Below are 57,671 nucleotides of genomic sequence, written 5' to 3'. Positions count from 1 at the left end.
GTCGACGAGGCGCAGGGCGTCCTCGACCCGCAGCGCGGCCGCTGGATCGTCCAGCTCGGCTTCACCGACGCGGGCACCAAGAAGTTCGCCGCAACCACCGGCAAGCTGGCGAGCCAGCCGCAGCCGCAGAACCAGTTCGCGATCACCCTGGACGGCCAGGTCGTCTCCGCGCCGTCCGTGGACAGCGTCATCGGCGGTGGCAGCGCCGAGATCTCCGGCAGCTTCGACCAGGCCTCCGCCACCGACCTCGCCAACATCCTGTCGTACGGCGCGCTCCCGCTGTCGTTCGAGCAGGAGAGCGTCACCACGGTCACTGCCGCGCTCGGTGGTGAGCAGCTCAAGGCCGGACTCGTCGCGGGTGCCATCGGTCTCGCGCTGGTCGTGATCTACCTGGTGGTCTACTACCGAGGCCTGTCGGTCATCGCGCTCCTCAGCCTCCTGGTGTCGGCGGTCCTGACCTACGCGCTGATGTCGCTGCTCGGCCCGGCCATCGGCTTCGCGCTGAACCTGCCGGCCGTCTGCGGTGCGATCGTGGCCATCGGTATCACCGCCGACTCGTTCATCGTGTACTTCGAGCGGGTGCGGGACGAGATCCGCGAGGGCCGCACCCTGCGGCCCGCCGTCGAGCGCGGCTGGCCGCGCGCCCGGCGCACGATCCTGGTCTCCGACTTCGTGTCGTTCCTCGCCGCGGCCGTGCTGTTCATCGTGACCGTCGGCAAGGTGCAGGGCTTCGCCTTCACCCTGGGTCTGACGACCCTCCTCGACGTCGTCGTGGTGTTCTTCTTCACCAAGCCGCTGATGACGCTGATGGCCCGCACCAAGTTCTTCAGCAGTGGTCACCCGTGGTCGGGCCTGGACCCGAAGCGGCTGGGAGCCAAGCCCCCGCTGCGCCGCTCGCGGCGCGTCTCCGCCACCACCGAACCGAAGGAGGCGTGAGATGTCACGACTCGGCAGCATGGGCGCTCGCCTGTACCGCGGTGAGGTCGGGTACGACTTCGTCGGCAAGCGGATGCTCTGGTACGGCGTCTCCATCCTGATCACCATCACGGCCATCGCCGGACTGATGGTGCAGGGCCTCAACATGGGCATCGAGTTCAAGGGCGGCGTCGTCGTCACCACGCCCAAGCTCTCGGTGTCCACCGAGGAGGCGCGGGAGACGGCGGAGGAGATCTCCGGCCACATCCCGATCGTCCAGGAACTGGGCAGCGGTGGTCTGCGCATCCAGATCAGCGATGTGACCACCTCGGAATCCAACAAGATCAAGACCGAGCTGGCGTCCGACTTCGGTGTCGCCACCAACGACCTGACCGCCGACATCGTCGGCCCGAGCTGGGGCGAGCAGATCGCCAACAAGGCCTGGACGGGCCTCGGGGTCTTCATGGTCCTCGTCGTGATCTACCTGGCGATCGCCTTCGAATGGCGCATGGCCATCGCCGCGCTGATCGCCCTGATCCACGACCTGACGATCACCGTCGGCATCTACGCCCTGGTGGGCTTCGAGGTCACCCCGGGCACCGTGATCGGTCTGCTGACGATCCTCGGTTACTCCCTCTACGACACCGTCGTCGTCTTCGACGGTCTCAAGGAGGCGTCGAAGGACATCACCAAGCAGACCCGCTGGACCTACAGCGAGATCGCCAACCGCAGCCTCAACAGCACCCTGGTGCGCTCCATCAACACCACGGTCGTGGCGCTGCTGCCGGTGGCCGGTCTGCTGTTCATCGGCGGCGGTGTCCTCGGCGCGGGCATGCTCAACGACATCTCGCTGTCGCTGTTCGTGGGTCTCGCGGCCGGTGCCTACTCCTCGATCTTCATCGCCACGCCGCTCGTCGCCGACCTCAAGGAACGCGACCCGCAGATGAAGGCGCTGAAGAAGCGCGTCCTCGCCAAGCGTGCCCAGGCCGCTTCGAAGGGCACCTCCGAGGACGACTCCACCGAGCACGCCGACACCGCCGAAGCGCAGGACGACGAGCAGGACGCCGCACCCGCCGGCGCCGTGGTCGGCCAGCGCCGCCAGCCCACCCGGGGACGGGGCCGGCGTCGATGACCGTCACCACGCAGGAGCTGCTGCTCAGCCGGATCCGGGACGTCGCGGACCACCCCATCCCCGGCGTGACGTTCAAGGACATCACGCCGCTGCTCGCGGACCCGGAGGCGTTCGCCGCCCTCACCGAGGCCCTCGCCGAGCTGTGCGTCCGGCACGGCGCGACGAAGATCGTCGGCCTGGAGGCGCGCGGCTTCATCCTCGCCGCGCCGGTCGCCGTCACCGCGAGGCTGGGCTTCGTCCCGGTGCGCAAGGCGGGCAAGCTCCCGGGGGCGACGCTGAGCCAGGCGTACGAGCTGGAGTACGGCACCGCCGAGATCGAGGTGCACGCCGAGGACCTCCTCCCCGGTGACCGCGTCATGGTCATCGACGATGTCCTCGCCACCGGCGGCACCGCCGAGGCCTCGCTGGAGCTGATCCGGCGGGCCGGGGCCGAGGTCGCGGGCGTCGCCGTCCTCATGGAGCTCGGGTTCCTGGGCGGCCGCGCCCGCCTGGAGCCCGCCTTGGCCGGCGCCCCGCTGGAGGCGCTGATCACGCTCTGACCAGCGTGCATACGGCACAGGAACGGGCACCCGGAACACCGGGTGCCCGTTTCGCGTTGTTCGGCGTGCGGCCGAGGAGCGATCGTGTCCCCGTCCGAGGGGAAGCCGCCCGTCCGAGGTCAGTACCATGGGATTCCGGGCCTGACCGGGGGACCCGGACCCGCACGAGGAGCGCTCTTGCCAGACGAGGCCCAGCCACTCTCCGCCGCGAAGCCCGACCAGCAGGCCGACAAGGCCGCGGCGCCCCCAGCCACGCCCCCCGACAAGGCCGCGCAGAACAGGACGGCGGACGCGAAACCGGCCACGCCGCAGCGCGCCCAAGGCCCGGCTCCCGTCTCGGCCCCCAAGCCCACGCCGCCCGCCGTCGCCCGCTCCGGCGGCTCGTCCAACCGCGTGCGCGCCCGCCTCGCCCGTCTCGGCGTCCAGCGATCGTCGCCGTACAACCCGGTCCTGGAGCCCCTGCTGCGCATAGTCCGCAGCAACGACCCGAAGATCGAGACGTCGACGCTCCGCCAGATCGAGAGCGCCTACCAGGTCGCGGAGCGCTGGCACCGAGGCCAGAAGCGCAAGAGCGGCGACCCGTACATCACGCACCCCCTCGCCGTCACCACCATCCTCGCCGAGCTCGGCATGGACCCCGCGACCCTGATGGCAGGCCTCCTCCACGACACCGTCGAGGACACCGAGTACGGCCTGGAGCAGCTCCGGAAGGACTTCGGCGACCAGGTCGCCCTCCTCGTCGACGGCGTCACCAAGCTGGACAAGGTCAAGTTCGGCGAGGCCGCCCAGGCCGAGACCGTCCGCAAGATGGTCGTCGCCATGGCCAAGGACCCACGCGTCCTGGTCATCAAGCTCGCCGACCGCCTGCACAACATGCGCACCATGCGCTACCTCAAGCGGGAGAAGCAGGAGAAGAAGGCCCGCGAGACCCTCGAGATCTACGCGCCTCTGGCCCACCGGCTGGGCATGAACACCATCAAGTGGGAGCTGGAGGACCTCGCCTTCGCGATCCTCTACCCCAAGATGTACGACGAGATCGTCCGCCTCGTCGCCGAGCGGGCCCCCAAGCGGGACGAGTACCTCGCCATAGTGACCGACGAGGTCCAGGCCGACCTCCGGGCCGCCCGCATCAAGGCCACCGTCACCGGCCGGCCGAAGCACTACTACAGCGTCTACCAGAAGATGATCGTCCGCGGCCGGGACTTCGCTGAGATCTACGACCTGGTGGGCATCCGCGTCCTCGTCGACACGGTCCGCGACTGCTACGCCGCCCTCGGCACCGTCCACGCGCGATGGAACCCGGTCCCCGGCCGGTTCAAGGACTACATCGCGATGCCGAAGTTCAACATGTACCAGTCGCTGCACACGACGGTCATCGGACCCAACGGCAAGCCCGTCGAGCTGCAGATCCGCACCTTCGACATGCACCGCCGCGCCGAGTACGGCATCGCCGCGCACTGGAAGTACAAGCAGGAGGCCGTCGCCGGCGCCTCCAAGGTGCGCACCGACGTGCCGAAGAAGGCCGGCAAGGACGACCACATCAACGACATGGCGTGGCTGCGCCAGCTACTGGACTGGCAGAAGGAGACCGAGGACCCCAGCGAGTTCCTGGAGTCGCTCCGCTTCGACCTGTCCCGCAACGAGGTCTTCGTCTTCACCCCGAAGGGTGACGTCATAGCGCTGCCCGCGGGCGCCACTCCCGTGGACTTCGCGTACGCCGTCCACACCGAGGTCGGCCACCGCACCATAGGGGCGCGGGTCAACGGACGGCTCGTACCGCTCGAATCGACCCTCGACAACGGCGACCTGGTGGAGGTCTTCACCTCCAAGGCCGCGGGCGCCGGACCTTCCCGCGACTGGCTCGGCTTCGTCAAGTCGCCCCGCGCCCGGAACAAGATCCGCGCCTGGTTCTCCAAGGAGCGCCGCGACGAGGCGATCGAGCAGGGCAAGGACGCCATCGCGCGCGCCATGCGCAAGCAGAACCTGCCGATCCAGCGCATCCTCACCGGCGACTCGCTGGTCACCCTGGCGCACGAGATGCGCTACCCCGACATCTCGTCGCTGTACGCGGCGATCGGCGAGGGACACGTCGCCGCCCAGGGCGTCGTCCAGAAGCTGGTGCAGGCCCTCGGTGGCGAGGAGGCCGCCAGCGAGGACATCGCCGAGTCGGCGCCGCCGTCGCGCGGCCGCGGGAAGCGCCGCGCCAAGGCCGACCCGGGTGTGGTCGTCAAGGGCGTCGAGGACGTCTGGGTCAAGCTGGCCCGCTGCTGTACGCCGGTGCCCGGCGACCCGATCATCGGGTTCGTCACGCGGGGCAGTGGCGTATCGGTTCACCGCGCCGACTGCGTCAACGTGGACTCGCTGTCGCAGCAGCCGGAGCGGATCCTCGACGTCGAGTGGGCGCCCACCCAGTCCTCGGTCTTCCTGGTCGCCATCCAGGTCGAGGCCCTGGACCGCTCCCGGCTCTTGTCGGACGTCACCCGCGTCCTGTCCGACCAGCACGTCAACATCCTGTCGGCGGCCGTCCAGACCTCCCGCGACCGGGTGGCCACCTCCCGCTTCACCTTCGAGATGGGCGACCCCAAGCACCTGGGCCACGTCCTGAAGGCGGTCCGGGGCGTGGAGGGCGTGTACGACGTCTACCGCGTGACCTCGGCCCGCAGGCCGTAACCGCGTACGAAGAAGGGCCTCCCCGCCCGGGGAGGCCCTTCTTCGTACGCGCCGGCCGGCGTCAGCCGCCGAACTCCTGCAGACCCTTCAGCGCCTGGTCCAGCAGAGCCTGCCGACCCTCCAGCTCACGCGCCAGCTTGTCCGCCTTGGCGTCGTTGCCCGCCGCACGGGCCGCGTCGATCTGCTTCTGCAGCTTGTCGACCGCGTCCTGCAGCTGACCCGTCAGACCCGCGGCACGCGCCCGTGCCTCGGGGTTCGTACGACGCCACTCGGTCTCCTCGGCCTCCTGGATCGCCCGCTCCACGGCGTGCATCCGGCCCTCGACCTTCGGACGGGCGTCGCGCGGTACGTGACCGATCGCCTCCCACCGCTCGTTGATCGACCGGAACGCCGCGCGAGCCGCCTTGAGGTCCGTCACCGGGAGCAGCTTCTCGGCCTCGCCGGCGAGCTCCTCCTTCAGCTTGAGGTTCTCCGCCTGCTCCGCGTCACGCTCCGCGAAGACCTCGCTGCGCGCCGCGAAGAAGACGTCCTGAGCGCCGCGGAAACGGTTCCACAGGTCGTCCTCGTGCTCGCGCTGAGCGCGGCCCGCCGCCTTCCACTCCGCCATCAGCTCGCGGTACCGGGCGGCCGTCGCGCCCCAGTCGGTGGAGCCGGACAGCGCCTCGGCCTCGGCGACCAGCTTCTCCTTGACCTTGCGGGCCTCCTCGCGCTGCGCGTCCAGCGACGCGAAGTGCGCCTTGCGTCGCTTGGAGAACGCCGACCTGGCGTGCGAGAAACGGTGCCAGAGCTCGTCGTCGGACTTCCGGTCGAGCCGCGGCAGGCCCTTCCAGGTGTCCACCAGCGCCCGCAGCCGCTCACCCGCGGCCCGCCACTGCTCGCTCTGCGCCAGCTCCTCCGCCTCGGCGACCAGCGCCTCCTTGGCGTGCCGGGCCTCGTCGGTCTGCTTCGCCTTCTGCGCCTTGCGCTCCTCGCGCCGCGCGTCCACCGTCTCGACCAGCTTGTCGAGCCGCTTGCGCAGCGCGTCGAGGTCACCCACGGCGTGGTGCTCGTCCACCTGATGACGGATGTGGTCGATCGCGGCCATGGCGTCCTTGGCCGACAGGTCGGTGGTCTTCACCCGCTTCTCGAGGAGGCCGATCTCGACAACCAAGCCCTCGTACTTGCGCTCGAAGTAGGCCAGTGCCTCCTCGGGAGATCCGGCCTGCCACGATCCGACGACCTTCTCGCCGTCGGCTGTACGCACGTACACGGTGCCCGTCTCGTCGACGCGGCCCCACGGGTCGCTGCTCACAGCGCCTCCTCCACATGATGCCGGCGAGGGCGGTCTCCCCCGGGCATCGTCCACAGTTCCCTGACGGGCCTCGCCCGCCCTCCACAACGCGACAATCCAGGCCGCGCTGCACAACGCCAATCTAGGCGACCGGCAGCCCGGCTGTCCGCACTCAGCGCGACCGAATTCGGCGGTTCACGCCGTGACTCATTTCTTGCTGACCGTGGCCTTCTCCATGGTGACGGCCTTCTTGGGGGCACCGTCGGTGGCGCCGCCCTCGACCCCGCCCTTGGCCACGTCCTGGACGACCTTCAGACCGGCCGCGTCCATCGTGCCGAAGGGGGTGAACTGCGGAGGCAGCTTGGTGTCCTTGTAGACCAGGAAGAACTGGCTGCCGCCGGTGTTCGGCTGCATGGTGTTGGCCATCGCCACCGTGCCGGCCTTGAAGGTCACCGTGCCGTCCGCGCCCGGCTTGCCCAGCGCGCCGAGGTTCTCGTCCGGAATGGTGTAACCGGGGCTGCCGGAACCGTCGCCCTTGGGGTCGCCGCACTGGAGCACGAAGATGCCCTTCGTGGTCAGGCGGTGGCACTTCGTGTTGTCGAAGTACTTCTTGTCGGCCAGGTGCTTGAACGAATTCACCGTACGGGGCGTCTTCGCGGCGTCCATCGCGATCGAGACGGCGCCGCGGTCGGTCGTGAGCGCCATCGTGTACTTCGCCTTGGCGTCCACGGCCATCTTGGGCTCCGGCGTGGAACTCTCGCTCTCGGAGGGCGACGGGAACTCGACGGGCTTCTTCGCGTCCGCGGCGGACTCCGTGCGGAAGTTCGTGTACGCCCCCGCTCCCAGGACCAGCGCCACGGCGACCGAGGAAACGATGATCCTGGTGCGGCGCCTGGCCTTGCGCCGCGCCTCCTCCCGGCGCTTCTGCTGCCGCTCGAACTTCTCCCGGGCGAGCTGGCGCCGCCGCTGATCGCTGGTGACCACCGGGTCTTCTCCTTGTCGGTCGTCTGTTCCTGTCCTGGCCGAGTGTGCCCGTACCGTATACGGGTTGGCTGTGGAATGAGCAGCGCCGGTAGGCTCTGATCTGCTGCATTCCTCCACCGGACGACACGTGCCGGACGACTCACTAAGGACGATCGTGCTCATTGCCGGGTTCCCCGCCGGGGCCTGGGGCACCAATTGCTACCTGGTCGCCCCCGCCGCAGGCGAGGAGTGCGTGATCATCGACCCGGGCCACCAGGCGGCCCAAGGTGTCGAGGAGACGCTCAAGAAGCATCGGCTCAAGCCCGTGGCCGTCGTCCTGACCCACGGCCACATCGACCATGTCGCCTCCGTCGTCCCGGTCTGCGGCGCCCATGACGTACCCGCGTGGATCCACCCCGCCGACCGGTACATGATGAGCGACCCGGCCAAGGCCCTCGGCCGCTCCATCGGCATGCCGCTCATGGGCGAGCTGACCGTGGGGGAGCCGGACGACGTCCACGAGCTGACCGACGGGGCGAAGCTGAGCCTCGCGGGCCTGGAGCTGACCGTGTCGCACGCGCCCGGCCATACCAAGGGGTCGGTGACCTTCGGGATGCCCGAGGCCGCGGACGTCCCGCCGGTCTTCTTCTCGGGCGACCTGCTCTTCGCCGGCTCCATCGGACGCACCGACCTGCCGGGCGGTGACATGGCCGAGATGCTCGAATCGCTGGCCCGCGTGTGCCTGCCGCTCGACGACTCGACCGTGGTGCTGTCCGGCCACGGCCCCCAGACGACCATCGGCCGCGAGCGCGCCACCAACCCCTACCTGCGCGAGGTGGCGGCCGGCCAGGGAGCGTCGCCCGCTCCCCGACGAGGAATGTGACGAGACGAGTCCCGTGAGTACCTTCCAGGCCCCCAAGGGCACCTACGACCTGCTGCCGCCGCGTTCCGCGACGTACCTCGCCGTCCGCGAGGCGATCTCCGCGCCGCTGAAGAACTCCGGCTACGGGTACGTCGAGACCCCCGGCTTCGAGAACGTCGAGCTGTTCGCCCGTGGTGTCGGCGAGTCCACCGACATCGTCACCAAGGAGATGTACGCCTTCGAGACCAAGGGCGGCGACAAGCTCGCGCTGCGCCCCGAGGGCACCGCCTCCGTGCTGCGCGCGGCGCTGGAGGCCAACCTGCACAAGGCGGGCAACCTCCCCGTCAAGCTCTGGTACTCGGGCTCGTACTACCGCTACGAGCGTCCGCAGAAGGGCCGCTACCGGCACTTCTCCCAGGTGGGCGCCGAGGCGATCGGCGCCGAGGACCCGGCGCTGGACGCCGAGCTGATCATCCTCGCCGACCAGGCGTACCGCTCGCTCGGCCTGCGGAACTTCCGCATCCTGCTGAACTCGCTCGGCGACAAGGAGTGCCGCCCCGTCTACCGGGAGGCCCTCCAGGGCTTCCTGCGCGGGCTGGACCTGGACGAGGACACCCGCCGCCGGGTCGACATCAACCCGCTGCGGGTCCTCGACGACAAGCGCGCGGACGTCCAGAAGCAGCTGGTGGGCGCGCCGCTGCTGCGCGACCACCTGTGCGAGGCCTGCAAGGCGTACCACTCCGAGGTCCGCGAGCTGCTGACGGCGGCGGGCGTGGCCTTCGAGGACGACGAGAAGCTGGTGCGGGGCCTGGACTACTACACCCGGACCACGTTCGAGTTCGTCCACGACGGCCTCGGTTCGCAGTCGGCGGTGGGCGGCGGCGGCCGCTACGACGGGCTGTCGGAGATGATCGGCGGCCCGGCCCTGCCGTCGGTGGGCTGGGCGCTGGGCGTGGACCGCACGGTCCTGGCGCTGGAGGCCGAGGGCGTCACCCTCGACCTGCCCGCCACCACCAGCGTGTTCGCGGTGCCGATCGGCGAGGAGGCGCGGCGCCGGCTGTTCGGCGTGGTCACCGGGCTGCGCAAGGCGGGGGTCGCCACGGACTTCGCGTACGGCGGCAAGGGCCTCAAGGCATCGATGAAGGCCGCCAACCGCAGTGGCGCCCGGTACGCCCTCGTGCTCGGCGAGCGGGACCTCGCCGAGGGAGTGGCCCAGCTCAAGGACATGGAGTCCGGCGAGCAGGAGCCGGTGGCCCTCGACGGACTCGTCGAGAAGCTGGGTTCGCGACTCGTGTGACCTACGGACACCCCGGCCCCCGGCCGGGGTGTCCTTATGTCCACCGAACGGCGGACACCAGTCGGGATGCGGCAGAATGATCCCCCATGACGAGTGCAGTGGTTGACGACGTCTCCTCCGGCCGGGGCACGACGGTCGGCAGCAGCCGGGCCTTCGCCTGGATGCTGGTGATCACGGGCGCGGCGGGACTGCTCGCGGCGTGGGTGATCACGCTCGACAAGTTCAAGCTGCTGGAGGACCCGAACTTCACCCCGGGCTGCAGCCTGAACCCGGTCGTCTCCTGCGGCAACATCATGAAGAGCGACCAGGCCGCCGTTCCCCAACCCGATGCTGGGGCTCGTCACCTACGGCATGGTCGTCGCCATCGGCGTCGCCCTCCTCGCGGGCGCGCGCTACCGCCGCTGGTACTGGCTCGGACTCAACGCCGGCACGCTCTTCGGCGTGGGCTTCTGCATGTGGCTGATGCAGCAGTCGCTGTACGAGATCAACGCGCTGTGCCTGTGGTGCAGTCTCGCCTGGGTCGCCACCATCGTCATGTTCTGGTACGTCACCTCGCACAACGTGCGCCACGGCCTGCTGCCCGCGCCGCGCGCGATCCGCGGTTTCCTCGACGAGTTCACCTGGGTGCTGCCCGTCCTGCACATCGGCATCATCGGGATGCTGGTCCTGACCCGCTGGTGGGACTTCTGGACGGGCTGATCCGCCCCGGACCCACTGTCAGTGGGCTGACATACGCTTCTGGATGTGGAGCCCGACCTCTTTACCGCCGCAGCCGAAGAACGCCAGGAGAAGGACCCGTCAAGCAGCCCGCTGGCGGTCCGGATGCGCCCGCGCACCCTGGACGAAGTCGTCGGCCAGCAGCACCTGCTGAAGCCGGGGTCACCCCTGCGCCGACTGGTGGGTGAAGGCGCCGGGGGACCGGCCGGTGCCTCGTCCGTGATCCTCTGGGGTCCGCCCGGCACGGGCAAGACGACCCTGGCGTACGTCGTGTCGAAGGCGACCAACAAGCGGTTCGTGGAGCTGTCCGCGATCACCGCGGGGGTCAAGGAGGTCCGCGCGGTCATCGACGGTGCCCGCCGCGCGGCCGGTGGCTTCGGCAAGGAGACGGTGCTCTTCCTCGACGAGATCCACCGCTTCAGCAAGGCCCAGCAGGACTCCCTGCTGCCGGCCGTGGAGAACCGCTGGGTCACCCTCATCGCCGCCACCACCGAGAACCCGTACTTCTCGGTGATCTCCCCCCTGCTCTCCCGCTCCCTCCTCCTGACCCTCGAACCGCTCACGGACGACGACATCCGGGGCCTGCTGAAGCGGGCGCTCACCGACGAGCGCGGCCTGCACGGCGCGGTGACTCTGCCCGAGGACGCCCAGTCCCACCTGCTGCGGATCGCGGGCGGCGACGCCCGCCGGGCGCTCACCGCGCTGGAGGCCGCGGCCGGCGCGGCCCTGGCGAAGAAGGAAGCCGAGATCACCCTCGCCACCCTCGAGGAGACGGTGGACCGGGCCGCGGTGAAGTACGACCGGGACGGCGACCAGCACTATGACGTGGCCAGCGCGCTGATCAAGTCCATTCGAGGCTCCGACGTCGACGCGGCCCTGCACTACCTCGCCCGGATGATCGAGGCGGGCGAGGACCCCCGCTTCATCGCCCGCCGCCTGATGATCTCGGCGAGTGAGGACATCGGTCTCGCGGACCCGACCGCCCTGCCCCTCGCGGTCGCGGCCGCCCAGGCAGTGGCCATGATCGGGTTCCCGGAGGCGGCCCTCACCCTGAGCCACGCCACGATCGCCCTCGCCCTGGCCCCGAAGTCGAACGCCGCGACCACGGCGATAGCCGCGGCCCGTGCGGACGTGCGCAACGGCCTGGCGGGCCCGGTGCCGCCCCATCTGCGCGACGGGCACTACAAGGGCGCGGCCAAGCTCGGCCACGCCCAGGGATACGTGTATCCGCACGACGTGCCGGGCGGCATCGCGGCCCAGCAGTACGCCCCGGACGAGATCCACGGCAGGCGCTACTACGAGCCGACGCGCTACGGCGCGGAGGCGCGGTACGCGGACGTGGTCGAGAAGGTGCGCGAGCGGCTGCGCGGTGAAGGGACCGTCTGATCAGCCCTGCGCCGCTTCGAAAAGGGCATGCATCGCACGCCGCAGCCCATGGATGTCCCGCACGGGCTCGGGGAAGTCGAAGCGCGCGTCGAAGGAGCGCCCCTCCTGGTCCCGGCAGCGCACCCGCAGCCCGAAGCGGTCCAGCGCCAGCGGCGCCACGCGCCGTACGTCGGCGCGGTGCGCGAGCAGTCCGCTCAGCCCCTGCACATGGTCGTCGTGGGCGGCGGCGAGGTGCTGGAGCAGCTCGGTCTCGTACGACGTGAGCGGGTCCGGGAGGGCGTCGGCGAAGTCCTCGGGGCTCACCGCGGCGTCGCCCCACAGGTCGTCGACGTACACCTCGCCGACCTCCAGGCGCAGCATCATGTGTCCGGGCTCGGCGACACCGGGCGCGCACGTCAGCCAGCCGGAGACCCAGGCCCGCCCCCGGATGCGGTCGGGGACGGCGACCGGGGCGACGTCCGTGAGCTCCAGCACGGCGGGCAGTTCGTCGTCCTGCGCGTGCGTGGCGGCCCGTACGGCCGGGGCGTCGGCGGGGAACAGCAGGAAGACCTCGCCGTCCGTGCCGACCACACGCGCCTCCGGCATCAGCTCCTCCGGCCGGGCCCCGTCGGCCCCCGGCAGGATGAGCACCGCGGAGCATGTACTCTGTACGAGAGTTCGTGTGCGCTCGGCTGCTGACGGCATCCGGGCGGTTTCAAGCCCGCTGGGACGCGGCTGACCATGAGCTGATCGGACCTCCGTCACATCGATGCTCTGCGAAGCAGGAGCGTCGCTCTTTGTGCTGCTGTCTGTGATGCGCGTGGTGTTCCCAGGGCTCGACATGCGATCTCCTTGATTAAGGTAAGCCTAACCTATTTCGGAGGTCTGGAGAACGTGCCTAACCAGTCGCGTCCCAAGGTCAAGAAGTCTCGTGCGCTCGGTATCGCGCTGACGCCGAAGGCCGTCAAGTACTTCGAGGCCCGCCCCTACCCGCCGGGCGAGCACGGCCGTGGCCGCAAGCAGAACTCGGACTACAAGGTCCGTCTGCTCGAGAAGCAGCGTCTGCGTGCCCAGTACGACATCAGCGAGCGCCAGATGGCGCGCGCCTACGACCGTGCCAAGAAGGCCGAGGGCAAGACGGGCGAGGCGCTGGTCGTCGAGCTCGAGCGCCGTCTCGACGCCCTGGTCCTGCGTTCGGGCATCGCCCGCACCATCTACCAGGCCCGCCAGATGGTCGTCCACGGCCACATCGAGGTCAACGGTGGCAAGGTCGACAAGCCGTCGTTCCGCGTGCGCCCCGACGACGTCGTGATGGTCCGCGAGCGCAGCCGCAGCAAGACGCTGTTCCAGGTGGCGCGTGAGGGTGGCTTCGCCCCCGACGGCGAGACCCCGCGTTACCTCCAGGTCAACCTGAAGGCCCTGGCCTTCCGCCTCGACCGCGAGCCGAACCGCAAGGAAATCCCGGTCATCTGCGACGAGCAGCTCGTCGTCGAGTACTACGCCCGCTGACGTAGCCCTCACGCGGTTGTCGAGCCCGCCGTTCCCTCCGGGGAGCGGCGGGCTCCCGCGTTCCCGGCGCCCCGCCGTCCGGTGGCGGGGGGCGTGCGGGCCGCCCGCCCGCTCGCGGGAGCCCGGCCCAGGCCGCCGGCCCGGCCCGGACCGCTCACCGCGGACGCGGAGGGCGCGGCCGAGGCCGTGACCGCGACCGGTGCCGCGGCGACGGCACCCCGTCCAGCGGCGGCCGGCCCGACAGCGCCCGCTCCACCGCCGCGTCCAGCGACAGGGCGCCGCCCTCCGCGACGTACGACCGGAACCGCTCCGCGCCCAGCTCCTCGCCGGCCCGCTGCTCGCACAGGGCCCGGGGCGCGCTGAAGTAGCCGGAGCCGAACAGCGGCGGTCCCACCGCCTCCCACATCGGCGCGGCCGCGCCCTGGAGCACCGCCGCCTCCGCCGGGTCGCCCTCGGCGGCCGTCACCAGCGCGAGCAGCTCGATGGCCAGGACCAGTCCGACCAGGTCGTTGAACTGGTGGTCGATGGTGATGCACTCCCGCAGCAGCTCCCGGGCCTCGCCGTGCTCGCCCCGGGTCCAGGCCGAGTACGCCAGGACGTACAGCGCGTAGGCCCGCGTCCACCGCTCGCCCCGGTCCTCGCAGATATCCCGCACTTCCCGGCACAGCTCCACGGCCGTTTCCAGGTCGTCCAGGAAGACCTTCGCCATCGCCAGCTCCACCTGGCCCATCAGGACCTGGCTGTTCAGCTCCCCCTGCTCGCGGTACGAGGTCAGGGCCCGCGCCAGCAGCTCCTCGGCGCGCTGCATGTCGTCCGACAGCAGCGCCAGGCAGCCCATGCGATGGGTCGTGTACGCGGCCGCCAGCGCGTTGCCCGTACGGGCCGCGCCCTGTCCGCACTCGTGCAGCGCCGCCACCGCCGCCGGATTGTCGCCCTGCAGGATCGCCACGTACCCCAGCACCCACAGCGCCCGGAGCCGGGCCTCGTCATGGCCCGAGTCCAGGGCCACCGCCCGGTCCAGCCAGTGCCGTCCCTCCGCCAGCCGCCCGCAGCCGACCCAGGAGAACCAGAGCGTCGCGGCCAGGTGCTGCGCCAGGTGTGCCTCGTCGGGCGCCTCCAGGCACAGCTCCAGAGCCGCCCGCAGGTTGGGCAGCGCACCGTCGGCGCAGGCGGCCACCTCGGCCTGGCGAGGGCTGAACCACTCCAGCTCGCACCAGGTGGCCAGGCCCATGTACCAGTCGCGGTGCCGGCGCCGTATCCGCGCCTCGTCGCCCAGCGCCGTCAGCCACTCCGCCCCGTACGCCCGGACCGTGTCCAGCATCCGGTAGCGCACGCCCGCCGCCGTGTCCTCACGCCCCACGACCGACTGCGCCACCAGCTCGGCGAGCACGTCGAGCACCCCCTCGGCCGGCAGCTCCGGGCCGCCGCACACGTACTCCGCCGCCTCCAGGTCGAAGGGGCCGGCGAACACCGACAGCCGCGCCCACAGCAGCCGTTCCCGGGGCGTGCACAGCTCATGGCTCCAGCCGATCGCCGTCCGCAGCGTCCGGTGCCGGGGCAGCGCGCCCCGCGCGCCACCCGTCAGCAGCCGGAACCGGTCGTCGAGCCGGTGCAGCATCTGGTCGACGGTGAGTACGGGCAGCCGGCCGGCGGCCAGCTCCAGGGCCAGCGGAATCCCGTCGAGGCGCCGGCACAGTTCCCGTACCGCGCCGGTGTCCTCGACACGGAGCCGCGGCGCCACCGCGGCGGCCCGGTCGGTGAACAGCCGTACCGCGTCGGCGTCCGGCAGAGGCGCGAGCGGCAGCACGGCCTCGCCGTCCAGCCGCAGCGGACAGCGGGCGGCGGCCAGCACGGCCAGCCCGGGGGAGCGGCGCAGCAACTCCCGTACGAGACCGGCGCACTCGTCCGCGAGATGTTCGAAGCCGTCGAGGACCAGCAGCAGCCGACGGCCGGCGAGGTGCTCGAGCAGTACCTCACGCGGCGGCCTGCGGGTGTGGTCCGTGAGGCCGAGCGCGTCCAGCAGGGCCTGTTCCAGCAGTCCCGGATCGCGCAGCGTCGCCAGCTCCGCCGGCACGACCCCGTCGCAGTAGCGTTTCTCCGTATCGTCGGCGATCTGCGCGGCCGCCCTCAGCACCAGCCGGGACTTGCCGACACCGCCCACGCCGATCACCGTGACGATCCGGAACTCCGCCAGCAGCCGCTTCAGTTCACCGATGTCGCCGTCACGTCCGACGAACCGGTTCAGCTCCGCCGGCAGATTGCTCCGTCGCATGGAACACGGAGCGTACTGGCGTCGACGCGGTCCGTACAATCGGACCGCGCAGGTCCGCCTCCGCGCAGCCGTAACGCGCTGCGCGGCAAATGCGGTACGGCGAGCGAGCGTCGGCGCGATAGGCTCGGAGAACGACTTTTCACGGCGTCCGACATACGCGACGACCGACCGACGAGCAGAGAGCGGTGCGCAGTGACCGGTGGAGAGGTTGCCGGGATTCTGGTTGCCGTCTTCTGGGCGATCCTGGTCTCCTTCCTGGCCGTGGTGCTGGTGAGGCTGGCCCAGACGCTCAGGGCGACCACCCGACTCGTGGCCGAGGTGACCGAGCAGGCGGTCCCGTTGCTGGCCGACGCCTCCGCCACCGTGCGCTCCGCGCAGACGCAGCTCGACCGGGTCGACGCCATCGCGTCGGACGTCCAGGAAGTCACCTCCAACGCCTCCGCGCTCTCCACGACGGTCGCCTCCACCTTCGGCGGACCGCTCGTCAAGGTCGCGGCGTTCGGCTACGGCGTGCGCCGGGCGATGAGCCGGAACAAGAACGACAGGCCGGCCGAGCAGCCCCGGCGTACGGTGATCGTCGGCCGTACGGTGCCGGGAGCCAGGGGCCGGAAGCGGAAGGGCTGACGCAAGGGATGTTCCGCCGTGCTTTCTGGTTCACCGCGGGCGCCGCAGCCGGCGTGTGGGCCACCACCAAGGTCAATCGCAAGCTCAAGCAGCTGACCCCGGAGAGCCTCGCCGCCCAGGCCGCCGACAAGGCGGTCGAGGCCGGCCACCGGCTCAAGGAGTTCGCACTCGACGTCCGGGCGGGCATGCTCCAGCGCGAGGCCGAACTGGGCGAGGCACTGGGCCTGGAGGCACCCGTCGACGACCCCGCTCTCCCGGCGCCGCGCCGCGCCGCGGCCCTCGACAGTCCCCGGGACGGCGCCCGCCCCCCGTATCCCCACAACCACTCGTACAACCGGAATGAGGACCACTGATGGAGTCGGCTGAAATCCGCCGCCGCTGGCTGAGCTTCTTCGAGGAGCGCGGGCACACCGTCGTCCCTTCGGCGTCGCTCATCGCGGACGACCCGACTCTGCTCCTGGTCAACGCCGGCATGGTGCCGTTCAAGCCCTACTTCCTGGGTGAGGAGAAGCCGCCGTACACCCGCGCCTCCAGCGTGCAGAAGTGCGTGCGCACGCCGGACATCGAAGAGGTCGGCAAGACCACCCGCCACGGCACGTTCTTCCAGATGTGCGGCAACTTCTCCTTCGGCGACTACTTCAAGGAAGGCGCCATCAAGCTCGCCTGGGAGCTGCTGACCGGCTCCGTCGAGCACGGCGGCTACGGCCTGGAGCCCGAGAAGCTCTGGATCACCGTCTACCAGGACGACGACGAGGCCGAGCAGATCTGGCGTGACGTCGTGGGCGTTCCCGCCGAGCGCATCCAGCGCCTGGGCAAGAAGGACAACTTCTGGTCCATGGGCGTCCCCGGCCCGTGCGGCCCCTGCTCCGAGATCAACTACGACCGCGGCCCCGAGTTCGGCGTCGAGGGCGGCCCGGCCGTCAACGACGAGCGGTACGTGGAGATCTGGAACCTGGTCTTCATGCAGTACGAGCGCGGCGAGGGCACCTCCAAGGAGGACTTCGAGATCCTCGGTGACCTGCCGAGCAAGAACATCGACACGGGCCTCGGTCTCGAACGCCTGGCGATGATCCTCCAGGGCGTACAGAACATGTACGAGACCGACACCCTGAAGGTCGTCATCGACAAGGCCACCGAGCTCACCGGTGTGCGCTACGGCCAGGCCCACGAGAGCGACGTCTCACTGCGCGTGGTCGCCGACCACATGCGTACGTCCGTGATGCTCATCGGCGACGGCGTCACGCCGGGCAACGAGGGCCGCGGCTATGTGCTGCGCCGCATCATGCGCCGCGCCGTCCGCAACATGCGTCTGCTCGGGGCCACCGGCCCGGTCGTCGGCGAGCTCGTCGACACGGTCATCAAGACGATGGGCGAGCAGTACCCGGAGCTGGAGACCGACCGCAAGCGCATCGAGACCGTCGCCCTCGCCGAGGAGGCCGCGTTCCTCAAGGCCCTCAAGGGCGGCACCAACATCCTCGACACCGCCGTCACCGAGACCAAGGCCGCCGGTGGCACGGTGCTCTCCGGCGACAAGGCGTTCCTGCTCCACGACACCTGGGGCTTCCCGATCGACCTCACCCTGGAGATGGCCGCCGAGCAGGGCCTGTCCGTGGACGAGGCCGGCTTCCGCCGCCTGATGCAGGAGCAGCGGGACCGTGCCAAGGCCGACGCCAGGGCCAAGAAGACCGGCCACGCCGACGTCTCCGCCTACCGCGAGATCGCCGACACCTCCGGTGCCACCGAGTTCGTGGGCTACACCAACACCGAGGGCGAGACCACGGTCGTCGGCCTGCTCGTCAACGGTGTCCCCTCGCCCGCCGCCACCGAGGGTGACGAGATCGAGGTCGTCCTCGACCGCACCCCGTTCTACGCCGAGGGCGGCGGCCAGATCGCCGACACCGGCCGCATCCGGCTGCACAGCGGTGCCGTCATCGAGGTGCGCGACGTGCAGCAGCCGGTCCCGGGCGTCTCCGTCCACAAGGGCTCGGTCCAGGTCGGCGAGGTGACCGTCGGGGCCACCGCGTACGCCACGATCGACGTACGGCGCCGCCGCGCCATCGCCCGTGCCCACAGCGCCACGCACCTGACCCACCAGGCGCTGCGCGACGCGCTGGGCCCGACGGCCGCCCAGGCCGGTTCGGAGAACCAGCCCGGTCGTTTCCGGTTCGACTTCGGTTCGCCGTCGGCCGTGCCGCAGGCGGTCATGACCGACGTCGAGCAGAAGATCAACGAGGTCCTCGCCCGCGAGCTGGACGTGCACGCCGAGGTCATGGCGATCGACGAGGCCAAGCGGCAGGGCGCCATCGCCGAGTTCGGCGAGAAGTACGGCGAGCGCGTGCGTGTGGTCACGATCGGCGACTTCTCCAAGGAACTGTGCGGTGGTACGCACGTCCACAACACCGCCCAGCTCGGCCTGGTGAAGCTGCTCGGCGAGTCGTCGATCGGTTCCGGGGTGCGCCGCATCGAGGCCCTCGTGGGTGTCGACGCGTACAACTTCCTGGCCAGGGAGCACACGGTCGTCGCCCAGCTCCAGGAGCTGGTCAAGGGCCGTCCCGAGGAGCTCCCGGAGAAGATCTCCGGCATGCTCGCCAAGCTCAAGGACGCCGAGAAGGAGATCGAGAAGTTCCGCGCGGAGAAGGTGCTCCAGGCCGCCGCCGGTCTCGCCCAGGGCGCCCAGGACGTCCGTGGTGTGGCCCTGGTGACCGGGCAGGTCCCGGACGGAACCGGCGCCGACGACCTGCGCAAGCTGGTCCTGGACGTGCGTGGCCGTATCCCGGGTGACCGCCCGGCCGTCGTCGCCCTGTTCACCACGGCGAACGGCCGTCCGCTCACCGTCATCGCCACCAACGAGGCCGCCCGTGAGCGCGGCCTCAAGGCCGGTGACCTGGTCCGTACCGCCGCCAAGACCCTCGGCGGCGGCGGTGGTGGCAAGCCGGACGTCGCCCAGGGCGGCGGTCAGAACGCGGAGGCCGTCGGCGACGCCATCGCCGCCGTCGAGCGGCTCGTCGCGGACACCGTCTGATGAGACGGGGCCGCCGGCTCGCGATCGACGTCGGGGACGCCCGGATCGGGGTCGCCTCCTGCGACCCCGACGGGGTCCTCGCCACGCCGGTGGAGACCGTGCCGGGACGCGATGTCCCGGCCGCCCACCGGCGGTTGAAGCAGATCACCGAGGAGTACGAACCGATCGAGATCGTGGTCGGGCTCCCTCGCTCCCTCAGCGGGGGCGAGGGCCCGGCCGCGGCCAAGGTCCGCGCCTTCGCGCAGGAGCTCGCCCGTGGGGCATCCCCCGTCCCCGTACGACTCGTGGACGAGAGGATGACCACAGTGACGGCCACTCAAGGGCTGCGCGCATCGGGCGTGAAGTCCAAAAAGGGCCGGTCTGTCATCGATCAGGCAGCCGCTGTGATCATCCTTCAGAACGCTCTTGAGTCCGAACGGGTATCAGGTAATCCGCCCGGAGAGAGCGTCGAAGTGGTCATCTGATCGCGATACGGTAACGTTCCCCGCTACGCGGCGGTGTTCGAACAGTCGCCGCGCTACGTAGAGGCGGATCGTCCGGACGCCTCGCGGCTGTTTGGGGATCGATGACTGAGTATGGCCGGAGCTCCGGCTCCGAACCGTGGCACCCCGAGGACCCGGAACACGGGCACCAGGGGTGGGAAGGTCAGCAGGCCTACTACCAGCAGACGCAGTACGGGAACCAGCACGACCCGTACCAGCAGCAGCCGCAGCAGGGTTACGGCGACCAGCACTACCAGGGGGCGCAGGACCACCACGCCCAGCAGGGTCAGTACCCGCAGCAGGGCCAGTTCCCCCAGCAGGGGCACCCTCAACAGGGCTACCCCCAGCAGACCTACGCGGGGCAGCCGTACGACAACGGCGGCTGGGACACCGGCCAGCAGGCCGCGATGCCCTACGGGACGTCGGCCCCGGCCGACCCGTACGGCGCCCAGGCCCCCGACCTGTACGGCACCCCCGAGGCGTACCCACCGCCGCAGCCCCCGGGCCAGCGGCGGGCCGAGCCCGAGCCGGAGCCGGTGCGCGACGAGCCGGAGGAGGAGAACCACCCGTTCTTCTCGGACGGCGCCGACGACGAGGACGACGGCTACGACGACGAGGCGGCCGGATCGAGGCGCGGCGGTGGCCAGGACCGCCGGGGCGGCAAGCAGAAGAAGAAAAAGAGCCGCAACGGCCTGGCCTGCCTGGTCGTCGCCCTCGTCATGGCGGGCGGTGCCGGCGGCGTGGGCTACTTCGGCTACCAGTTCTGGCAGGGTCAGTTCGGGGCGGCACCGGACTTCACCGGGGACGGCACGAACGAGACCGTTCAGGTCGAGATCCCCAAGGGCGCGGGCGGTTACGAGATCGCCGCACTGCTCGTGGAGAGCGGTGTGGTCAAGAGCAAGGGCGCCTTCGTCTCCGCCCAGGAGAAGAACCCCAAGGGCAAGAGCATTCAGGACGGCGTCTACACGCTCAAGAAGGGCATGTCCGCCGCCAGCGCCGTCGAGGCCATGCTGAATCCGGAGAACCGGAACGCCCTCACCATTCCGGAAGGCAAGCGGAGCGCGTACGTCTACGCGGAGATCGACAAAAAGCTGGAACTCAAACCGGGCACCACCGAGTCGGTCGCCAAGGCGAAAGCGAAGAACCTCGGCCTGCCGGCCTGGGCCACCGGCCATCCGGATCTCAAGGACCCGCTGGAAGGGTTCCTCTTCCCGGCGAGTTACCCGGTGGCCAAGGGCACCAAGCCGGAGGACGTCCTCAGGAAGATGGTCGCCCGGGCGAACGCCGAATACGGCAAGCTCGACATCGAGACGAAGGCCAAGTCCCTCGGCCTCAAGGGTCCGTGGGAACTGCTGACCGTCGCGAGCCTGGTGCAGGTCGAAGGCAAGTACAAGCACGACTTCGACAAGGTGGCCCGGGTCGTCTACAACCGCCTCAAGCCGAACAACATCGAGACGGTCGGGCGGCTCGAATTCGACTCGACCATCAATTACATCAAGGAAGAAAGCACCCTCGACGTCGGTGCGGTCGCGGATCTGCGCAAGATCGACGATCCGTACAACACCTATGACATCAAGGGCCTCACGCCCGGACCCATCAGCAATCCGGGTGTCGACGCCATCAATTCCGCGCTGAATCCGACACCCGGCCCCTGGTACTACTTCGTCTCGATCAACGAGGACAAGACGGTGTTCTCGGTGACGAACGAGGAACACAACCGGAACGTCGAGCAATACGAAAAGGAACGGGAGAAGTCCGGCCAGTGAGCACCGCGAGCACCGTGAGCACCGTGCGCACCGGGAAGCGCGCCGCCGTACTCGGGTCGCCGATCGCCCACTCCCTCTCCCCGGTGCTGCACCGGGCCGCCTACGCGGAGCTGGGCCTCACGCACTGGTCGTACGACAGGTACGAGGTGGACGAGGCCCGGCTCCCCGCGTTCTTCGAGGGGCTGGACGCGTCCTGGGCCGGACTGTCGCTGACCATGCCGCTCAAGCGGGCCGTCATCCCGCTGCTCGACGAGATCACCGCGACGGCCACCTCCGTCGAGGCCGTCAACACGGTCGTCTTCACGGAGGACGGCCGCCGCGTGGGCGACAACACCGACATCCCCGGCATGATCGCCGCGCTGCGGGAACGGGGCGTGGAGAAGGTGGAGACCGCCGCCGTGCTCGGCGCGGGCGCCACCGCGTCCTCCGCGCTCGCCGCGCTGTCCCGGATCTGCAGCGGGCCCGTCACCGCGTACGTACGCAGCGAGGGCCGCGCCGCGGAGATGCGCGGCTGGGGCGAGCGGCTCGGCATCCAGGTGCGCACCGACGACTGGGCCCGGGCGGCCGAGGGTCTGCGGGCGCCGCTGGTGATCGCCACGACGCCCGCCGGGACGACCGACGCGCTCGCCGCCGCGGTCCCCGACCGGCCGGGCACCCTCTTCGACGTGCTGTACGACCCGTGGCCGACCGCGCTGGCGGCCGCCTGGTCGGCCCGCGGGGGAGCGGTGGTCGGCGGGCTCGACCTCCTCGTCCACCAGGCCGTCCTCCAGGTGGAGCAGATGACCGGCCGCAGCCCCGCGCCGCTCGCGGTGATGAGGGCCGCCGGGGAACGGGCCCTCGCCGGATAGGCCTCGCCGCCGGACAGGCGCCGCCGGCCGGACGACGGGGAGGAGCCGGGGTGATCCCGGACGGCCCCGGACCGCCGTCCGCCCCTGGCGGCCCCGGGTGTCCGTGTGGCGGACTGGGCGTCCGCGTTCTGGACCGGGCACCGGGCCCGGGCCCGGACGTGGGAGGATCGGGGAAGGCGGGCCGGGGCCGCGCACCCGGTCGCGCCGTCGCAGTCGAGGCGCGAGCATGAGGAGCACCGTTGAGCAGGTTGCGCTGGCTGACCGCGGGGGAGTCGCACGGCCCCGCACTGGTGGCGACGCTGGAGGGTCTTCCCGCCGGTGTCCCGATCACCACGGAGATGGTGGCGGACCACCTGGCCCGTCGGCGCCTCGGCTATGGGCGCGGCGCCCGCATGAAGTTCGAGCGCGACGAGGTGACCTTCCTCGGCGGCGTACGCCACGGCCTCACCATGGGCTCGCCCGTCGCCGTGATGGTCGGCAACACCGAGTGGCCCAAGTGGGAGAAGGTCATGGCGGCCGACCCGGTCGACCCGGCCGAGCTCGCCGAACTGGCCCGCAACGCCCCGCTGACCCGGCCCCGGCCCGGCCACGCCGACCTGGCGGGCATGCAGAAGTACGGCTTCGACGAGGCCCGGCCGGTCCTGGAGCGCGCCAGCGCCCGTGAGACCGCCGCGCGCGTCGCGCTGGGCGCGGTCGCCCGCTCGTACCTCAAGGAGACGGCCGGCATCGAGATCGTGTCGCACGTCGTGGAGCTGGCCGCCGCCAAGGCCCCGTACGGCGTGTACCCGACCCCGGCCGACGTCGAGAAGCTGGACGCCGACCCGGTGCGCTGCCTGGACGCGGACGCGTCGAAGGCGATGGTCGCCGAGATCGACCAGGCCCACAAGGACGGCGACACCCTCGGCGGCGTCGTCGAGGTCCTCGCCTACGGCGTGCCCGTCGGCCTCGGTTCGCACGTCCACTGGGACCGGCGCCTGGACGCCCGCCTGGCCGCCGCCCTGATGGGCATCCAGGCGATCAAGGGCGTCGAGGTCGGCGACGGCTTCGACCTGGCCCGTGTCCCCGGCTCCAAGGCCCACGACGAGATCGTCGCCACCGACGAGGGCATCAAGCGCACCTCCGGCCGCTCCGGTGGCACCGAGGGCGGTCTGACCACGGGCGAGCTGCTGCGCGTACGCGCCGCGATGAAGCCCATCGCGACCGTGCCCCGGGCCCTCAAGACCGTCGACGTCGTCACCGGCGAGGCAGCCGCCGCGCACCACCAGCGCTCCGACGTCTGCGCCGTCCCGGCCGCCGGCATCGTCGCCGAGGCGATGGTCGCCCTGGTCCTCGCGGACGCCGTCGCGGAGAAGTTCGGCGGCGACAGCGTGGCGGAGACCCGCCGCAACGTCCGCTCGTACCTCGACAACCTCCACATCCGGTGAGCACCGGCCCGCTGATCGTCCTGGTCGGGCCGATGGGCTCCGGCAAGTCCACCGTGGGCGCGCTGCTCGCCGAGCGGCTCGGCGTGCCCTACCGGGACACGGACGCGGACATCGTGGCCGCCGGGGGACGCGAGATCTCCGACATCTTCATCGAGGACGGGGAAGAACACTTCCGCGCCCTCGAACGCGAGGCCGTACGGGCCGCCGTCGCCGAGCACACGGGCGTCCTCGCCCTCGGCGGCGGCGCCGTACTCGACGCCGGCACCCGGGAGCGCCTCTCCGGGCTCCCCGTCGTCTACCTGTCGATGGACGTCGAGGAAGCGGTCCGACGCGTCGGCCTGAACACCGCCCGCCCGCTGCTCGCCGTCAACCCGCGCCGCCAGTGGCGCGAGCTGATGGAGGCCCGGCGCCACCTGTACACCGAAGTCGCCCGGGTGGTCGTGGCCACCGACGACAAGACCCCCGAAGAGGTCGCCGAGGCGGTCCTCGACGCACTGGAGCTGAAGAAGTGACTGACCAGGCAGTGACCCGTATCCAGGTCGGCGGCACGGCCGGCACCGACCCGTACGAGGTGCTGGTCGGCCGGCAGCTGCTCGGCGAGCTGCCCGGCCTGATCGGCGACCGGGCCAAGCGCGTCGCCGTCATCCACCCGGAGGCGCTCGCCGACACCGGTGAGGCGCTGCGCGCCGACCTCGCCGAGCAGGGCTACGAGGCGGTCGCCATCCAGGTGCCGAACGCCGAGGAGGCCAAGACGGCCGAGGTGGCCGCGTACTGCTGGAAGGCGCTCGGCCAGACCGGCTTCACCCGCACCGATGTCATCGTCGGCGTGGGCGGCGGCGCCACCACCGACCTCGCCGGCTTCGTGGCGGCCACCTGGCTGCGCGGAGTGCGCTGGATCGCCGTCCCCACCACCGTCCTCGCCATGGTCGACGCGGCCGTCGGCGGCAAGACCGGCATCAACACCGCCGAGGGCAAGAACCTCGTCGGCGCCTTCCACCCGCCGGCCGGCGTCCTGTGCGACCTCGCGGCGCTGGACTCCCTGCCGGTCCACGACTACGTCAGCGGCCTGGCCGAGATCATCAAGGCCGGCTTCATCGCCGACCCGGTGATCCTGGACCTCATCGAGGAGGACCCGGCCGCCGCCCGTACGCCCGAGGGCCCGCACACCGCCGAGCTCATCGAGCGTTCGATCCGCGTCAAGGCGGACGTCGTCTCGTCCGACCTCAAGGAGTCCGGCCTCCGGGAGATCCTCAACTACGGCCACACCCTCGCCCACGCCATCGAGAAGAACGAGCGCTACAAGTGGCGTCACGGTGCCGCCGTCTCGGTCGGCATGGTCTTCGCGGCCGAACTCGGCCGTCTCGCGGGCCGGCTGGACGACGCCACCGCCGACCGGCACCGCACGGTCCTGGAGTCCGTCGGCCTCCCGCTCACCTACCGCGGTGACCAGTGGCCCAAGCTGCTGGACACCATGAAGGTCGACAAGAAGTCCCGCGGCGACCTGCTGCGGTTCATCGTCCTCGACGGTCTCGCCAAGCCGACCGTACTCGAAGGCCCCGACCCCGCCGTGCTCGTCGCCGCGTACGGCGAGGTCGCCTCATGAGCCGCAAGGTGCTGGTGCTCAACGGCCCCAACCTCGGCCGGCTCGGCTCGCGCGAGCCCGACGTGTACGGCGCGACCTCCTACGCGGGCCTGGTGGACACCTGCCGCGCCCTCGGCAAGGAGCTCGGTTTCGAGGTAGACGTACGCGAGACGAACGACGAGGGCGAGATGATCCGCTGGCTGCACGAGGCGGCCGACGGCTCCATCCCGGTCGTCATCAACCCCGGCGCCTTCACGCACTACTCGTACGGGATGAGGGACGCGGCCGCCCAGCGCACCGCGCCGCTCATCGAGGTGCACATCTCCAACCCGTACACGCGGGAGGAGTTCCGTCACACCTCCGTGGTCGCGGCGGTCGCCAGCGGCACCATCGCCGGTTTCGGGATCGGCTCCTACCGGCTCGCCCTGCGGGCCCTCGCCGACGAACTCTCCGGCTGACCGGGCACGTCGAACCGTCCCCGGTCGTTTGTCCCAACAACGGCCGGGGAGGGTACGGTTCGGTAACGGCGACCCGAACGGGCGCCCGATCAACGTCAGTCGCACGAGACGGAGTGGCACCGGATGCAGCATGCAGTGGGGGCTCCGCTGCCGCCGCCCCACCAGCCGGGGCACGCAGCCGCCGGATGGATGAACCAGGCCGCCGCCCATCACCCGGGCCCGCCGCCGCCCCAGGGACCACCTGCCCCGCCCCCGGCCGCACCGGCACCCCCGGCGGTCCCCGCGCCACCCGCGCCCGGCTGGGCGGCACCCCCCGCACCGCCGCGGGACGCCACGGGTCACATCCACCTCCCGTCCGGCACTCCGGTCGCCGCTCCGGCGCCGCCGCCCGCCGAACACGGCACCGGCACGGGGACCGCCACGCTCGCCGTCCTCCTCATCGGCCCGGCCGGCGCGGGGAAGACCACCGTCGCCCGCTACTGGGCCGGCAACCGCCGGGTTCCCACCGCGCACATCAGCCTCGACGACGTCCGCGAATGGGTCTGCGCCGGCTTCGCCGACCCCCAGTCCGGCTGGAACGACCAGTCCGAGGCGCAGTACCGCCTGGCCCGCCGCACCTGCGGATTCGCCGCGCGGAACTTCCTGGCCAACGGCATCTCCTGCATCCTCGACGACGCCGTCTTCCCCGACCGCCCGGTCGTGGGCCTCGGCGGCTGGAAGCGCCACGTCGGCCCGGGCCTCCTCCCGGTGGTCCTGCTGCCCGGTCTGGAGATCGTCCTGGAGCGCAACGCCGAGCGCACCGGAAACCGCCGCCTCTCCGACGAGGAGGTCGCCGGCATCCACGGCAGGATGGCCGGCTGGTACGGCTCCGGGCTGCCGATCATCGACAACTCCAAGTACGACGTGGAGACCACCGCCCGCGTCCTGGACGACGTCCTCGCCCGCGCCATAGCCAGCCCGCCGTCCTTCTAGGCGCCGAACGCGCGTACCGCCGTGGACGACAGCCGTCCACGGCGGTACACGCGCGTAGCGGAGCGGTGCGCAGCCCCGGTGCTCAGTGGGAGGACGACTCGGCCCCGGCGCTCAGTGGGAGGACGACTTCACCAGCCGGCGTACGTTCTCCACGCTGCCGCAGCCGGCCGCCAACGCCTCCGCCCGCGCCTTCGCGAACGCCGCGCCGAGTTCCGCGCGGCGTTCGGCGGAGACGTTCTCACGGGCGTCGTTGATGAGAGTCCGCTCCTCCTCGTCCGCGTGGTGGTTGACCGCCGTGACGAGCTCCTCGAGCTTCTCGTCCCACTCCTCGGAGCCGGTGTCCTCGACCTCGAGCAGGGCCAGCAGGGCCTCGTTGCCCTCCTCGTGCTCGTGCACGCTGTGCTCGACGTCCTCGTCGTCCACGTTCTTGTAACGCCGCAGCGCGGGGTAGACCTCGCTCTCCTCGGCCGTGGCATGGGCCACGAGCAGGGCGGCGAACTCCTGCAGCGCCCCCTCCCGGTCGGCCTGCACGTTCCGCATCGCCCGGAACAGCTCCTCCATCCGGCGGTGGTCCCGCAGGATGAGCTCGACGACGTCGGTGGTCGTGGTGGCGGTGCTGGTCGGCATGGAGACTCCTTCGAACCGTGGCGACAGTGTCCGGTCCGCCGGATACCCCGGTTTCCGCGGTTGACTACCGCAGCCGTGCCGGCGCCGCGGCGGACGGCGGCAGCAGCGCACCCGCCGGCCGGTCACCGGGCCCGCACAGGGCCTTGTCCAGCAGGCCTTCGAGCACCGCCCCTCCGCTGGAGTCCTCGCCGTACGGGTTGCCCGACAGGGCCACCTGGCGCCGGCCGTCCTCGGTGCCGAGGAGGAACGTCTGGTAGCCGGGGATCCCTCCCGGGTGACCCCACACCGGGCCACAGGCGGTTTCGTAGCGGATGATGCCGAGGCCGTACGAAGCCCCCAGCTCGGGGGCGGGGACGGTCTGGCGCATCTGGGCGAGCTGGGCCCTGGGCAGTAGCCGTCCGCCGAGCAGGGCGGCGAGGAACCGGTTGAGGTCGTCGGTGGAGGAGATATCGGCCCCGGCGGCGCCCGCCACGCTGGGGTTCAGCCGGCTGATGTCCACCGGGCCCTCGGGCAGCGGGAAGTACCCCTTGGCGTGGTGGCCGGGGATCCGTGGCGAGGTGGTGGGCATGAACGTGTCGTCCAGCTTCAGCGGCCGGACGATCCGCCGCTGGACCTCCTGCTGCCACGTCCGGCCGGACACCTTCTCGATCAGCATCCCCACCAGGACGTAGTTGGTGTTGGAGTACTTCCAGCCCTGGCCCGGCGGGAAGTAGGCGGAGTGGCGGTCGGCCACGTCCAGCAGGGCGCGGGGGGTGTACGTCCGCCACCGGTCCACCTCGACGAACCGGCGTACGGCGGCCTCGTCCGCCAGCAGGAACTCGGGGTCGTCGAGGTAGTCGCGGATACCGCTCGAGTGGTCGAGCAGCTGCCGGACGGTGACGCTGCGCCCGTGGGGCAGGGGGCCCGGCAGGTACCGCTCCACCGGGTCGTCCAGCCGGATCCTGCCCTCGGCCACCATCTGGAGCACCACCGTCGCGACGAACGTCTTGGTGACGCTGCCGATCCGGAACCTCCCGTCGGCACGGGCCCGTTCGCCGGTCCGCAGGTCGGCCGTGCCCGCCGCTCCCCGCCACTCGACGCGGCCCCGGTCGCGCACCTCGGCGAGCGCGGCGGTCACGCCAGCCCGCTCCACCAGTGCCTGGAGGTCGGCCCCCAGGTCCACGGGCCGTGACCGGTCTGCCGTCACCACCGGGGACGTCCGCGGCGACGGGGCGGCCGACGCGACCGGGGCGAAAGCGACCACGCTCGCTCCCACGAGCGCGGTGGCGGTCATCCATAAGGCGGTACGGCGGGCGCCGCGCACGGCCGACTGCTTGGGGATCATGTTTCTCCCTCCCTGGGGCCGCCGGGAGCGGCCCGGTGCGCTCAGCCTCCCAGTCGCCCCGCCGCCGACGCGTCCCCCGCGAGTACCTGCCCGAATACTCCGGGAGGGGGCCGTGGATCCCCGGGTTTCCTCCGGGAGGGACGGGACGCGTGGAGGATGCCGCTTCCGGCCCGTACGGGCGACAATGCCGCCGCCCGCAGCCCCCTCCGCCCCCGGTCGGGCCCGCCCGACCTGCCGACCCGCGCGGGCGCTCGTAGGCTCGGGGCATGTCAGAGGTGTTTGCGGACCGCCGAGGGCGGCTGCGTGACCGGTGCGCGGCGTCCGGCTCTGCGGCGGCCCTGGTCTCCCGCCCCGCCAACGTCCGGTATCTCGCGGGCGGCGCGCCCCCGGGGGCCGTCCTGCTGCTGGGCGCCGGTGACGACGTCCTGCTGTGTCCCGGTACGCCGTCCGGGGACCCGGTGGAGGGGCGCCTCGACGAGCAGCTGCGGCTCGTCGCGCTCCCCGCTGCCGGGCCCGACCCGGCGGTCGAGGCGGTCGGCTTCGCCCGCGAGGCGGGGGCGGACGTGCTCGCCGTCGAGGAGCACCACCTGACCGTGGCGCGTCACCGTGCGATGGGCGCGGTCGCCCCCCAGGTGCGCCTGGCGGACCTGGGCGGCGCCATCGAGCAGGAGCGGATCGTCAAGGACGAGGACGAGATCACCTGCCTCCGGATCGCGGCGGAGATCACCGACCAGGCCCTCGGTGAACTCCTCGAATCGATCCTCGTCGGCCGTACCGAACGTCACCTCGCCCTGGAACTGGAACGCCGCCTCGTCGACCACGGCGCCGACGGACCCGCGTTCCCCACCTCCGTCGCCACCGGCCCCAACGCCGGCCGGGGCGGCCACCGGCCCTCCGACCGCCGCGTCGAGGAAGGCGATTTCCTCTCCGTCTGTCTGGGCGCCAACTACCGCGGCTACCGCTGCGAGATCGGCCGCACCTTCGTCATCGGCACCTCGCCCGCCGACTGGCAGATCGAGCTGTACGACCTCGTCTTCGCCGCTCAGCGGGCCGCCCGCGAGTCCTTGACCCCCGGAGCCGCGTACGGGGACGTGGACCGTGCCGCCCGCCATATCCTCGACGCGGCGGGGTACGGCGAGTGCCTGGCGCCCTTCCTCGGACACGGGGTGGGGCTCGAAATCGAGGAGGACCCGCAGTTGGCACCCGGCGCCATGGGTAAACTGGACGCTTGCGTGCCGGTCACCGTCGAACCGGGGGTCCACCTCCCGGGCCGGGGCGGCGTCCGGATCGATGACACGCTCGTCGTACGCCAGGAGGCGGACGGCGGACCCGAGCTACTCACCATCACGACCAAGGAGCTGCTCGCGCTGTAGCGCGTGACGCACCACGCCTCGGTCGTCCACCAGCGTCAGTCCAGGAGATTCCGCAACCGTGGCTTCCACGAACGACCTCAAGAACGGCATGGTGCTCAAGCTCGACAACGACCAGCTCTGGTCCGTGGTCGAGTTCCAGCACGTCAAGCCCGGCAAGGGCCCGGCCTTCGTGCGCACCAAGCTCAAGAACGTGCTCTCCGGCAAGATCGTCGACAAGACGTTCAACGCCGGTGTGAAGGTCGAGACGGCCACCGTCGACCGCCGCGACATGCAGTTCTCGTACATGGACGGCGAGTACTTCGTCTTCATGGACATGCAGACCTATGACCAGCTGCACGTCTCCCGCGCCGCCGTCGGCGACGCCGCGAACTTCCTGATCGAGGGCTTCACCGCCACCGTCGCCACGCACGAGGGCGAGGTGCTCTACGTGGAGCTCCCCGCCGCCGTCGAGCTGACGATCCAGGAGACCGAGCCGGGCGTCCAGGGCGACCGCTCCACCGGTGGCACCAAGCCGGCCATCCTGGAGACCGGCCACCAGATCCAGGTCCCGCTCTTCATCACCACCGGTGAGAAGATCAAGGTCGACACTCGCGACAGCGGCTACCTCGGCCGGGTGAACAGCTAACCGTGGCTGCCCGGAACAAGGCCCGTAAGCGCGCCTTCCAGATCCTCTTCGAGGCCGACCAGCGCGGTGCGTCCGTGCAGGAGGTCCTCGCGGACTGGGTCCGGCACGCCCGGTCCGACGACCGGCAGCCGCCGGTCAGCGAGTACACGATGGAGCTCGTCGAGGGGTACGCGCAGTACGCCGGACGGATCGACGAGCTCATCGCCACCTACGCGGAGGGCTGGGCGCTCGACCGGATGCCGGTCGTCGACCGCAACATCCTGCGCCTCGGTGCGTACGAGCTGGTCTGGGTGGACGGCACCCCGGACGCCGTGGTGATCGACGAGGCGGTGCAGCTCGCCAAGGAGTTCTCCACCGACGAGTCCCCGTCGTTCGTCAACGGCATGATGGCCCGCTTCAAGGACCTCAAGCCGAAGCTCCGCCGGGACTGACCCGCACCCGTACCTGTCCGAAGGGCCCGCGGCGCACATGCGCGGCGGGCCCTTCGGCATGCTCCGGGACCGGGGCGGGCATGAAAACCGCCGGGGCGGAGGAGCACCCAAGGGCCCCTCCGCACCCGGCGGCAACGTTTCTGCTGTGGCGGGCCCGGGGATCAGGCCTCTTCGTGCGCCACCGCACGGCGCGCGTCCGCGTCCAGCACTCCCCAGCTGATGAGCTGCTCGGTCAGCACCGAGGGCGACTGGTCGTAGATGACCGCCAGTGTGCGCAGGTCGTCCTGCCGGATGGACAGCACCTTGCCGTTGTAGTCGCCGCGCTGCGACTGGATCGTCGCGGCGTAACGCTGCAGCGGACCCGCCTTCTCCGCGGGGACGTGAGCCAGGCGCTCCAGGTCCAGGACGAGCTTCGGCGGCGGCTCGGCGGCCCCGCCCGGCGTGGTGCCCGGCAGCAGCTCCTGCACCGGGACGCCGTAGAAGTCGGCCAGCTCGGCGAGGCGCTGCACGGTCACGGCACGGTCGCCGCGCTCGTACGAACCGACCACCACGGCCTTCCAGCGGCCCTGGGACTTCTCCTCCACACCGTGGAGGGAGAGGCCCTGCTGGGTGCGGATGGCACGGAGCTTGGCCCCGAGCTGTTTTGCGTATTCGCTGGACATATAGCTCCCGGGACGAAGGCTGGTAACTCACTGTGAGGTTACGCAGCGTTACTTGGCTGCGTCAAGCCGAATGGTCCGTACCGACGGTCTTCCACATCCCGGACGGGAGCACCCGCTCGGCCCTGGTACCGTGGGTGGCGCAATTCCGACGTCCTTTAAGGTCCGTCCCGTGAGGCGGAGAAGGAGGTCCGTTTCGTATGGACGCCATTCAGCAGTCCGATGCCGCACGCCCTGTTCTCGAGGGCCCCGACATCGCCCGGGTTCTGACCCGTATCGCCCACGAGATCGTCGAGCGCGCCAAGGGCGCCGACGACGTGGTCCTCCTCGGCATTCCCACGCGCGGCGTCTTCCTCGCCCGCCGCCTGGCCGACAAGCTCGAGCAGATCACCGGCCGCAAGGTGCCGGTCGGCTCGCTCGACATCACCATGTACCGCGACGATCTGCGGATGCGGCCCGCCCGAGCGCTCGCCCGCACCGAGATCCCCGGTGACGGCATCGACCGCCGCCTCGTCGTCCTCGTCGACGACGTCCTCTTCTCCGGCCGCACCATCCGCGCCGCCCTCGACGCGCTCGGCGACATCGGCCGCCCGCGCGCCGTCCAGCTCGCGGTCCTCGTGGACCGGGGCCACCGCGAACTCCCCATCCGCGCCGACTACGTCGGCAAGAACCTCCCCACGTCGCTGCGCGAGACGGTCAAGGTCCAGCTCGCCGAGGAGGACGGTCGCGACACCGTGCTGCTCGGGATGCGGGAGACCGCCCCCACCGCTCCGGCCGGCGAGCAGTAGCACCCCCGTACGACCCCTTCGTACGGCGTGCCGCCGCTGCGCGCCCGCACGCCTGCTGGGCCTGTCCCAGAACAGGTCACCTCCCGGCACTCGACCTCCACACACCGGAGAAAACCCCCCGATGATGCGCCACCTCATCTCGGCCGCCGACCTCACCCGCGACGAAGCCGTCCTCATCCTCGACACCGCCGAGGAGATGGCCCGGGTCGCCGACCGGCCGATCAAGAAGCTGCCCACCCTCCGCGGCCGCACGGTCGTCAACCTCTTCTTCGAGGACTCGACCCGTACCCGCATCTCCTTCGAGGCCGCGGAGAAGCGGCTCTCCGCCGACGTCATCAACTTCAGCGCCAAGGGCTCCTCCGTCTCCAAGGGAGAGTCCCTCAAGGACACCGCGCAGACTCTGGAGGCGATGGGCGTCGACGCCGTCGTCATCCGGCACGGAGCCTCCGGTGCCCCCTACCGCCTGGCCACCTCCGGCTGGATCGACGCGGCCGTCATCAACGCCGGCGACGGCACCCACCAGCACCCCACCCAGGCCCTGCTCGACGCCTTCACCATGCGCCGCCGGCTGATCGGCCGGGACGCGGGACTCGGCCAGGACCTGGCCGGCAAGCGCATCACGATCGTCGGTGACGTCCTGCACAGCCGGGTCGCCCGCTCCAACGTCGACCTGCTGCACACCCTCGGCGCCGAGGTCACCCTCGTCGCCCCGCCCACCCTCGTCCCCGTCGGCGTCGAGACCTGGCCCTGCGAGGTGTCGTACGACCTCGACAGCACCCTGCCGAAGTCCGACGCCGTGATGATGCTGCGGGTCCAGCGCGAGCGGATGAACGCCGCGTTCTTCCCGACCGAGCGCGAGTACTCGCGCCGCTACGGCCTCGACGGCGACCGCATGGCGAAGATGCCCGAACACGCCCTCGTGATGCACCCCGGCCCGATGGTGCGCGGCATGGAGATCACCGCCCAGGTCGCCGACTCCGACCGCTGCACGGTCGTCGAGCAGGTCGCCAACGGCGTATCGATCCGCATGGCCGTCCTCTACCTGCTTCTGGGCGGCAACGAGTCCGCCGCCAACACCCGTACCGAGGAGAAGTAAGACAGATGAGCAAGATCCTGATCCGTGGTGCGAAGGTGCTCGGCGGCGAGGCCCAGGACGTCCTGATCGACGGCGAGACCATCGCCCAGGTCGGCACGGGCCTGCCGGCCGACGGCGCCACCGTGATCGAGGCCGAGGGGAAGATCCTGCTGCCCGGCCTGGTCGACCTCCACACCCACCTCCGCGAGCCGGGCCGGGAGGACTCCGAGACCGTCCTCACCGGCACCCGCGCGGCCGCCACCGGCGGTTACACGTCCGTGTTCGCCATGGCAAACACCTTCCCGGTCGCCGACACCGCCGGTGTCGTCGAGCAGGTCTACCGGCTCGGCCAGGAGCACGGCTACTGCGACGTACAGCCCATCGGCGCCGTCACCGTCGGCCTGGAGGGCAAGAAGCTCGCCGAGCTGGGCGCCATGCACGAGTCGGCCGCCGGCGTCACCGTCTTCTCCGACGACGGCAAGTGCGTCGACGACGCCGTGATCATGCGCCGCGCCCTGGAGTACGTGAAGGCCTTCGGCGGCGTCGTCGCCCAGCACGCCCAGGAGCCCCGCCTCACCGAGGGCGCCCAGATGAACGAGGGCGTCGTCTCCGCCGAGCTGGGCCTCGGCGGCTGGCCGGCCGTCGCCGAGGAGTCGATCATCGCCCGCGACGTGCTGCTCGCCGAGCACGTCGGCTCCCGCGTCCACATCTGCCACCTGTCGACCGCCGGCTCCGTCGAGATCGTCCGCTGGGCCAAGTCCCGCGGCATCGACGTCACCGCCGAGGTCACCCCCCACCACCTCCTCCTGACGGACGAGCTGGTCCGCTCGTACAACCCGGTCTACAAGGTCAACCCGCCGCTGCGCACCGAGCGCGACGTGATGGCGCTGCGCGAGGCCCTGGCCGACGGCACGATCGACATCGTCGCCACCGACCACGCCCCGCACCCGCACGAGGACAAGGACTGCGAGTGGGCCGCCGCCGCCATGGGCATGGTCGGCCTGGAGACCGCGCTCTCCGTCGTCCAGCACACGATGGTCGAGACCGGGCTGCTGGACTGGGCCGGCGTCGCCGACCGCATGTCGTTCTCGCCCGCGCGGATCGGCCGCGCCACCGGCCACGGCCGCCCCGTCTCGGCTGGTGAGCCCGCCAACCTCACCCTGCTCGATCCGGCATACCGTGGTGTCGTGGACCCCGCGGGCTTCGCCTCCCGCAGCCGCAACACCCCCTACGAGGGCCGCGAGCTGCCGGGTCGCGTCACCCACACCTTCCTGCGGGGCCGGGCGACGCTCATGGACGGGAAGCTGGCGTGACACTCATCTACATCGCGGCGGAGCAGAAGTCGGCGGAGGTGACCGACTGGGCCGCCCGGCTCGGCTGGGTCGCCGGACTGCTGCTCTTCATCGCGCTCGTCTATTGGCTGATGCGCCAGGGGTGGAAGTGGCGCGGCAGCCTCCAGTCCGGCATCCCCGACCTCCCCAGCGCGCCGGACGCGCCCGGTGCGGCGAGACTGACGATGACCGGCCGCTACCACGGTTCCACCACGGCCGGGCAGTGGCTCGACCGGATCGTCGCCCACGGCCTCGGTACCCGCAGCCGCGTCGAGCTGACGCTCACCGACGAGGGCCTGGAGGTCGTACGCCCCGGGGCGCGCGACTTCTTCGTACCGGCCGGCCGGCTGCGCGGGGCCCGGCTCGACAAGGGCATCGCGGGCAAGGTCCTCGCCGAGGGCGGCCTGCTGATCGTCACCTGGGAGCACGGCGACACCCTGATCGACTCCGGCTTCCGCTCCGACCGGGCCGCGGACCACACCACCTGGGTCGACACCCTGAACACCATGATCACTACGACGGAAGGCGTCGCACGATGACCACCTCCACCAGGGGAGCCGCCAAGACTCCCGCCGTACTCGTCCTGGAGGACGGCCGCACGTTCCGCGGCCGTGCCTACGGGGCCGTGGGGGAGACCTTCGGCGAGGCCGTCTTCTCCACCGGCATGACCGGCTACCAGGAGACCCTGACCGACCCGTCGTACCACCGCCAGGTCGTCGTGATGACCGCGCCGCACGTGGGCAACACGGGTGTGAACGACGAGGACCCCGAGTCCAAGAAGATCTGGGTCTCCGGGTACGTCGTCCGCGACCCCGCCCGCGTCCCGTCCAACTGGCGCTCCCGCCGCACCCTCGACGAGGAGCTGGCCGCCCAGGGCGTCGTCGGCATCAGCGGCATCGACACCCGCGCCCTCACCCGCCACCTCCGTGAGCGCGGTGCCATGCGCGTCGGCATCTTCTCCGGCGAGGCCATCGCGGACGACGCCGCCCTGCTCGTCAAGGTGCAGGCCGCCCCGCAGATGAAGGGCGCGAACCTGGCCGCCGAGGTCGCGACCAAGGAGCCCTACGTCGTCCCCGCGATCGGCGAGAAGAAGTTCACCGTCGCCGCCGTCGACCTCGGCATCAAGGGCATGACCCCGCACCGGATGGCCGAGCGCGGCATCGAGGTGCACGTCCTGCCCGCCACCGCCACCGCCGAGGACGTGTACGCCGTGAACCCCGACGGTGTGTTCTTCTCCAACGGCCCCGGCGACCCCGCCACCGCCGACGGCCCCGTCTCCGTCATGCGGGCCGTCCTGGAGCGCAGGACGCCTCTGTTCGGCATCTGCTTCGGCAACCAGATCCTGGGCCGCGCGCTCGGCTTCGGCACCTACAAGCTGAAGTACGGCCACCGCGGCATCAACCAGCCCGTGCAGGACCGTACGACCGGCAAGGTCGAGGTCACCGCGCACAACCACGGCTTCGCCGTCGACGCCCCCCTCGACACCGTGTCCGACACTCCCTACGGCCGCGCCGAGGTCTCCCACGTCTGCCTCAACGACAACGTGGTGGAGGGCCTCCAGCTGCTCGACCAGCCGGCCTTCAGCGTCCAGTACCACCCCGAAGCGGCCGCCGGCCCGCACGACGCCGCGTACCTCTTCGACCGCTTCGTATCCCTGATGGAGGCCGAGCGTGCCTAAGCGCACCGATATCCAGTCCGTCCTGGTCATCGGCTCCGGCCCGATCGTCATCGGCCAGGCCGCCGAGTTCGACTACTCCGGCACCCAGGCGTGCCGCGTCCTCAAGTCCGAGGGCCTGCGGGTCATCCTGGTGAACTCCAACCCCGCGACGATCATGACCGACCCGGAGATCGCCGACGCCACCTACGTCGAGCCGATCACCCCCGAGTTCGTCGAGAAGATCATCGCCAAGGAGCGCCCCGACGCGCTCCTGCCCACCCTCGGCGGCCAGACCGCGCTCAACACCGCGATCTCCATGCACGAGCAGGGTGTGCTGGAGAAGTACGGCGTGGAGCTGATCGGCGCCAACGTCGAGGCGATCCACAAGGGCGAGGACCGCGACCTGTTCAAGGGCGTGGTGGAGGCCGTCCGCGCCAAGATCGGCCACGGCGAGTCCGCCCGCTCGGTCATCTGCCACTCCATGGACGACGTCCTCAAGGGCGTCGAGACGCTCGGCGGCTACCCCGTCGTCGTCCGCCCCTCCTTCACCATGGGCGGCGCCGGTTCCGGCTTCGCGCACGACGAGGAGGAGCTGCGCCGCATCGCCGGCCAGGGCCTGACCCTGTCTCCCACCACCGAGGTGCTCCTGGAGGAGTCCATCCTCGGCTGGAAGGAGTACGAGCTGGAGCTGATGCGCGACAAGCACGACAACGTCGTGGTCGTCTGCTCCATCGAGAACTTCGACCCGATGGGCGTGCACACCGGCGACTCGATCACCGTCGCCCCGGCGATGACGCTCACCGACCGCGAGTACCAGATCCTCCGTGACGTCGGCATCGCGATCATCCGCGAGGTCGGCGTCGACACCGGCGGCTGCAACATCCAGTTCGCGGTCAACCCCGAGGACGGCCGGGTCATCGTCATCGAGATGAACCCCCGCGTCTCGCGCTCCTCCGCGCTGGCGTCGAAGGCCACCGGCTTCCCGATCGCGAAGATCGCCGCCCGTCTCGCCGTCGGCTACACCCTCGACGAGATCCCCAACGACATCACCGAGAAGACGCCGGCCTCCTTCGAGCCGACCCTCGACTACGTCGTCGTCAAGGCCCCCCGCTTCGCCTTCGAGAAGTTCCCGTCCGCCGACTCCACGCTGACCACGACCATGAAGTCGGTCGGCGAGGCCATGGCCATCGGCCGCAACTTCACCGAAGCCCTCCAGAAGGCCCTGCGCTCGCTGGAGAAGAAGGGCAGCCAGTTCGCCTTCACCGGCGAGCCCGGCGACAAGGACGAGCTGCTGCGCGAGGCCGTGCGCCCCACCGACGGCCGCATCAACACCGTGATGCAGGCCATCCGCGCCGGCGCCACGCCGCAGGAGGTCTTCGACTCCACGAAGATCGACCCCTGGTTCGTCGACCAGCTCTTCCTGATCAAGGAGATCGCCGACGAGCTCGCCGCCGCCGAGAAGCTCGAGCCCGAGCTGCTCGCCGAGGCCAAGCGGCACGGCTTCTCCGACGCCCAGATCGCCGGGATCCGCGGCCTGCGCGAGGACGTCGTCCGCGAGGTCCGGCACGCCCTCGGCGTCCGCCCGGTCTACAAGACGGTCGACACCTGCGCCGCCGAGTTCGCCGCGAAGACCCCGTACTTCTACTCCTCGTACGACGAGGAGAGCGAGGTCGCCCCGCGCGAGAAGCCCGCGGTGATCATCCTCGGCTCCGGCCCGAACCGCATCGGCCAGGGCATCGAGTTCGACTACTCCTGCGTCCACGCCTCCTTCGCGCTCAGCGACGCGGGCTACGAGACCGTGATGGTCAACTGCAACCCCGAGACCGTCTCCACCGACTACGACACCTCCGACCGCCTGTACTTCGAGCCGCTGACGCTCGAGGACGTGCTGGAGATCGTCCACGCCGAGACCCTCGCCGGCCCCGTCGCGGGCGTCGTCGTCCAGCTCGGCGGCCAGACCCCGCTCGGCCTCGCCCAGGCGCTCAAGGACAACGGCGTGCCGGTCGTGGGCACCTCCCCGGAGGCCATCCACGCCGCCGAGGACCGCGGCGCCTTCGGCCAGGTCCTCGCCGAGGCGGGCCTGCCCGCCCCCAAGCACGGCACCGCGACCACCTTCGCCGGCGCGAAGGCCATCGCCGACGAGATCGGCTACCCCGTCCTCGTACGCCCGTCGTACGTGCTCGGCGGCCGTGGCATGGAGATCGTGTACGACGAGGCGCGCCTGGAGGCGTACATCGCCGAGTCCACCGAGATCTCCCCGACCCGCCCGGTGCTGGTCGACCGGTTCCTCGACGACGCCATCGAGATCGACGTCGACGCCCTGTACGACGGCACCGAGCTGTACCTCGGCGGCGTCATGGAGCACATCGAGGAGGCCGGCATCCACTCCGGCGACTCGGCGTGCGCCCTGCCCCCGATCACCCTCGGCGGCTTCGACATCAAGCGGCTGCGCGCCTCCACCGAGGCGATCGCCAAGGGCGTCGGCGTGCGCGGCCTGATCAACATCCAGTTCGCGATGGCCGGCGACATCCTGTACGTCCTGGAGGCCAACCCGCGCGCCTCCCGTACGGTGCCCTTCACGTCCAAGGCGACCGCCGTGCCGCTGGCGAAGGCCGCCGCCCGCATCTCGCTGGGCGCCACCATCGCCGAGCTCCGCGAGGAGGGCCTGCTGCCGAAGAGCGGCGACGGCGGCACCCTGCCGCTGGACGCCCCGATCTCCGTCAAGGAGGCCGTGATGCCGTGGTCGCGCTTCCGCGACGTGCACGGCCGCGGCGTGGACACCGTCCTCGGCCCCGAGATGCGCTCCACCGGCGAGGTCATGGGCATCGACGCGGTCTTCGGCACCGCGTACGCCAAGTCGCAGGCAGGAGCCTACGGCCCGCTGCCCACCAAGGGCCGCGCGTTCATCTCGGTCGCCAACCGCGACAAGCGCTCGATGATCTTCCCGGCCCGCGAGCTGGTCGCCCACGGCTTCGAGCTGCTGGCCACCTCCGGCACCGCCGAGGTCCTCAAGCGCAACGGCATCAACGCCACCGTCGTGCGCAAGCAGTCCGAGGGGGAGGGCCCCGGCGGCGAGAAGACCATCGTCCGGCTCATCCACGACGGCGAGGTCGACCTCATCGTCAACACCCCGTACGGCACCGGCGGCCGCCTCGACGGCTACGAGATCCGTACCGCGGCCGTGGCGCGCGGCGTCCCGTGCCTGACGACGGTCCAGGCACTCGCCGCCGCCGTCCAGGGCATCGACGCGCTCAACCACGGCGGAGTGGGCGTCCGTTCCCTCCAGGAACACGCACAGCACCTGATCGCGGCCCGCGACTAACAGCCCACGAGGGGGACACCGGCAAACGGTGTCCCCCTCCTCATGAGGACACCACACACCATGTACAAGCTCTTCTTCAGGCTGTTCTTCACGCGCATGGACCCCGAGCAGGCGCACCACCTGGCCTTCCGCTGGATCCGCCTGGCCGCCCGCGTCCCGGTCCTGCGCACCTTCCTGGCCGCCGCCCTGGCCCCCCGGTACAAGGAGCTGCGCACCGAGGCCTTCGGCCTGCGGATGCACGGCCCGTTCGGACTTGCCGCGGGCTTCGACAAGAACGCCGTGGCGATCGACGGCATGGCGATGCTCGGCTTCGACCACGTCGAGATCGGCACGGTCACCGGCGAACCGCAGCCCGGCAACCCCAAGAAGCGCCTCTTCCGCCTGGTGCCGGACCGCGCCCTGATCAACCGCATGGGCTTCAACAACGACGGCTCGGCCGCCGTCGCCGCCCGCCTCCACGCGCGCGTGCCGGTCTTCCGCACCGTCGTGGGCGTCAACATCGGCAAGACGAAGGTCGTCCCGGAGGCCGAGGCCGCCGCCGACTACGTGAAGTCGACCGAGCGGCTCGCCCGCCACGCCGACTACCTGGTCGTCAACGTCTCCTCGCCCAACACCCCGGGCCTGCGCAACCTCCAGGCCACGGAGTCGCTGCGGCCGCTCCTGACGGCCGTCCGCGAGGCCGCCGACCGCACGGTCACCGACCGCCGCGTCCCGCTGCTCGTCAAGATCGCGCCCGACCTCGCCGACGAGGACGTCGACGCGGTCGCCGACCTGGCCGTCGAGCTCGGCCTGGACGGCATCATCGCCACCAACACCACCATCGCCCGCGAGGGCCTGAAGTCCCCGGCGTACCTCACGAGCGAGACCGGAGGGCTGTCCGGCGCGCCGCTCAAGAAGCGCTCCCTGGAGGTGCTGCGCCGCCTCTACGCGCGCGTGGGCGACCGCATCACGCTCGTCGGCGTCGGCGGCATCGAGAACGCCGAGGACGCCTGGCAGCGCATCCTCGCCGGCGCCACCTTGGTGCAGGGCTACAGCGCCTTCGTCTACCAGGGCCCCTTCTACGCCCGGGCCGTCCACAAGGGCCTCGCGGCCCGGCTGAACGCCTCCCCGTACGCCACCCTCGCCGAGGCCGTCGGCGCAGACACCCGAAAGGCCGCCGTATGAGCCCGCTCGAACCCTTCGGTACGCGTCTCCGTTCCGCCATGGACTCCCGGGGCCCGCTGTGCGTCGGCATCGACCCGCACGGCTCCCTGCTGTCCGCCTGGGGCCTGAACGACGACGTGGCGGGCCTGGAGCGCTTCACGCGTACGGTCGTCGACGCCCTCGCCGACCGGGTGGCCGTCTTCAAGCCGCAGAGCGCCTTCTTCGAGCGGTTCGGCTCCCGCGGCATCGCGGTGCTGGAGCAGGCGGTCGCGGACCTGCGGGCCGCGGGCGCGCTGGTCGTCATGGACGCCAAGCGCGGTGACATCGGCTCCACGATGGCCGCCTACGCGGAGACGTTCCTGCGCAAGGACTCGCCGCTCTTCTCCGACGCGCTCACCGTCTCCCCCTACCTCGGGTACGGCTCGCTGAAGCCGGCCGTCGACCTGGCGCGCGAGAGCGGCGCCGGGCTGTTCGTCCTGGCGCTCACCTCCAACCCGGAGGGCGCCGAGGTGCAGGGCGCGCTGCGCGAGGACGGCCGCACGGTCGCCGCGACCATGCTGGCCCACCTCGCCGAGGACAACGCGGGCGTGACCCCGCTCGGCTCCTTCGGTGCCGTCGTCGGCGCCACGCTCGGCGACCTGTCCTCGTACGACCTGGACATCAACGGCCCGCTCCTCGCGCCCGGCATCGGCGCCCAGGGCGCGACCCCGGCCGACCTGCCGGCCGTCTTCGGCACGGCCGTGCGCAATGTCGTGCCGAGTGTCAGCCGGGGCGTGCTGCGCCACGGTCCGGACGCGGCGGCGCTGCGCGAGGCGGCGGAGCGGTACGCGGACGAGGTGCGGGCGGCGGTCGGCGCCTGACGTCCCCGCCCCACAAGATCATCAGAGCCCACGGTCACCCCGAGGTGACCGTGGGTTCCGTCGTTCGGTGCGTGACGTACCTCACGTTCGGCCGGGCGACGAACCGCATGGTCGGATTCTGCGCGCAAAACAGGGTCGTTATGTCTCAAATGTCTGGGTAGGTCGATGCTGACCAGGACTTTTCCGCTGTTCTCGCTGACTCTGGCGGCCATGGCCGCTAGTCTCCGTCGCAGAGCCAACGTGCACTGCGTTGTTCGTTGCTCCCCTGGTGTGGGCCGACTAGGTTCCTCACCGGTCCGTATCCGACAGTTCGACATCCGAGGTGACGTAGGCGTGGCTCTTCCGCCCCTTACCCCTGAACAGCGCGCAGCCGCGCTCGAAAAGGCCGCCGCGGCTCGCCGGGAGCGGGCCGAGGTCAAGAATCGACTCAAGCACTCCGGCGCCTCGCTCCAGGAGGTCATCAAGCAGGGCCAGGAGAACGAGGTCATCGGCAAGATGAAGGTCTCCGCCCTCCTGGAGTCCCTGCCGGGCGTGGGCAAGGTCCGCGCCAAGCAGATCATGGAGAGGCTGGGCATCTCCGAAAGCCGTCGTGTGCGGGGTCTCGGCTCCAACCAGATCGCGTCCCTGGAGCGCGAGTTCGGCAGCACCGGGGCCTGACGTCCGGGGCACTGGAGTAAACCTGGAATAATCGCCCCATGGCTGCAACATTCCGGGGGACCGCCCCCGAGCCCCCGGACGTACGTCCGCGACTGACCGTGCTCTCCGGCCCCTCCGGGGTCGGCAAGAGCACGGTCGTCGCTCATATGCGCAAGGTCCACCCCGAGGTCTGGTTGTCGGTGTCGGCCACGACCCGCAAGCCGCGACCCGGCGAGCGGGACGGGGTGCAGTACCACTTCGTCTCCGACGACGAGTTCGACAAGCTGATCGCCAACGGCGAGCTGCTGGAGTGGGCCGAGTTCGCCGGCAATCGCTACGGCACGCCGCGCGCGGCCGTGCAGGAGCGCCTGGAGAAGGGCGAGGCCGTCCTGCTGGAGATCGACCTCCAGGGCGCCCGTCTGGTCCGGGAGTCGATGCCGGAGGCGCAGCTCGTCTTCCTGGCCCCGCCGAGCTGGGACGAGCTGGTCCGCCGGCTCACCGGCCGCGGCACGGAGCCGCCGGAGGTCATCGAGCGGCGGCTGGAAGCGGCCAAGATCGAACTGGCCGCGGAGTCCGAGTTCGACACCACCCTCGTCAACACCTCCGTCGAGGACGTGGCCCGTGAGCTGCTAGCCTTGATGCAAGTTGTTTGATCTTTGTCCCATTTTCCAGAAGTTTTTCGGAAGGTAGAGCGTGTCCTCTTCCATCACCGCGCCCGAGGGCATCATCAACCCGCCGATCGACGAGCTGCTCGAGGCCACTGACTCGAAGTACAGCCTCGTGATCTACGCGGCCAAGCGTGCGCGTCAGATCAACGCGTACTACTCGCAGCTCGGTGAGGGCCTGCTGGAGTACGTCGGTCCGCTGGTGGACACCCACGTCCACGAGAAGCCGCTCTCGATCGCCCTGCGCGAGATCAACGCGGGTCTGCTGACCTCCGAGGCCATCGAGGGCCCGGCCCAGTAGGCGCCCCACTCGCACGTCATGACAGGCCCGGTGGACACCCCGCCGGGCCTGTGGTGTGTCATGGAACCGTAGTAACGAGCCGGAGCCGGGAGGCGTTGAGTGGACAAGCCGAAGGTCGTCCTCGGGGTCAGCGGCGGCATCGCCGCCTACAAGGCCTGCGAGCTGCTGCGGCGGCTCACCGAGTCCGGTCATGACGTACGGGTCGTCCCGACCGCGTCCGCCCTGCACTTCGTGGGCGCCGCCACCTGGTCGGCGCTCTCCGGCAATCCGGTCTCGACCGAGGTCTGGTCGGACGTCCACGAGGTCCCGCACGTACGCATCGGCCAGCACGCCGACCTCGTGGTCGTCGCCCCGGCCACGGCCGACATGCTCGCCAAGGCCGCCCACGGCCTCGCCGACGACCTGCTGACCAACACGCTCCTCACCGCCCGATGTCCGGTGGTCTTCGCGCCCGCCATGCACACCGAGATGTGGGAGCACCCCGCCACCCAGGAGAACGTCGCCACGCTGCGGCGCCGCGGCGCCGTGGTCGTCGAGCCGGCCGTGGGCCGTCTGACCGGCGTCGACACCGGCAAGGGCCGGCTGCCCGACCCGGACGAGCTCTTCGAGGTCTGCCGACGGGTGCTCGCGCGCGGCGGCGCGGCCGAGCCCGACCTCGCGGGCCGCCACGTCGTGGTCAGCGCGGGCGGCACGCGTGAGCCGCTGGACCCCGTGCGCTATCTGGGGAACCGATCTTCCGGCAAGCAGGGGTACGCCCTGGCCAGGACCGCCGCCGCCCGGGGCGCCCGGGTGACGCTGATCGAGGCCAACACGGGCATGCCGGACCCGGCGGGCGTGGACGTGGTCCACGTGGGCACCGCCGTCCAGCTCCGCGAGGCGGTGCTCAAGGCGGCGGCCGACGCGGACGCCGTGGTGATGGCCGCGGCGGTCGCGGACTTCCGCCCCGCCACGTACGCCGAAGGCAAGATCAAGAAGAAGGACGGCCAGGAGCCCGCCCCCATCGTGCTGGTGCGCAACCCCGACATCCTGGCCGAGATTTCGGCGGAACGGGCCCGTCCGGAGCAGGTGATCGTCGGTTTCGCCGCCGAAACGGATGATGTTTTGGCCAATGGTCGTGACAAGCTCCGCCGCAAGGGGTGCGACCTGCTCGTGGTGAACGAGGTGGGGGAGCGCAAGACCTTCGGCTCGGAGGAGAACGAGGCCGTGGTGCTGGCGGCGGACGGCGGGGAGACCGCCGTACCGTACGGCCCGAAGGAAGCCCTGGCGGAAACCGTCTGGGACCTCGTCGCGCCCCGGCTCGGCGGCTCCGGCAACGGCGACTCGGACAAATCAGGATGAATTTCTGAATTCGCCCCTTTGGGTGGATGAAACCCCACGAAAACCGGCGTTCCGGGCTGCGGTGGGAGCCAATCCACTTCCTGTGGACACGGCAGATGTGGCCGATCACGCTCCCACCGTGCGAGACACCTGGTCCAACGGCCGAGAGCGCCCGATAAACTGTCCTCGGAACGACGCGGGGCGCAGCCCCCTGCCGGTCCGCAAATGATCAGCCAGCAGCCGCTGCAAACCCAGGGAGCGTTGTGTCCCGTCGTCTCTTCACCTCGGAGTCCGTGACCGAGGGTCACCCCGACAAGATCGCTGACCAGATCAGCGACACGATTCTCGATGCGCTGCTGCGGGAGGACCCCACCTCCCGCGTCGCCGTGGAGACGTTGATCACCACCGGCCTGGTCCACGTGGCCGGCGAGGTGACGACCAAGGCGTACGCCGACATCCCCACGCTCGTGCGCAACAAGATCCTGGAGATCGGTTACGACTCCTCGAAGAAGGGCTTCGACGGCGCGTCCTGCGGAGTCTCCGTCTCGATCGGCGCCCAGTCGCCGGACATCGCGCAGGGCGTCGACACCGCCTACGAGCAGCGCGTCGAGGGCGACGAGGACGAGCTCGACAAGCAGGGCGCCGGTGACCAGGGCCTGATGTTCGGGTACGCGTCGGACGAGACGCCCGAGTTCATGCCGCTGCCGATCCACCTCGCGCACCGGCTGTCCAAGCGGCTGACCGAGGTCCGCAAGAACGGCACCATCCCCTACCTGCGCCCCGACGGCAAGACGCAGGTCACCATCGAGTACGACGGTGACAAGGCGGTCCGCCTCGACACGGTCGTCGTCTCCTCGCAGCACGCCTCGGACATCGACCTGGAGTCGCTGCTCGCGCCCGACATCCGCGAGTTCGTCGTCGAGCACGTCCTCAAGCAGCTCCTGGACGACGGCATCAAGCTGGACACCGAGGGCTACCGGCTGCTGGTCAACCCGACCGGCCGCTTCGAGATCGGCGGCCCGATGGGCGACGCCGGCCTGACCGGTCGCAAGATCATCATCGACACGTACGGCGGCATGGCCCGCCACGGCGGCGGTGCCTTCTCCGGCAAGGACCCGTCCAAGGTCGACCGCTCGGCCGCCTACGCCATGCGCTGGGTCGCCAAGAACGTCGTCGCCGCCGGGCTCGCCTCCCGCTGCGAGGTCCAGGTCGCCTACGCCATCGGCAAGGCCGAGCCGGTCGGTCTGTTCGTCGAGACCTTCGGCACCGCCAAGGTCGATGTCGAGAAGATCGAGAACGCGATCGGCGAGGTCTTCGACCTCCGCCCGGCCGCGATCATCCGCGACCTCGACCTGCTGCGCCCGATCTACGGCCAGACGGCCGCCTACGGCCACTTCGGCCGTGAGCTCCCGGACTTCACCTGGGAGCGCACGGACCGCGTGGACGCGCTGCGCAAGGCCGCGGGACTGTAGGGCACCCGTCCCCGAAGTCCGGCACCTCCCTCGGAGGGTGCCGGACTTCGGCGTTTCAGTGCCCCCGCCGCGGATAGCCGATGGCCGCCATGTCGCCGGCCAGACCGGCCAGGGTGAGCCCCGGATTCAGGACGGCGACCACCTCGTCGGTGAGGGGGCGCAGCGCCAGGACGTGCCGTACGGCGTCGAGGTCGACCGGAACCTCGTGCATGTGCACGGCGAAGTCCTGGTACGCCTCGGGGGAGCGGTCCGTCAGGTGCTCGAAGAGGTAGTCCGACCCGTCCGGGTCACAGGCGTCGGGGAAGTCGATGGTGCCCGTACGCCAGGTGTCGTCGTCGGCCGTCCGCCACAGGCAGGCCGTCACGGAAGGGAACCCGGCGCCGTCCGAGAAGGCCGGCTCGTCCACGTACTTCCGGAACACGTCCGGGACCTCGTCGACGACGCCGGGCCAGGGCGAGTCCTCGACGTACGGGCTCATCGGCGACTCGTGGTCGAAACCCCGGACGTACGCGCCCGCCGGGGCGAAGACGATCGAGTACTCGTCGCCCGCGCCGTTGCTCATCGAGGCGAGCTCATCGGTCGCGGACCAGTGCGCGTCGAAGGCGTGGTGCCGGAAGCGCGCGTCGGGACAGACGATCGCCTCCAGCACGGCGAGGGCCCGGCAGTGGTCGCGCAGTTCCGGTATCGACGGCAGCAGCTTCGCGGTGTCATGAACGGTCACGGGGGTATCCAAGCGCATGCCGGTGACAGCCGACGGTGTCAGTGGGCTCTGGTAGGAATGTGGCTGTGAGCAGCGACGACGGGAAGCGGGAAGGCGGGGGCCGGGGGGCCGAGCCGCCCGAGCAGCTCGCGCTCATACGGGAGACCGTGCGCAGGGCGAAGGTCCCGCGCGCCAAGCCGAGGACGTGGCGGGGGGCCGCGCTGGCCAAGGAGTTGCCGGTCGCCCGGGTCGTGGTGAACAAGGGCGTGCTGCACCTGGACCAGTTCTTCGACTACGCGGTGCCCGAGGAGCTCGACGCCGTCGCGCAGCCGGGTGTGCGGGTGCGCGTGCGGTTCGGGGCGGGGGCCCATCAGGTGCGGGACGGCCGGCGCGAGGGCGGGCGGCTCATCGACGGGTTCCTCGTCGAGCGGCGGGCCGAGTCGGACTACTCCGGGCCCCTGGCGGCTCTGGCCGACGTCGTGTCGCCCGAGCCGGTGCTCGACGCGGAGCTGCTCGGACTGGCGCGGGCGGTGGCCGACCGGTACGCGGGGAGCCTCGCGGACGTGCTGCAACTGGCCGTTCCGCCACGCCATGTGAAGGCCGAGCGCAAACCGTCGCCGCAGCCGCTGCCGCCACCCCCCGCGCCGGACCCCGGCACCTGGGAGCGGTACGCACAGGGCCCGGCGTTCCTCGCGGCCCTCGCGCGCGGCCGGTCACCGCGGGCCGTGTGGAACGCGCTGCCCGGGCCGCACTGGGCGGACGAGCTGGCCAGGGCGGTCGGCGCCACGCTCGCCTCGGGGCGCGGCGCGCTCGTCGTGGTGCCCGACGGGCGGGCGGCCGGTCGGGTGGACGCGGCGCTGACCGCCGTCCTGGGGGAGGGGCGGCACGCCGTGCTGACCGCCGAGGCCGGGCCCGAGAAGCGGTACGGGCAGTGGCTCGCGGTGCGGCGCGGTGCCGTGCGCGCGGTCGTCGGGACGCGGGCGGCGATGTTCGCCCCGGTCCGGGACCTGGGGCTGGTGGCCATCTGGGACGACGGGGACTCCAGCCACAGCGAACAGCACGCGCCGCTGCCGCACGCGCGCGAGGTGCTGTTGCTGCGCGCCGCGCACGACCAGTGCGCCTTCCTGCTGGGCGCCACCAGCTGCACGGTCGAGGCGGCCCAGCTCGTCGAGAGCGGCTGGGCACGGCCCCTGGTGGCGCCCCGGGACCAGGTCAGGGCTGCCGCGCCCCTCGTACGGACGGTGGGCGACGGGGAGCTGGCGCGCGACGAGGCGGCGCGGGCGGCCCGGCTGCCGTCGCTGGCCTGGCAGGCGGCACGGGAGGGCCTCAAGTCCGGGCCGGTGCTGGTCCAGGTGCCCCGGCGGGGATACGTGCCCCGGCTGGCGTGCGAGCGGTGCCGGACGCCCGCGCGGTGCCGCCACTGCGCGGGGCCCCTGGAGGCACCGGAGCAGCGGGAGTTGAGGTGCGGCTGGTGCGGGCGGGGCGCACCGGACTGGACGTGCGCGGAATGCGGGTCCGTCCGGCTGCGGGCCCAGGTGGTGGGCGCCCGGCGCACGGCGGAGGAGCTGGGGCGGGCGTTCCCGGCCGTGCCGGTGCGGACGTCGGGGCGGGACCACGTCCTCGACACCGTGCCGGGGCGCCCCGCGCTCGTGGTCAGCACCCCGGGCGCCGAGCCGGTCGCCGAGGGCGGGTACGCGGCGGCGCTGCTGCTGGACGGCTGGGCCATGCTCGGGCGGGCCGACCTGCGGGCCGGCGAGGAGGCGCTGCGGCGCTGGATGGACGCGGCGTCGCTGGTGCGGGGCCAGGACGAGGGCGGCACCGTCGTGATCGTGGCCGAGCCGACGCTGCGGCCCGTGCAGGCACTGGTGCGGTGGGACCCGGTCGGCCACGCCCAGCGCGAGCTGGCGGAGCGGGCGGAGCTGGGCTTCCCGCCGGTCTCCCGGATGGCGGCCGTGACCGGGCGGGCGGAGGCTGTGGCGGCGTTCCTGGCCGCCGCCGAGTTGCCCGCCGAGGCCGAGGTGCTCGGCCCCGTGCCGCTGCCGCCCGCGCCGCCGGGGGCGCCGCGCCGCCCTGGGGACGCCCCGCCGGGCGAGGTGTGGGAGCGGGTGCTGCTGCGGGTTCCGCCCGGGAGCGGCGCGGCGCTGGCGGCCGCGCTGAAGGCGGCGCAGGCGGCGCGGCTGGCGCGGGGCGGCACGGACCCGGTGCGTGTCCGGGTGGACCCGCCGGACATCGGGTGAGCGGCTCCTCCGGACCGGCCCCGTCGGCGCACCACCCCTGGGGAGCCGTGCCCCCACCCACCGGTCTCCAGTCGGCGACGCACCGGCCGTGCGGGGTCGCCCCCGCAGGGCCGGCGACCCTGGTCCGCTCCCTGACGCGCATCCCGAGGCCGTCGGCGAGGAGGTGAGCCCGGAGGGGCACCACCCCCACCCGCCGGCGGCGCCGGTACCCCCGCCGACGCCGTTACCCCCGCCGGCCGGGCGCCTGTCCCAGGACATGGGGCGGCCGCCCGGCCCCCTGCGGCGGGGGACCGGGCGGCCGGGGGAGGGTCAACCGTTGCGCGGGCCGGGGAAGGCGCTCGGGCGGACCTCTTCGCGGAGGGTCTGGGAGCCGGACGTGGGCTGGGGCGGCATCGAGCGCGCGGCCGGGACCGAGGGCATCGTGCGCGTGCCACCCGGCTCGACGGCGTGCTCGGCCTCCGCCGGCACCGGCTGCTGGGCCGCCGCCCGCCGGGCGCCGTACCTGCGGTGGACCGCCTGCTTGGTGACCCCGAGCGCCGAGCCCACCGCGTCCCACGAGAAGCCCAGCGAGCGGTCGAAGTCCACCGCCGCGGTCACCAGGGTCTCGACGCTGTCCCGCAGTTCCTGGGCGAGCCGCACGGTGGGGGCCGGAGCCCTGCCGTAGACGACGAAGCCCGTGGACGGGCCGGATCGCCTCGGGCGGTAGACATTGCCGAGCTGGGCGGTGAGCGTGCGCAGTGCGTCCACCTGGCGGCGGACCCGCTCGATGTCCCGCACCAGCAGGTGCAGGCTCGCCCGGGCTTGGGCGTCGTGGGTTGCGTGGTCGGCCATTTACAAGCCTCTCGAACCGGCGTTGAAAGGGGTGGGCCGCTCCGTGGCGGCGGCCCGTTTCGGTCAATCTGCCTTGACCAACGCGCCACCCGTGGTCGGGGTCACGCTGCGGGGGCGTATCCGCATATGCCCAGGGCGCACAAGGCGACGTACGCCCCCCGCCGAACGGCCCCTAAACTGGTGCGTTGCCCACCACCGCCACCGAACAGACAGGCAGTCAGCCACTGATGAAGCTCGTCTTCGCAGGCACCCCCGAGGTCGCCGTACCCGCCCTGGACGCCCTGATCGCCTCGGACCGGCACGAGGTGGCCGCCGTCGTCACCCGGCCCGACGCCCCCGCGGGGCGAGGCCGCAGGCTCGTCGCCAGCCCGGTCGCCCAGCGCGCCGAGGAGGCCGGGATCGAGGTCCTCAAGCCGGCGAAGCCCCGCGACGAGGACTTCCTGGCGCGGCTGCGCGAGATCGCGCCCGACTGCTGCCCGGTCGTCGCCTACGGCGCCCTGCTGCCGCGCGTGGCCCTCGACGTACCCGCGCGCGGCTGGGTCAACCTCCACTTCTCCCTGCTGCCCGCCTGGCGCGGTGCCGCCCCGGTACAGCACGCGATCATGGCCGGGGACGAGGTGACCGGTGCGTCGACCTTCCAGATCGAGGAGGGCCTGGACTCCGGCCCGGTGTTCGGCGTCATCACCGAGGAGGTGCGCCCCACCGACACCAGCGGCGACCTGCTCACCCGGCTCGCCTTCGCCGGCGCGGGGCTGCTCGCCGCGACGATGGACGGCATCGAGGACGGAACCCTCAAGGCCGTCCCGCAGCCCGCCGAGGGCATCAGCCTCGCCCCGAAGATCACCGTCGAGGACGCACACGTCGACTGGACCGCCCCGGCCCTGCGCGTCGACCGCGTCGTACGCGGCTGCACCCCCGCCCCCGGTGCCTGGACCCTCTTCCGCGGCGAGCGCCTGAAGGTCGTCCAGGCCGCCCTCGTCCCCGACCGCACGGACCTCGCCCCCGGTGAGCTGTCGGCCGCCAAGAACAACGTGTACGTCGGTACCGGCTCGCACGCGGTCGAACTGTTGTGGGTCCAGCCGCAGGGCAAGAAGCCGATGCGCGGCGCCGACTGGGCGCGGGGCGTCCGGATCGCCCCGGGGGAGAAGGCGGGGGCCGGCGCGTAGTGCCGCCGCACGAGGGTGGCGGTGGGAGACGGGGGAGGGGCCGACGTAGGCTGAAAGGGTTCGAGCCTCACGAAACGCGGAGCACCTTTTGAGCGAGCAGTCCCGTCGCCGTCCCCCCAAGCCGTACCGCCGCCCCAAGAAGGACCCGGTGCGGATCCTGGCGTTCGAGGCGCTGCGCGCCGTCGACGAGCGCGACGCGTACGCCAACCTCGTCCTGCCCCCGCTGCTGAAGAAGGCACGGGAGAAGGAGGGGTTCGACGGCCGGGACGCGGCGCTCGCCACCGAGCTGGTGTACGGGACGCTGCGCCGCCAGGGCACGTACGACGCGATCATCGCGGCGTGCATCGACCGGCCGCTGCGCGAGGTGGACCCGCCCGTGCTGGACGTGCTCTCGCTGGGAGCCCACCAGCTGCTCGGCACGCGGATCCCCACGCACGCGGCCGTCTCGGCGAGCGTGGAACTGGCACGGGTGGTGCTCGGCGACGGACGGGCCAAGTTCGTCAACGCCGTACTCCGCAAGATCGCGCAGCAGGACCTCGACGCGTGGGTGGAGCAGGTGGCCCCGCCGTACGACGAGGACGCCGAGGACCACCTGGCCGTCGTGCACTCGCACCCGCGCTGGATCGTGTCCGCGCTGTGGGACGCGCTCGGCGGCGGCCGCGCCGGCATCGAGGATCTCCTGGAGGCCGACAACGAACGCCCCGAGGTCACGCTGGTGGCCCGCCCCGGCCGGTCCACCAAGGACGAGCTGCTGGACGTGCTGGGCGAGGAGGCCGGCCTGCCGGGCCGCTGGTCCCCGTACGCGGTACGGCTCGCCGAGGGCGGCGAGCCGGGCGCGATCGACGCCGTGCGCGAGGGCAGGGCGGGCGTCCAGGACGAGGGCAGCCAGCTCGTCGCGATCGCCCTCGCCAACGCCCCGGTCGACGGCCCCGACGAGCGCTGGCTCGACGGCTGCGCGGGCCCCGGTGGCAAGGCGGCCCTCCTGGGCGCCCTGGCCGCCGGGCGCGGTGCCGCCCTCCTCGCCTCCGAGAAGCAGCCGCACCGCGCCCGGCTGGTGGAGCGGGCGCTGTCCGGCAACCCCGGCCCGTACCAGGTCATCGCGGCCGACGGCACCCGCCCGCCGTGGCGGCCCGGCTCCTTCGACCGTGTCCTCATGGACGTCCCCTGCTCGGGCCTGGGCGCCCTGCGCCGCCGTCCCGAGGCGCGCTGGCGGCGCCGCCCGGAGGACCTGGAGAGCTTCGGCCCGCTGCAACGCTCCCTGCTCACCGAGGCGTTGAAGGCGGTCCGGGTCGGCGGCGTGGTGGGGTACGCGACCTGCTCGCCGCACCTGGCCGAGACCCGGGTGGTCGTGGACGACGTCCTCAAGAGGCACGGCGGCGCCGAGCTGATCGACGCCCGCCCCCTGATGCCCGGCGTCCCGGCGCTCGGAGACGGCCCCGACGTACAGCTGTGGCCGCACATGCACGGCACCGACGCCATGTATCTGGCGCTGCTGCGGCGCACGGCGTGAGGCCTTACCTGGCGCCGCTGCGGCGCACAGCGCGAGGCCGTGAGGCCGTGAGGCCGTGAGGACAGCGATACGCCAGGAATGTGCCAAGTGTGACGGGTCCCGCCAAGGTCACCCGGGCATCGGGTAAAAGAAACCCCATGGGACATGGCAGGCTTGGCACATGGCCCAGATCAACCCCAGCATCCTGTCCGCCGATTTCGCCCGGCTCGCCGAGGAGGCGAAGGCCGTCGACGGCGCCGACTGGCTCCACGTCGATGTCATGGACAACCACTTCGTGCCCAACCTCACCTTGGGCGTGCCCGTCGTGGAGTCGCTCGCCCGGGCGACGGACACCCCGCTGGACTGCCACCTGATGATCGAGGACCCCGACCGCTGGGCCCCGCAGTACGTGGAGGCCGGGGCAGGCTCGGTCACCTTCCACGTCGAGGCGGCCGCCGCCCCGGTCAGGCTGGCCCGTGAGATCCGGGCCAAGGGTGCACGGGCGTCGATGGCGCTGAAGCCCGCCACCCCGATCGAGCCGTTCGAGGACCTGCTCCCCGAACTCGACATGCTGTTGATCATGACCGTGGAGCCGGGCTTCGGCGGCCAGGCGTTCCTCGACATCATGCTGCCGAAGATCCGCCGTACCCGGGAGCTGATCTCCAAGCACGGGCTGCAGCTGTGGCTCCAGGTCGACGGCGGCGTCTCGGCCTCCACGATCGAGCGCTGCGCGGAGGCCGGTGCCGACGTCTTCGTCGCCGGTTCCGCGGTGTACGGAGCGGAGGACCCGGCCGCCGCGGTGCGGGCCCTGCGCGAACAGGCCACCGCGGCGACCGCCACGGCCGCCTGGGCGTGCGGCCACTGAGCCACGGGTGGGCCACGGGCAGATGAACGCAGCCCAACAGGACCGATCGCGGACCGCCGGATCTGCAAGGATGGCGATCCGAAGTGTGAACAGCAGTGAGGAGAGCGCGGTGTCTGCTATGTCGGCGGGACGGCCAGCCCTGCGGATGGGACCCGCGGAGCTCGTGCAGGCGGCGGCCATGGCCCGTCGCTTCTATCTCGAGGGCAAGTCCAAGATCCAGATCGCGGAGGAGTTCGGCGTCAGCCGCTTCAAGGTGGCCCGGGTACTGGAGACCGCCCTCGAGCGTGACCTCGTACGCATCGAGATCCGCGTACCGGCCGAGCTCGACGCCGAGCGCTCCGACGCGCTCCGCGCCAGATACGGGCTGCGTCACGCCGTGGTCGTCGAGTCCCCGCCGGAGGGCGAGGACGCCTCCCCGGACCCCGAGAACCTGGGTGAGGTCGCGGCCGACCTGCTCGGCGAGCTCGTGGCGGAGGGCGACGTCCTGGGCCTCGCATGGGGCCGATCCACCATCCACATGGCGGCCGCCCTCGACCGGCTGCCGCCCTGCACGGTCGTCCAGCTCACGGGCGTGTACGACGCCGGCACCGCCGAGCGCGGCTCGGTGGAGGCGGTACGGCGTGCCGCCCAGGTGTCCGGCGGCGAGGCGCACCCCATCTACGCGCCGATGCTGCTGCCCGACCCGGCGACCGCGGCGGCGCTGCGCAACCAGACCGGTATCGCCCGCGCCTTCGACTACTTCGACAAGGTCACCGTCGCGGCGGTGTCCATCGGCTCCTGGGAGCCGGGCATCTCGACCGTCCACGACATGCTCACGGACGAGGAGCGGGCGCACTACGCCTCGCTGGGCGTCGCGGCCGAGATGTCGGCCCACCTGTTCGACTCGTCCGGACGCCGGGTCGGGCGAGACCTCGGCGAGCGGTGCATCACCGTCGAGGCCGACCGCCTCCGGCGCATTCCGGAGGTCGTGGCCATCGCGGGCGGCCAGCGCAAGGCGTCGGCGATCGGCGCGGTCCTGCGGTCCGGTCTGGTCACCAGCCTGGTCACGGACACGACGGCGGCGGACTACCTCCTGACCGAGTTCACCCCCGGCCCCCGCCCCGCACTGGACCGCGCGGACCCGGACGAGTAACCGCCACGAGGCGGCGCCGCCGATCGGTGGCCCCCGGCGCCGCCGCCCCGCCGCACCCCACCGCTCGGCCCGCACCCACCGCTCGGCCCGCGCGTCGGCCTGGTGCGCGCGTCGAAGTGGTGCGCGCGTCGACGTGGTGCGCCCAGTGGCGGGGAGCGCTTCCGGGGAGTGTCCCGGCCGGCTCGGCCCGGGCTTGGAGGAAACCACCAGTGCTCCTTCCAGGGCCTGTGGCTTTCGCCCGGGGCGTACGCGTGTACGTGCATGGGAGAATGAAGTACGTGCGTTTTCCCCCCGGCTGAAATGCCCGGGGGCCAACTCCGAACGACTGGGATGTTCAGCACGTGCGTTTCCTCAATGACCTGAAGCCGCCGTACGACCTCACGTACGACGACGTATTCATGGTGCCTAGCCGCTCGGCCGTGGGCTCCCGCCAGGGTGTCGACCTGTCCGCCCCCGACGGCACCGGGACCACCATCCCGCTGGTGGTCGCCAACATGACCGCGATCGCAGGCCGCCGGATGGCCGAGACCGTCGCCCGGCGCGGTGGTCTCGTCGTCATCCCGCAGGACATTCCGATCGAGGTCGTCACCGACGTCATCTCCTGGGTCAAGAGCCGTCACCACGTGCTCGACACCCCGATCGTCCTCGACCCGCACCAGACGGTCGCCGACGCGCTGTCGCTGCTGCCCAAGCGCGCGCACAACGCGGGTGTCGTGGTCGACGCCGACCAGCGTCCGATCGGTGTCGTCACCGACGAGGACCTGTCCGGGGTCGACCGCTTCACCCAGCTGTCCGAGGTCATGTCCAAGGACGACCTGCTGCTGCTCGACGCGGACATCGACCCCCGTGAGGCGTTCAACACCCTCGACCACCACAACCGCCGGTACGCCCCGGCCGTGGACAAGGACGGCCGCCTCGCCGGCATCCTGACCCGCAAGGGCGCGCTGCGCGCCACCCTCTACACGCCGGCCGTCGACGCGAACGGCAAGCTCCGCATCGCCGCCGCGGTCGGTATCAACGGTGACGTCGCCGGCAAGGCCAAGCAGCTGCTCGACGCGGGCGTCGACACGCTCGTCGTGGACACCGCGCACGGTCACCAGGAGTCGATGATCGCCGCGATCAAGGCCGTTCGCGGTCTCGACCCGCACGTCCCGATCGTCGCCGGCAACATCGTCGCGGCCGAGGGCGTACGCGACCTCATCGAGGCCGGCGCGGACATCATCAAGGTCGGTGTGGGCCCGGGCGCCATGTGCACCACCCGCATGATGACCGGCGTGGGCCGCCCGCAGTTCTCCGCCGTCCTGGAGTGCGCCGCCGAGGCCAAGAAGTACGGCAAGCACGTGTGGGCCGACGGCGGTGTCCGCCACCCGCGTGACGTCGCCATGGCGCTCGCGGCCGGTGCGTCCAACGTGATGATCGGTTCCTGGTTCGCCGGTACGTACGAGTCCCCGGGCGACCTCCAGCAGGACGCCAGCGGCCGTCTGTACAAGGAGTCGTTCGGCATGGCGTCCAAGCGCGCCGTCCGCAACCGTACGAGCGAGGAGTCCGCGTACGACCGGGCCCGCAAGGCGATCTTCGAGGAGGGCATCTCGCACTCGCGGATGTTCCTCGACCCGTCCCGCCCCGGCGTCGAGGACCTGATCGACTCGATCATCGCGGGTGTGCGCTCCTCGTGCACCTACGCCGGTGCCGGCTCCCTGGAGGAGTTCGCCGAGAAGGCCATCGTGGGCGTCCAGAGCGCGGCCGGCTACGCCGAGGGCAAGCCGCTGCACGCCAGCTGGAGCTGACGCCTCGTCAGTTGCCGTCGGAGTGCCCGTCGGCATGACCGTCGGAGTGGCCGTCCCTCGCCGTGTGCGAGAGGCGGCCACTCCGCTTTTTTCGCGTCAGGCCGAATTCGTACGCGTGGGTGTGATTGAGGCGGGTACACGCGCCTTGCGAACGTACGGAGATGAAAGGGAGGGTGCAGTGTCCATGGCGACCACGATCTCGACCGGTTCCGCGCAGCAGACGACCACCGATCTGCCGGAGATCCGGAACCCCGGCGAGGTGGCTCCGAAGGACGCGAAGGAGCTCTCGAAGCAATTCTTCGACCGGCTCGCTGTTCTGGAGGAAGGCACCGCGGAGTACCAGTACGTCCGCAACACCCTCATCGAGCTCAACCTCTCCCTGGTCAAGTACGCGGCCACACGCTTCCGTAACCGGTCCGACCAGATGGAGGACATCATCCAGGTCGGCACCATCGGGCTGATCAAGGCGATCGACCGCTTCGACCTGAGCCGCGAGGTCGAGTTCACGACCTTCGCGATGCCGTGCGTCATCGGCGAGATCAAGCGGTTCTTCCGCGACACGAGCTGGTCGGTGCACGTGCCGCGGCGCCTGCAGGAGCTGCGCATCGACATCGCCCGCGCGACCGACGAGCTCTTCCAGCGCCTCGACCGCTCTCCGACCCCGGCCGAACTGGCCGAGCACCTGGGGATGGAGGAGGACGAGATCCTCGAAGGGCTCGTCGCAGCCAACGGGTACACCGCCGGCTCCATCGACCTCCCGCTCGACGACGGTGGTGACAACTCCTCCGAAACCCTCGGCGACCGGCTGGGCGAGCCGGACCGGGAGCTGGAGATCGTCGAGAATGTCCAGGCGCTGAAGCCGCTCATCGAGCAGTTCGACGAGCGGGACCGCCGCATCCTGCAGATGCGGTACGTGGACGAGATGACGCAGTCGGAGATCGGCGCCGTGCTGGGTGTGTCACAGATGCACGTGTCGCGGCTGCTGTCGCGGATCACCGCGCGGCTCAGGGAAGGGCTACTGGCCGTCGAGTGAACCCACACCGGCCGGCCGCTCGGCGGGGGGGGGGGGGGGGGGGGGGGCCGGGGGGGGGGGGGGGGGGGGGGGGGGGGGCCGGGGGGGGGGGAGGGGGGGGGGGGGGGAGAGGGGGGGGGGGGGGGGGGGGGTTAGC

The 57,671-nt window shown here is 71.4% G+C and carries 51 protein-coding genes and 1 pseudogene (1 of these 52 running past the window's edge); 43 read left to right on the top strand and 9 right to left on the bottom strand.

Translation table 11 applies throughout. The features are described from left to right. The 4 genes from secD to ACZ6C1_RS31720 all read left to right on the top strand — a co-directional run. Positions 1 to 936, top strand: partial view of a protein translocase subunit SecD gene (secD, locus tag ACZ6C1_RS31735; protein WP_469245670.1) — the 3' portion only. It extends 813 nt beyond the left edge of the window; only the last 936 of its 1,749 coding nucleotides appear in the window; its start codon lies off the left edge, out of view; it ends in the stop codon at positions 934 to 936. 1 nt (position 937) lies between these two features. Continuing rightward, positions 938 to 2,047 carry a protein translocase subunit SecF gene (gene secF, locus ACZ6C1_RS31730; RefSeq protein ID WP_469245668.1) on the top strand — a complete coding sequence of 370 codons (1,110 nt, stop codon included), beginning with the start codon at positions 938 to 940 and terminating at the stop codon, positions 2,045 to 2,047. Continuing rightward, entirely contained in the window at positions 2,044 to 2,586 is a 543-nt protein-coding gene (locus ACZ6C1_RS31725) for an adenine phosphoribosyltransferase (RefSeq protein WP_469245666.1), read from the top strand. Before secF ends, ACZ6C1_RS31725 begins: the two co-directional genes overlap by 4 nt. A 177-nt stretch (positions 2,587 to 2,763) precedes the next feature. Next, positions 2,764 to 5,256: a RelA/SpoT family protein gene (locus tag ACZ6C1_RS31720; RefSeq protein WP_469245664.1), complete on the top strand. Its 2,493-nt coding sequence runs from the start codon at positions 2,764 to 2,766 to the stop codon at positions 5,254 to 5,256. Positions 5,257 to 5,317: 61 nt separating this feature from the next. Here the strand turns inward: ACZ6C1_RS31720 and ACZ6C1_RS31715 are convergent, their stop codons facing one another. After that, a complete protein-coding gene (locus ACZ6C1_RS31715) occupies positions 5,318 to 6,547 on the bottom strand; it encodes a DUF349 domain-containing protein (protein WP_469245662.1) in 1,230 nt (409 codons plus the stop codon). Between the two features lie 186 nt (positions 6,548 to 6,733). Then, complete coding sequence (locus ACZ6C1_RS31710; RefSeq protein WP_469245660.1) at positions 6,734 to 7,510, bottom strand: peptidylprolyl isomerase; 777 nt, start codon at positions 7,508 to 7,510, stop codon at positions 6,734 to 6,736. A 154-nt stretch (positions 7,511 to 7,664) separates the two neighbouring features. On the opposite strand from ACZ6C1_RS31710, the gene ACZ6C1_RS31705 reads away from it, so the two are divergent. The 4 genes and pseudogenes from ACZ6C1_RS31705 (at position 7,665) to ACZ6C1_RS31690 (ending at position 11,751) form a co-directional block, all read left to right on the top strand. Continuing rightward, positions 7,665 to 8,372, top strand: a complete 708-nt coding sequence (locus tag ACZ6C1_RS31705; protein WP_469245658.1) for an MBL fold metallo-hydrolase — start codon at positions 7,665 to 7,667, stop codon at positions 8,370 to 8,372. A gap of 13 nt (positions 8,373 to 8,385) precedes the next feature. After that, on the top strand, positions 8,386 to 9,648 hold the full coding sequence (gene hisS, locus ACZ6C1_RS31700; RefSeq protein WP_469245656.1) for a histidine--tRNA ligase: 1,263 nt from the start codon (positions 8,386 to 8,388) through the stop codon (positions 9,646 to 9,648). Positions 9,649 to 9,734: 86 nt separating this feature from the next. Next, positions 9,735 to 10,347 (top strand): annotated as a pseudogene (locus tag ACZ6C1_RS31695) (vitamin K epoxide reductase family protein). Between the two features lie 45 nt (positions 10,348 to 10,392). Continuing rightward, a complete protein-coding gene (locus ACZ6C1_RS31690) occupies positions 10,393 to 11,751 on the top strand; it encodes a replication-associated recombination protein A (RefSeq protein ID WP_469245654.1) in 1,359 nt (452 codons plus the stop codon). On the opposite strand, the gene ACZ6C1_RS31685 is transcribed toward ACZ6C1_RS31690, so the two are convergent. Further along, entirely contained in the window at positions 11,752 to 12,435 is a 684-nt protein-coding gene (locus tag ACZ6C1_RS31685) for a DUF2470 domain-containing protein (RefSeq protein WP_469245652.1), read from the bottom strand. Positions 12,436 to 12,624: 189 nt separating this feature from the next. Between ACZ6C1_RS31685 and rpsD the strand changes: the two genes are divergently transcribed. Continuing rightward, positions 12,625 to 13,239, top strand: a complete 615-nt coding sequence (rpsD, locus tag ACZ6C1_RS31680; RefSeq protein WP_064068039.1) for a 30S ribosomal protein S4 — start codon at positions 12,625 to 12,627, stop codon at positions 13,237 to 13,239. A 154-nt stretch (positions 13,240 to 13,393) separates the two neighbouring features. Here rpsD and ACZ6C1_RS31675 read toward each other — a convergent pair whose 3' ends face one another. Then, complete coding sequence (locus ACZ6C1_RS31675; protein WP_469245650.1) at positions 13,394 to 15,511, bottom strand: ATP-binding protein; 2,118 nt, start codon at positions 15,509 to 15,511, stop codon at positions 13,394 to 13,396. A 192-nt stretch (positions 15,512 to 15,703) separates the two neighbouring features. On the opposite strand from ACZ6C1_RS31675, the gene ACZ6C1_RS31670 reads away from it, so the two are divergent. The 11 genes from ACZ6C1_RS31670 to ACZ6C1_RS31620 all read left to right on the top strand — a co-directional run bounded on the left by ACZ6C1_RS31670 (position 15,704) and on the right by ACZ6C1_RS31620 (position 26,689). Next, positions 15,704 to 16,135, top strand: coding sequence for a DUF948 domain-containing protein (locus ACZ6C1_RS31670; RefSeq protein WP_064068038.1), 432 nt, complete (start codon positions 15,704 to 15,706; stop codon positions 16,133 to 16,135). An 8-nt stretch (positions 16,136 to 16,143) separates the two neighbouring features. After that, a complete protein-coding gene (locus ACZ6C1_RS31665) occupies positions 16,144 to 16,488 on the top strand; it encodes a DUF6167 family protein (RefSeq protein WP_469245648.1) in 345 nt (114 codons plus the stop codon). Continuing rightward, positions 16,488 to 19,157: an alanine--tRNA ligase gene (gene alaS, locus ACZ6C1_RS31660; RefSeq protein WP_469245646.1), complete on the top strand. Its 2,670-nt coding sequence runs from the start codon at positions 16,488 to 16,490 to the stop codon at positions 19,155 to 19,157. Before ACZ6C1_RS31665 ends, alaS begins: the two co-directional genes overlap by 1 nt. Then, the gene (gene ruvX / locus ACZ6C1_RS31655) at positions 19,157 to 19,621 is read left to right on the top strand and encodes a Holliday junction resolvase RuvX (RefSeq protein WP_469245644.1); all 465 of its coding nucleotides are present in this window, start codon (positions 19,157 to 19,159) and stop codon (positions 19,619 to 19,621) included. The genes alaS and ruvX overlap by 1 nt, the downstream gene beginning before the upstream one ends. A gap of 101 nt (positions 19,622 to 19,722) precedes the next feature. Then, positions 19,723 to 21,405 carry an endolytic transglycosylase MltG gene (gene mltG / locus ACZ6C1_RS31650; protein WP_469245642.1) on the top strand — a complete coding sequence of 561 codons (1,683 nt, stop codon included), beginning with the start codon at positions 19,723 to 19,725 and terminating at the stop codon, positions 21,403 to 21,405. Further along, the gene (locus tag ACZ6C1_RS31645) at positions 21,402 to 22,253 is read left to right on the top strand and encodes a shikimate dehydrogenase (protein WP_469245640.1); all 852 of its coding nucleotides are present in this window, start codon (positions 21,402 to 21,404) and stop codon (positions 22,251 to 22,253) included. The genes mltG and ACZ6C1_RS31645 overlap by 4 nt, the downstream gene beginning before the upstream one ends. Before the next feature lie 239 nt (positions 22,254 to 22,492). Continuing rightward, on the top strand, positions 22,493 to 23,677 hold the full coding sequence (gene aroC / locus ACZ6C1_RS31640) for a chorismate synthase (protein WP_469245638.1): 1,185 nt from the start codon (positions 22,493 to 22,495) through the stop codon (positions 23,675 to 23,677). Beyond that, on the top strand, positions 23,674 to 24,189 hold the full coding sequence (locus tag ACZ6C1_RS31635) for a shikimate kinase (RefSeq protein WP_469245637.1): 516 nt from the start codon (positions 23,674 to 23,676) through the stop codon (positions 24,187 to 24,189). Before aroC ends, ACZ6C1_RS31635 begins: the two co-directional genes overlap by 4 nt. Next, positions 24,186 to 25,280, top strand: a complete 1,095-nt coding sequence (gene aroB / locus ACZ6C1_RS31630; protein WP_469245635.1) for a 3-dehydroquinate synthase — start codon at positions 24,186 to 24,188, stop codon at positions 25,278 to 25,280. Before ACZ6C1_RS31635 ends, aroB begins: the two co-directional genes overlap by 4 nt. Further along, positions 25,277 to 25,717 carry a type II 3-dehydroquinate dehydratase gene (gene aroQ / locus ACZ6C1_RS31625; protein ID WP_469245634.1) on the top strand — a complete coding sequence of 147 codons (441 nt, stop codon included), beginning with the start codon at positions 25,277 to 25,279 and terminating at the stop codon, positions 25,715 to 25,717. Before aroB ends, aroQ begins: the two co-directional genes overlap by 4 nt. A 123-nt stretch (positions 25,718 to 25,840) precedes the next feature. Then, positions 25,841 to 26,689, top strand: coding sequence for a Pro-rich N-terminal domain-containing protein (locus tag ACZ6C1_RS31620; protein WP_469245632.1), 849 nt, complete (start codon positions 25,841 to 25,843; stop codon positions 26,687 to 26,689). A 111-nt stretch (positions 26,690 to 26,800) separates the two neighbouring features. On the opposite strand, the gene ACZ6C1_RS31615 is transcribed toward ACZ6C1_RS31620, so the two are convergent. After that, entirely contained in the window at positions 26,801 to 27,316 is a 516-nt protein-coding gene (locus ACZ6C1_RS31615; RefSeq protein ID WP_469245630.1) for a hemerythrin domain-containing protein, read from the bottom strand. A 64-nt stretch (positions 27,317 to 27,380) separates the two neighbouring features. Next, positions 27,381 to 28,640 carry a serine hydrolase domain-containing protein gene (locus tag ACZ6C1_RS31610; RefSeq protein ID WP_469245628.1) on the bottom strand — a complete coding sequence of 420 codons (1,260 nt, stop codon included), beginning with the start codon at positions 28,638 to 28,640 and terminating at the stop codon, positions 27,381 to 27,383. Between the two features lie 266 nt (positions 28,641 to 28,906). Here ACZ6C1_RS31610 and ACZ6C1_RS31605 point away from each other — a divergent pair, with 266 nt between their 5' ends. From ACZ6C1_RS31605 to nusB, 3 genes are read left to right on the top strand one after another with little or no spacing between them, the layout of a single operon-like run. Then, entirely contained in the window at positions 28,907 to 30,013 is a 1,107-nt protein-coding gene (locus tag ACZ6C1_RS31605) for an aminopeptidase P family protein (protein ID WP_469245626.1), read from the top strand. A 58-nt stretch (positions 30,014 to 30,071) separates the two neighbouring features. Beyond that, entirely contained in the window at positions 30,072 to 30,638 is a 567-nt protein-coding gene (gene efp, locus ACZ6C1_RS31600) for an elongation factor P (protein WP_064068025.1), read from the top strand. 2 nt (positions 30,639 to 30,640) lie between these two features. Further along, positions 30,641 to 31,069 carry a transcription antitermination factor NusB gene (gene nusB, locus ACZ6C1_RS31595; RefSeq protein ID WP_351817668.1) on the top strand — a complete coding sequence of 143 codons (429 nt, stop codon included), beginning with the start codon at positions 30,641 to 30,643 and terminating at the stop codon, positions 31,067 to 31,069. 161 nt (positions 31,070 to 31,230) lie between these two features. Here nusB and bldD read toward each other — a convergent pair whose 3' ends face one another. Further along, a complete protein-coding gene (gene bldD / locus ACZ6C1_RS31590; protein WP_064068023.1) occupies positions 31,231 to 31,731 on the bottom strand; it encodes a transcriptional regulator BldD in 501 nt (166 codons plus the stop codon). 197 nt (positions 31,732 to 31,928) lie between these two features. On the opposite strand from bldD, the gene pyrR reads away from it, so the two are divergent. The 13 genes from pyrR to metK all read left to right on the top strand — a co-directional run bounded on the left by pyrR (position 31,929) and on the right by metK (position 46,295). Then, entirely contained in the window at positions 31,929 to 32,516 is a 588-nt protein-coding gene (gene pyrR, locus ACZ6C1_RS31585) for a bifunctional pyr operon transcriptional regulator/uracil phosphoribosyltransferase PyrR (RefSeq protein ID WP_469245623.1), read from the top strand. 121 nt (positions 32,517 to 32,637) lie between these two features. Further along, positions 32,638 to 33,612, top strand: coding sequence for an aspartate carbamoyltransferase catalytic subunit (locus ACZ6C1_RS31580; RefSeq protein WP_469245621.1), 975 nt, complete (start codon positions 32,638 to 32,640; stop codon positions 33,610 to 33,612). Positions 33,613 to 33,617: 5 nt separating this feature from the next. After that, a complete protein-coding gene (locus tag ACZ6C1_RS31575) occupies positions 33,618 to 34,904 on the top strand; it encodes a dihydroorotase (RefSeq protein WP_469245620.1) in 1,287 nt (428 codons plus the stop codon). Continuing rightward, positions 34,901 to 35,461: a PH-like domain-containing protein gene (locus ACZ6C1_RS31570; protein ID WP_469245618.1), complete on the top strand. Its 561-nt coding sequence runs from the start codon at positions 34,901 to 34,903 to the stop codon at positions 35,459 to 35,461. Before ACZ6C1_RS31575 ends, ACZ6C1_RS31570 begins: the two co-directional genes overlap by 4 nt. Beyond that, entirely contained in the window at positions 35,458 to 36,600 is a 1,143-nt protein-coding gene (carA, locus tag ACZ6C1_RS31565; RefSeq protein WP_469245616.1) for a glutamine-hydrolyzing carbamoyl-phosphate synthase small subunit, read from the top strand. The genes ACZ6C1_RS31570 and carA overlap by 4 nt, the downstream gene beginning before the upstream one ends. Then, positions 36,593 to 39,901 (top strand): carbamoyl-phosphate synthase large subunit, encoded by a 3,309-nt coding sequence (gene carB / locus ACZ6C1_RS31560; RefSeq protein ID WP_469245614.1) that lies wholly within the window; start codon positions 36,593 to 36,595, stop codon positions 39,899 to 39,901. The genes carA and carB overlap by 8 nt, the downstream gene beginning before the upstream one ends. A gap of 60 nt (positions 39,902 to 39,961) precedes the next feature. Beyond that, positions 39,962 to 41,065 carry a quinone-dependent dihydroorotate dehydrogenase gene (locus ACZ6C1_RS31555; RefSeq protein WP_469245613.1) on the top strand — a complete coding sequence of 368 codons (1,104 nt, stop codon included), beginning with the start codon at positions 39,962 to 39,964 and terminating at the stop codon, positions 41,063 to 41,065. After that, positions 41,062 to 41,904, top strand: coding sequence for an orotidine-5'-phosphate decarboxylase (gene pyrF, locus ACZ6C1_RS31550; protein ID WP_469245611.1), 843 nt, complete (start codon positions 41,062 to 41,064; stop codon positions 41,902 to 41,904). Before ACZ6C1_RS31555 ends, pyrF begins: the two co-directional genes overlap by 4 nt. A gap of 333 nt (positions 41,905 to 42,237) precedes the next feature. Beyond that, on the top strand, positions 42,238 to 42,561 hold the full coding sequence (locus ACZ6C1_RS31545) for an integration host factor (RefSeq protein WP_064068014.1): 324 nt from the start codon (positions 42,238 to 42,240) through the stop codon (positions 42,559 to 42,561). A gap of 38 nt (positions 42,562 to 42,599) precedes the next feature. Then, positions 42,600 to 43,193, top strand: a complete 594-nt coding sequence (gmk, locus tag ACZ6C1_RS31540; RefSeq protein WP_469245609.1) for a guanylate kinase — start codon at positions 42,600 to 42,602, stop codon at positions 43,191 to 43,193. 40 nt (positions 43,194 to 43,233) lie between these two features. Next, positions 43,234 to 43,506, top strand: a complete 273-nt coding sequence (rpoZ, locus tag ACZ6C1_RS31535) for a DNA-directed RNA polymerase subunit omega (RefSeq protein WP_005319902.1) — start codon at positions 43,234 to 43,236, stop codon at positions 43,504 to 43,506. A 99-nt stretch (positions 43,507 to 43,605) separates the two neighbouring features. After that, positions 43,606 to 44,844 (top strand): bifunctional phosphopantothenoylcysteine decarboxylase/phosphopantothenate--cysteine ligase CoaBC, encoded by a 1,239-nt coding sequence (coaBC, locus tag ACZ6C1_RS31530; protein WP_469245607.1) that lies wholly within the window; start codon positions 43,606 to 43,608, stop codon positions 44,842 to 44,844. 242 nt (positions 44,845 to 45,086) lie between these two features. Further along, entirely contained in the window at positions 45,087 to 46,295 is a 1,209-nt protein-coding gene (gene metK / locus ACZ6C1_RS31525) for a methionine adenosyltransferase (RefSeq protein ID WP_469245606.1), read from the top strand. Between the two features lie 55 nt (positions 46,296 to 46,350). Here the strand turns inward: metK and ACZ6C1_RS31520 are convergent, their stop codons facing one another. After that, positions 46,351 to 47,016: a hypothetical protein gene (locus ACZ6C1_RS31520; RefSeq protein WP_469245604.1), complete on the bottom strand. Its 666-nt coding sequence runs from the start codon at positions 47,014 to 47,016 to the stop codon at positions 46,351 to 46,353. Between the two features lie 65 nt (positions 47,017 to 47,081). On the opposite strand from ACZ6C1_RS31520, the gene ACZ6C1_RS31515 reads away from it, so the two are divergent. Next, the gene (locus ACZ6C1_RS31515; protein ID WP_469245602.1) at positions 47,082 to 49,232 is read left to right on the top strand and encodes a primosomal protein N'; all 2,151 of its coding nucleotides are present in this window, start codon (positions 47,082 to 47,084) and stop codon (positions 49,230 to 49,232) included. A gap of 309 nt (positions 49,233 to 49,541) precedes the next feature. Here the strand turns inward: ACZ6C1_RS31515 and ACZ6C1_RS31510 are convergent, their stop codons facing one another. Beyond that, on the bottom strand, positions 49,542 to 50,063 hold the full coding sequence (locus ACZ6C1_RS31510; RefSeq protein WP_469245600.1) for a hypothetical protein: 522 nt from the start codon (positions 50,061 to 50,063) through the stop codon (positions 49,542 to 49,544). Between the two features lie 227 nt (positions 50,064 to 50,290). Between ACZ6C1_RS31510 and fmt the strand changes: the two genes are divergently transcribed. The 6 genes from fmt (at position 50,291) to ACZ6C1_RS31480 (ending at position 57,535) form a co-directional block, all read left to right on the top strand. Further along, entirely contained in the window at positions 50,291 to 51,229 is a 939-nt protein-coding gene (gene fmt, locus ACZ6C1_RS31505) for a methionyl-tRNA formyltransferase (protein ID WP_469245750.1), read from the top strand. A gap of 88 nt (positions 51,230 to 51,317) precedes the next feature. Next, positions 51,318 to 52,739, top strand: a complete 1,422-nt coding sequence (locus ACZ6C1_RS31500) for an RsmB/NOP family class I SAM-dependent RNA methyltransferase (protein ID WP_469245598.1) — start codon at positions 51,318 to 51,320, stop codon at positions 52,737 to 52,739. Between the two features lie 160 nt (positions 52,740 to 52,899). Further along, on the top strand, positions 52,900 to 53,583 hold the full coding sequence (gene rpe, locus ACZ6C1_RS31495; RefSeq protein ID WP_469245596.1) for a ribulose-phosphate 3-epimerase: 684 nt from the start codon (positions 52,900 to 52,902) through the stop codon (positions 53,581 to 53,583). Between the two features lie 85 nt (positions 53,584 to 53,668). Further along, positions 53,669 to 54,715 (top strand): sugar-binding transcriptional regulator, encoded by a 1,047-nt coding sequence (locus tag ACZ6C1_RS31490; protein ID WP_469245748.1) that lies wholly within the window; start codon positions 53,669 to 53,671, stop codon positions 54,713 to 54,715. Positions 54,716 to 55,056: 341 nt separating this feature from the next. Beyond that, on the top strand, positions 55,057 to 56,502 hold the full coding sequence (locus ACZ6C1_RS31485; RefSeq protein ID WP_469245594.1) for a GuaB1 family IMP dehydrogenase-related protein: 1,446 nt from the start codon (positions 55,057 to 55,059) through the stop codon (positions 56,500 to 56,502). A gap of 184 nt (positions 56,503 to 56,686) precedes the next feature. Next, a complete protein-coding gene (locus ACZ6C1_RS31480) occupies positions 56,687 to 57,535 on the top strand; it encodes an RNA polymerase sigma factor SigF (RefSeq protein ID WP_469245592.1) in 849 nt (282 codons plus the stop codon). Positions 57,536 to 57,671 lie beyond the last annotated feature (136 nt).

The sequence above is a fragment of the Streptomyces sp. NPDC041796 genome, assembly GCF_055590785.1.
The sequence above is the reverse complement of the archived record's forward strand: the minus strand, read 5'-3'. Positions and strand labels throughout refer to the sequence as shown.

What these genes read in the sequence shown, in the direction of transcription:
- alaS (WP_469245646.1), top strand. Translation starts at nt 16,488, where the DNA reads ATGGAGTCGGCTGAAATCCGCCGCCGCTGGCTGAGCTTCTTCGAGGAG.
- ACZ6C1_RS31510 (WP_469245600.1), bottom strand. Translation starts at nt 50,063, where the DNA reads ATGGCCGACCACGCAACCCACGACGCCCAAGCCCGGGCGAGCCTGCAC.
- rpe (WP_469245596.1), top strand. Translation starts at nt 52,900, where the DNA reads ATGGCCCAGATCAACCCCAGCATCCTGTCCGCCGATTTCGCCCGGCTC.
- ACZ6C1_RS31675 (WP_469245650.1), bottom strand. Translation starts at nt 15,511, where the DNA reads ATGCGACGGAGCAATCTGCCGGCGGAGCTGAACCGGTTCGTCGGACGT.
- fmt (WP_469245750.1), top strand. Translation starts at nt 50,291, where the DNA reads ATGAAGCTCGTCTTCGCAGGCACCCCCGAGGTCGCCGTACCCGCCCTG.
- ACZ6C1_RS31615 (WP_469245630.1), bottom strand. Translation starts at nt 27,316, where the DNA reads ATGCCGACCAGCACCGCCACCACGACCACCGACGTCGTCGAGCTCATC.
- pyrR (WP_469245623.1), top strand. Translation starts at nt 31,929, where the DNA reads ATGGACGCCATTCAGCAGTCCGATGCCGCACGCCCTGTTCTCGAGGGC.
- ACZ6C1_RS31480 (WP_469245592.1), top strand. Translation starts at nt 56,687, where the DNA reads ATGGCGACCACGATCTCGACCGGTTCCGCGCAGCAGACGACCACCGAT.
- ACZ6C1_RS31610 (WP_469245628.1), bottom strand. Translation starts at nt 28,640, where the DNA reads ATGATCCCCAAGCAGTCGGCCGTGCGCGGCGCCCGCCGTACCGCCTTA.
- mltG (WP_469245642.1), top strand. Translation starts at nt 19,723, where the DNA reads ATGACTGAGTATGGCCGGAGCTCCGGCTCCGAACCGTGGCACCCCGAG.
- carA (WP_469245616.1), top strand. Translation starts at nt 35,458, where the DNA reads ATGACCACCTCCACCAGGGGAGCCGCCAAGACTCCCGCCGTACTCGTC.
- ACZ6C1_RS31555 (WP_469245613.1), top strand. Translation starts at nt 39,962, where the DNA reads ATGTACAAGCTCTTCTTCAGGCTGTTCTTCACGCGCATGGACCCCGAG.
- gmk (WP_469245609.1), top strand. Translation starts at nt 42,600, where the DNA reads ATGGCTGCAACATTCCGGGGGACCGCCCCCGAGCCCCCGGACGTACGT.
- aroQ (WP_469245634.1), top strand. Translation starts at nt 25,277, where the DNA reads ATGAGCCGCAAGGTGCTGGTGCTCAACGGCCCCAACCTCGGCCGGCTC.
- secF (WP_469245668.1), top strand. Translation starts at nt 938, where the DNA reads ATGTCACGACTCGGCAGCATGGGCGCTCGCCTGTACCGCGGTGAGGTC.
- bldD (WP_064068023.1), bottom strand. Translation starts at nt 31,731, where the DNA reads ATGTCCAGCGAATACGCAAAACAGCTCGGGGCCAAGCTCCGTGCCATC.
- pyrF (WP_469245611.1), top strand. Translation starts at nt 41,062, where the DNA reads ATGAGCCCGCTCGAACCCTTCGGTACGCGTCTCCGTTCCGCCATGGAC.
- ACZ6C1_RS31725 (WP_469245666.1), top strand. Translation starts at nt 2,044, where the DNA reads ATGACCGTCACCACGCAGGAGCTGCTGCTCAGCCGGATCCGGGACGTC.
- ruvX (WP_469245644.1), top strand. Translation starts at nt 19,157, where the DNA reads ATGAGACGGGGCCGCCGGCTCGCGATCGACGTCGGGGACGCCCGGATC.
- ACZ6C1_RS31620 (WP_469245632.1), top strand. Translation starts at nt 25,841, where the DNA reads ATGCAGCATGCAGTGGGGGCTCCGCTGCCGCCGCCCCACCAGCCGGGG.
- ACZ6C1_RS31605 (WP_469245626.1), top strand. Translation starts at nt 28,907, where the DNA reads ATGTCAGAGGTGTTTGCGGACCGCCGAGGGCGGCTGCGTGACCGGTGC.
- ACZ6C1_RS31575 (WP_469245620.1), top strand. Translation starts at nt 33,618, where the DNA reads ATGAGCAAGATCCTGATCCGTGGTGCGAAGGTGCTCGGCGGCGAGGCC.
- ACZ6C1_RS31580 (WP_469245621.1), top strand. Translation starts at nt 32,638, where the DNA reads ATGATGCGCCACCTCATCTCGGCCGCCGACCTCACCCGCGACGAAGCC.
- ACZ6C1_RS31665 (WP_469245648.1), top strand. Translation starts at nt 16,144, where the DNA reads ATGTTCCGCCGTGCTTTCTGGTTCACCGCGGGCGCCGCAGCCGGCGTG.
- ACZ6C1_RS31685 (WP_469245652.1), bottom strand. Translation starts at nt 12,435, where the DNA reads ATGCCGTCAGCAGCCGAGCGCACACGAACTCTCGTACAGAGTACATGC.